Below are 52316 nucleotides of genomic sequence, written 5' to 3' on the forward strand. Positions count from 1 at the left end.
CGGGATCTCCTGCAGGATTTCAACCGGCGGGTGATCGATGCCCGCCGCCAGTTGCAGGGTGGCCCCCCGGTGATCACCAAGACCCGTGACGTGGAGGAAGAAGTGGGGCGCTGGCGCACCCGGCGTGCTGCGCGGGTTGTGGAGCTTCCTGCCGAGCCGGAGCCCCACCGCTCCTGGTGGAAGCGGCTGTGGAAGGGGACAGGCTAGGACAGGGGTTCCACCCAGGGCAGGTAACCGGCCCTAGGGTTTGTAATTGGGGTTGGGGCCAATCATCGACGCGGGAGGCGGCGCGAACGGTGCAGCGGGATAAAGCGGTGCCACCTTGAGCATGTAGTTGGCCCACTGCGGCCCAGCGATCATGAACCCATCGAGGCGCGGGTAGAAGGTGCCGTTGATGGTCACGTTCTGTCCTGCCCGCTTTTGGCCTTCCAGGGCGTCGCCGAAGAAGGACGCGGTGACCAGGCCGGTGGTGTACCCCACCACCCAGGTGGAACCGTTGTTGTTCGAGGTGCCGGTCTTGGCCGCGGTGGGAACCTTGTCATGCACTTTGGGGTTGATCCAGACGCCGGAGCCCTTCTTCAGGACATCCTGCAGCACCGAGTTGACGCCGCGGGCCACGTCCGGTTTGACGGCGTCGTGGCAGTCCGGAGCCTGGGCAGGCAGTTTCGCGCCGGCCGCATCCGTGATCTCGGCCAAAGCAATGGGGGCGCAGTAGCGGCCGTCCGTGGCGAATGTGGCGAACGCGTTCGCAAGGGTGAGGGGGGCAACGCCGGTGCCACCCAGCAGGTTTCCCAGCTGGTGCATGTTGACAGGGCTGCTGTCGAGGCCGCTGTGCAGGCCCACGGCATCCACCATCTTCTGGATGCCGCAGAAGTCCAGCTGGGAGGCCGATGCGAAGGTGGCGGTGTTGATCGAGTTGTACAGGCCGTAATTGACGGGCATGCGCCGGTAGAAGCCCTCTTCCGCGTTCTGCAGGTCGTCGGCAGCGCCAAGGGCAGGGTTTGCCTGCGCAGTGCTGTAGGCTCCCAGCACCTTTCCGCAGCTGTCCTTCCACGGGAAGCCCAGGGGGTAGACCCGCTTCGATGCGTCCACTTCGGCGGTGATCGGCTTGCCCTCGTTCAACCATTCCGCGAAAGTGAAGGGCTTCATGGTGGATCCGGGCTGGAATCCGCCGGCGCCGTTCAGGTCATTGCCCTGCGCGTCCTTGGCATCCACGTTGAAGTTCAGGTTGGTGTCGAACTTGCCGGGTTGCGGAAGGAATGTGGTGTTTTGGGCCATCGCCAGGATCTTGCCGCTGCCGGGCTGAACGGTTATCAGCGAGGCGGCCCACCGGTCCGGATTTGCGCCTGCGGTCCCGTCCACCTGGGCCTGCGCGGCCGCCTGGAGCCTGCTGTCCAAGGTGGTGATGATGGTGAGGCCGCCCCGGTACAGCCTGCGCTCACGTTCAGGCTCCGTTGGGCCGTAGGCCGGGTTGTTCAGGATCAGGTGCGAGATGTAGTCGCAGAAGTACGGTGCAATGGCGGCATTGGCACAGCCTTGCTGCTGCGGCGTGATCTTCAATTCGATGGGAGCGGCCACGGCCTCATCGTGTTGGGCCTGCGTAATCTTCTTCAGGCGCAGCATCTCGGAGAGGACCTGGTTGCGGCGCACGATCGACTTGTCCGGATTGGTGGCGGGGTTGTACAGGGTGGGGCTGTTGACCAGCCCGGCCAGAAGGGCTGCCTGGGGAAGGGTGAGGTCTTTCGCGCTGGTGCTGAAGAAGTAGCGTGCCGCGGCTTCAATCCCGTAGGCGTTGCTGCTGAAGAACACGATGTTGAGGTAACCCTCGAGGATCTGGTTTTTGGTGTACTTCTTCTCCAGGGTGACGGCGAGCTTCATCTCCCGCAGTTTGTCGCCGAGGGTCTTCTGCCCGTTCAGGACCACCTCGTCCGGCCTGTCCTGTGAAAGTTGTGCCTCGTTCAGGACATTGGTGACGTACTGCTGGGTGATGGTCGATGCGCCCTGCTCGCCGCCCTTGGTCAGGTTGGACACCAGTGCCCGCAGGATCCCCTGCGGATCGACCCCTGCGTGATCGTAAAACCTGCTGTCCTCAATGGCGATAATGCCGTCCTTGATGAAGGGCGACATCTGGTCCAGCGGCACACGCACACGGTTTTCCGCGTAAAACGTTGCGATTGGCTGCCCGTCGGAGGTCAGGACTTTCGTAGCCTGCGACGGCGGTTGCACCGTCAACTCCTCCGGCAGGCGTTCGAAGTAGCCAATGGAGGAACTGACACCCATTCCCGCGGCTGCCACCGCCGGGACCACCAGGCTGGCCACCAGCACGCCGCACATGACACTTGCTGCAAGGAACCCCAGGATCCGTCCCAGGGCAACGCCAAAGCCGCGCCTGCGCTTCCGCCTCTTCACCATTCCTCAGCCCTCGTCCTTGAAGGTGGGAACAGAATACGCTCCTGACAAGGGGGGAAACAGGGGCTGGAAGGTCAGGTTTTGGTCACGCTAAACCGTTGACCAGCGATAGTTACCGACATATCGTTAACTATCGCTGATGAAGCAGCGAAGACCTCAAAAATGAAAGGACCATGCCACCATGAAAGGCATATTCGACGACAGGAATCCGGGCCCCGAGTTTGGCAAGGGGCGCTTCGAGCGGGGGAGGGGCCACAGGGGACCGCACGGGCACCGGGGCCCGGGCTTCGGCCCCGGTTTCGGACCTGGATTTGGGCCTGGATTTGGACCCGGTTTTGGCCCGGGATTCGGGCCCGGTTTTGGTCCGGGTTTCGGACGGGGAGGCAGGCGCGCCAGCCGCGGCGATGTCCGCGCCGCCATCCTCTCGCTCCTGGCGGAGGCGCCCTCCAATGGTTACGGACTGATCAAGACCATCGCCGCAAAGACCGGCGGAATGTGGCGGCCAAGCCCGGGCTCCATTTACCCCACGCTGCAGCAGTTGGTGGACGAGGGCCTGATCGAGGCGCTGAGCGAAGGGCGCGGCACCGAGTTCGCCCTTACCGACGCGGGCAGGGCCTACGTGGCGGAGCACGCCGAGGAGATGGAGAACGCCTGGAACGCCGAACCGGACAGCGCGGACAGGGACTTCCACCAAAGCATCGGCAAGCTCCTGGGCGCCATCCACCAGTTCCGCACCGGTGTGACGCAGGAGCAGCGTGCTGCTGCCATGGAGAAGATGGACGAAACCCGCCGCGCGCTTTACAAGATCCTTGCGGACTAGGACCTACGCGAAGGAATCTTCCTTGGCATGCCGTTCTGCGGGAGCCGCTGCGGTGGGGATGTGCGCCTGTGCCTGGCGCAGGGGATTGAAGCCTGCTCCAATCTCGCCGAACGCATAGGCGGTCTCGGCGTGCTCGGACAGGTCCACGCCGGCGGTCTCCGCCTCATGGCTGACGCGGAAGCCCACAGTGTTGTTGATGACCCGGGCAATGACCGCCGTGCCAATGCCTGACAAGAGCAGGGTGATGACGACGGCGGCAGTCTGGGCGATGAGCTGCTGGACACCGCCGCCGTAGAAGAGGCCGCCGCCCTGGCCGTCCACAGGCAGGGCGATGAAGCCCAGCGACAGGGTGCCGATAAGGCCGGCACCGAGGTGCACGCCCACCACGTCCAGCGAGTCGTCAAGGCCGAAGCGGTACTTGAGGTCCACGAAAACGCAGCACGCCGCTCCGGCCACCAGGCCCAGTCCGATTGCTGCAACCGGGCTGATGTTGGCGCAGGAAGGCGTGATGGCCACCAAACCTGCCACAACACCTGAGGCGGCACCCAAGGAGGTGGGGTGCCCGTGGCGGACCTTCTCGGTGATCAGCCAGGTGAGCATGGCTGCGGCAGGGGCCACCAGGGTGTTGATCCAGATGAGGCCGGCCTGTTCAACGCTTGTTGCGGCGCCGCCATTGAAGCCAAACCAGCCGAACCACAGGATGGCCGCGCCCAGCATGATGAACGGCAGGTTGTGGGGGCGGTGGTTGGGGTCCTTTGCGAAGCCATGGCGCTGGCCCACGATGACCGCCAGCACCAGCGCGGCAGTTCCTGAACTGATTTCCACTACAGCGCCGCCGGCGAAGTCGATCACCTGGCCAAAGATTGCGGTGACGGCTCCGCCGGCACTCATCAGGCCGCCACCCCACACCATGTAGGCGAGGGGGCAGTAGATCAGCGTGATCCATACGGGCACGAACAAGGCCCAGGCGCTGAACTTGGCGCGGTCTGCGATGGCGCCGCTGATGAGGGCCACTGTGATGATGGCGAACGTTGCGCTGTAACCGGCCTTGAGGAGGTCCGGCGAACCCATCAGGTTCTGCAGGCCGAAGCTGGTGAAGGGATTTCCAAAGAGCCCCAGGAAGCCGTCGCCGGTGGTCATCGAGTAGCCCCAGAGAACCCAGACCACACCGACGATTCCTGCTGAGATGAAGCTCATCATGATCATGTTCAGTGCAGCCTTGGCACGGGTCATGCCGCCGTAGAAGAGGCCAAGCCCGGGGGTCATCAGCAGTACCATGGCGGCCGAAATCATCAGCCAGACGTGTTGGGCAGTGATTTCCACCGGTGGGTCCCTTCGCAACGTGATCTTGGCCCAGGGTCCCTTTTGGCCCCGGGGCATTTCCCCCGGGATCCATTTTTGGCGCCGCGTGTTTCAGCCAGTGCCGCTTAAAGTTGCGGCCACGTTACACAAATTGCTCCGGCGTGAAGTTCACGTGTCCGGTATGTTTCGGGCATGTAAACGGCTCCTCAGGCCGCAGGCGCCCGCGGCAGCAATTTCCGCGGAGGTTCCCCTTCACGACGGGCCACCCGGCCCGCCCAAGGTGAGAAACGCCGTCGTACGCTCCTGTGCCTTCTGTTTCAGAGCCGTGAACGGCGCCTCACGGGATTAGAACCTGCGGGCGTTGGACAGCACCGGCAGCTTGGCCCGGACGTCATCCACGGTTGCGGGATCAATATCGACGACGGCGAGTTCGGGCTTGCCGCCTAGTGCCACCAAAGGTTTGCCCAAGGGGGTGACAACAGCGCTGTGGCCTACTCCAGTGGGAGCCGTACCCGCCGGACCGGCGCCAATGCTTTCGGGATCACCCTGGCCGCAGGCAACCACAAATGTTGTGCTGTCCAGCGCCCGGGCGCGCACCAGCAGGTCCCACTGCTCCGCCTTGCCCTCACCGGCGCCCCAGGAAGCACACACGATATTCACCTGCGCACCTGCATTGGCGTTCGCCGTGAAGAGGCCGGGGAAGCGCACGTCGTAGCAGGTGGCCAGGCCGAGCACCGTCCCGTCCAGCTCAAAAGTCACCGGCGCTTCCCCTGCATCAACCGTCTTGGACTCTGTAAATCCAAACGCGTCGAAAAGGTGGACCTTGTCATAGGAAGCCTCCACCCCGGGACCGGTGACCAGCAGCGTATTGCGGACGCGGCCGTCCTTCCCGGGAGTGAACATGCCGGCCACGATCGTGATGTCCAGGTCCTTGGATATCCTGCGCACCTCGCTGGCCCATGGGCCGTCAAGCGGCTCGGCAATGTCCTTCAGGGAGTGGCCGAAGGCGCGCATCGTCGCCTCGGGAAAGACCACTAACTGCGCGCCGGCGTTCTTCGCCTGGGCGGCGTAGTCCCATACCAGTTCAAGGTTGGCGGCGGTATCGGCACCGCTGATGATCTGCGCTACTGCGATCCGCATTACTGCCGGTAGCCCTCAACCTCGCTGATGGGGCGGGCCTCGGCGTCGTTCGGGTTTTCGCCCGACTCCTTCTTGGCCCGGCGCTGGCGCAGCAGGTCCCAGCACTGGTCCAGGCTTTCCTCCACGTACTTCAGGCGTGCCTGGTCCGGTGCCTGCCCGTCCCCGGAACCCTCGCGCAGCGAGTGCTCCTCCTCCACCAGGGCCTGGATGTGCGTCAAAATATCCTGATCGTTCATGGCTTCCCCTTTACTCCGGTCCGGTCTCCTTCAGCGTACGGATCAGGTGCTGAAGCCACCAGTCCCCGCGCTGTACCATCAACTTCATGCCCACTGCGCTCGATATGGCAGGTCCCATCCTGGAAGTGCTCACCTGGTTGTGCCTGCCCGCCGGATTGGGGCTGCTGTTCTACACCGGTTTCCTCCGCCGCTTCGTGCATCCGTGGGAGGTGGCCGAGGCCGTGGTGTATTCCGATTCCACCGGGGTGGGGTTCCGCTGGTTCGACCGGAAGCACCAGGTGCACAACGCACCCATGTCCCCCTACGACATCCGGGACATGGCGGTGGGGGACACCCTGCCCATCTATTACCACCCCAAGCGCCCAACGCAGTGGCAAACCACCACTCCGGAGGAAGCGGGCAGGACGGCCTCGGTCCTGGGCCGTTGCCTGACGGCGATCGGTTCGGTGGCGCTGCTGGCCGGCTTCGTCCTGCCGATGTTCTAGCTGACTGATGTTCTAGCTGACCAGGACCACCACAATGCCCAGGCCGCCGAGGACGACTCCGGCGAAAGCGGTCCAGAGCACCGCAGTCAGGTCGGCCTCGATACTTTCGCCCGCCAGGCCGTGCGACCTCGCCTGGTACCGGCGGCGCTGCGTGAGGTAAATGGCAAGGGCGGCGCTCCCGGAAATCACCGGCAGCACCAGGATGGGCGGCCCGTACGTGGGAAGCCAGCGCAGGAAGAAGGCGCTCGCCGTCACCAGCGCCAGCATGGTCCGGCCCCAGGCGAGGGCGGTCCGTTCGGGCTGCAGGCCGGGATCGCCATGGTGGCCGGGGGCGCGGGATGCCACAGGCTCAGCGCCAGAGGATAAAGACCAGTACGACGGCGGCAGCCAGCGCGCCTGCCCCGGCCAACAGGGGCACGAAGAGCGGCAGGGGCAGCGGGGCATTGGTGCGCATGCTCCGTTCCACCCGAAGCCACCGCACGGCGGCACCACCACTGAGCATCATGCCCAGCAGGAGCAGGAGGACGGCCAGGCCTTTCCGGACCGGCTCGATGAAAAGGCCGGACGTGAACGCCTCGATGGCGATGCCACCCGCCAGCAGCGCGAGCGACGTACGGATCCACGCCAGGAAGGTGCGCTCGTTGGCAAGCGTGAAGCGGGGGTCGGGTTCCTCGCCGCCGGGCAGCAGCCGTTCGGCGATTCTTCCGCGCGGCGGCGGCCCTGCCGGTCCGGGCGGCTGCTCACTGTTGGTCACCGGGCCAGTTTAGCCGTGGCCTATGCGCCGCTCCGCGGGGCAAACATGATCACGGCGACACCCAGCAGGCAGACCAGGGATCCTGCGATGTCCCACCGGTCGGGGCGGAAGCCGTCAAAGGCCATGCCCCATGCCAGGGAACCCGCCACAAACACTCCGCCATAGGCTGCCAGGATCCGGCCGAAGTGCGCGTCCGGCTGCAGGGTGGCCACGAAGCCGTAGGCCCCGAGCGCAATCACGCCGAGGCCGGCCCACCACCAGTCCTTGCCTTCCCGGACGGCTTGCCACACCAGCCAGGCGCCGCCGATTTCCGCTGCAGCCGCCAGCACGAACAGCCCAATGGTCTTGAAAATACTGACGGTTTCTTCCGGAATACCCACGCAGCCATCATGCCAGCCGGGAATGCCGCCGCCGGCCGCGCAGTTGGGGAAGGTATGGAGCGCATAGGATTCCTTTCATTCGGCCACTGGGGCCCCGGCCAGGGTTCCCAAACCAGGACAGCGGCGGACGCCCTGCTCCAGGGAATCGAACTGGCGGTTGCCGCTGAAGAACTTGGCGTGGACGGCGCATTCTTCCGCGTCCATCACTTCGCCAGGCAGCAGGCATCGCCTTTTCCCCTCCTGTCGGCCATCGCCGCCCGCACCAGCCGCATCGAAGTAGGCACGGGCGTCATCGACATGCGCTACGAAAATCCCCTGTACATGGCGGAGGAAGCTGCCGCGGCGGACCTGATCAGCGGCGGCAGGCTGCAGTTGGGCATCAGCCGTGGTTCACCCGAGCCCGCCCGGGAGGGTGCGTCAGCCTTCGGCTTCCTGCCGCATCCGGGGGAGACCGATGCGGACATGGCCCGGCGCCACACCGCCGTGTTCCGCAAGGCCATCACGGGGGCCGGCATGGCGGAGGCGGACCCCCGGTACGCCGGCGGTGCCACCGGCCTCTTGCCCATCCAGCCGCAGTCTCCGGGCCTGTCAGAACGGATCTGGTGGGGCGCCGGCAGCAGGAAGACCGCCATGTGGGCGGCGGAATTGGGCATGAACCTGATGAGCTCCACGCTGCTCACCGAGGACACCGGCGTTCCCTTCCATGAACTCCAGGCCGAACAGATCCAGCTGTTCAGGGACGCGTGGGCGGCGGCAGGCCACGCCCAAACCCCCCGCGTTTCGGTCAGCCGCAGCGTCCTTCCCATCGTGGACGAGGAGGACAACTACTACTTTGCCGGCAGCGCGCTCCGGGACGGCCGCGACCAGGTGGGCGTCATCGACGGGCTGACCGCCAGGTTCGGGAAGAGCTACGTGGGCGCGCCGGACGTCCTGGCGGAGCAGCTGGCCGCCGATACGGCCGTGCAGGCGGCAGACACCTTGCTGCTGACGGTTCCCAACCAGCTGGGCGTGGAGTTCAACGCCAAGTTGCTGGGCAGCATCGTGGAGCACGTCGCCCCCGCCCTGGGCTGGAGCCGCAGATAGGGGTGTGGGAACCAATTGTGAGACCGAACCGTTACTCTTAGAGTGCGGCGTGGGGGCTTCGCGCCTACAACTAGTGTGTGACTGCGGAACGGTCATATGACGGAGAGAGAGATATATGGCTCACACCGCCCTAGGCTTTAACGCATGATCCGGCTACGTCAGCTGGCCCAGGCGGCCTCAGTGCTTACTACCCCTTTGGCGCCCGAAGACATTCTGGCGCTGTTCAACCCCGTCTACTCAGCCAGGCAATTGCGCGGCGTGGTGACCCGGGTGGTCCAGGAGACCGCCCAGTCGGCCACCATCTTCTTCCGCCCAGGCCGCGGCTGGAAGGCGCACCTGGCAGGACAGTGGGCGCGCATAGGCGTCGAACTCGACGGCGTCCGCCACTGGCGCTCCTACTCCCTCAGCGCCCCGGCCGGAAAAGACCCTGCCATCACCGTCACCGACGTCGGCGCGGTCTCCGGCACCCTGGTGCGCACCACCAAACCCGGCGACGTCCTGTTCCTGGCTCCGCCCCAGGGCGACTTCGTGCTCCCGGAGCACCCCCGCCCCCTCCTGATGGTCACCGCGGGCAGCGGCATCACTCCGGTGATGTCGATGATCCGTACGCTCGTGCCGCGGCGCCCGGACGCCGACGTCGTACTGGTCCACTCCGCACGTACCCCAGGTGACAGCCTGTTCCGTGAAGAGCTGGCCGAACTCGCCGACCAGTTCCCCAACTTCCGGCTGGCGCACTGGTACACCGGCGAACAGGGCCGCATGGACTTCTCCAGCACCAAGGAGCTGGACGAGATCTGCCCCGACTGGAAGGACCGGGCCGCCTACGCCTGCGGCCCCGACAGTTTCCTGGACGACGCCGAAGCCCTCTGGAAGCGTGCCGCGCTGACCACCCGGGCGCCCGGGACCGACGTCGCCGTTGCCGGCGAGGCCGGCAACCTCATGATCGAACGCTTCAACACCACCTTCAATGCCGGCGTAGGACACGACGGCGGCCTGGTCACCTTTGAAGCGTCCGACCGGGAAGTGGAAGCCGACGGCGACACCCCCATCCTGGATATCGGCGAGGACGCCGGGGTGCTGATGCCCAGCGGCTGCCGCATGGGCATCTGCCACAGTTGCCTCACACCGCTCCTGGCCGGGCAGGTCCGCGACCTGCGGACCGGGGAAATCCATGGCGAACCAGGCCAACTGATCCAAACGTGTGTCTCGGCAGCCGCCGGGCCCGTCAACCTCGAACTCTGAGGAGCAGTACGTATGTCTGTCATCTCACCCACCAAGACCACTGCCGCCGGAGGAGCCAGCGCCGGTACCTCACGGACGCGGCCCGGCAAGCTCGCCGAATCCGGCAGCCCCGCCGTCCGGCCGCCTGCCGCCGCGCACCTCACCGACGAACAGGTTGCCGAGCTGGGCCGCGAACTCGACGCCATCCGGGACGAGATCCTGGGCAAGCGCGGGGCCGAGGATGCCGCCTACATCCGCCGGATGATCAAGATCCAGCGCGGCCTGGAAATCTCCGGCCGCGCCGCCCTCCTGGTCAGCAAGAACAAGGCCGCCTGGGTCACGGGCACCACCCTGCTCAGCCTGGCCAAGATCCTGGAAAACATGGAACTCGGCCACAACATCCTGCACGGCCAGTGGGACTGGATGCGGGACCCGGACATCCACTCCACCACCTGGGAATGGGACTTCGTCACCCCCTCACGGTCCTGGCAGCATACCCACAACGACCTGCACCACCGCTGGACCAACGTGGTGGGCAAGGACAACGACGTCGGATACAACCTCCTCCGGATGGACGAGAACCAGCCGTGGAAGCCCATCAACCTGGCCAACCCGCTGTTCAACGCCATCCTGGCGCCGGTCTTCGAGTGGGGCATCGCCATTTACGACCTCGAGCTGACCGAGTACAAGGAAGGCACCAAGTCCAAGGAGGCCCTGCTCAAGGACCTCAAGGCGCTGGGCAAGAAGGTTGTCACGCAGTTCACCAAGGACTATGCGGCCACCCCCGCCGTCGCAATGCTGACCGGATCCGCCAAGCAGGCCCTGTTCGGCACCATCACTGCCAACGCCGTCCGCAACGTGTGGGCCCACGCGGTCATTTTCTGCGGCCACTTCCCGGAAGGAACCGACACCTTCACGGAAGAGATGGTCGACGGGGAAACCCGCGGGGACTGGTACGTGCGGCAGATGATCGGCTCGGCCAACATCTCGGGTTCCAAGTTCATGCACCTCATGACCGGCAACCTCTCGCACCAGATCGAGCACCACCTCTTCCCGGACCTGCCCTCCAACCGGTACGCCGAGGTGGCGCCCAGGGTCCGCGAAATCTGCCAGCGCTACGGCCTGAAGTACACCACCGGCCCGCTGCTGAAGCAGGTGGGGTCGTCCTGGGCCAAGGTCTTCAAGCTGGCACTGCCCGGCAAGGCTGCCCGGGCCTAGGCAAGACCTGGACAAAAAATGCACCTCCGGTACCGGGAACCACCCGGGACCGGAGGTGCATTTTTGCCGCATAATTGATCCCACAGCCGCCGCGGCCATGGAGGAATCATGCGGATTCTCGGAACACTTATCGTCATCTGGCTAATCATCGGCGGCGTGGCCGCCTGGCAGCGCGGTTACTTCGGCTCGGCTCCGGGAAATTGCGCCGAGGCCAGCACTATAGCGTTGACCATCGCAGCCGGACCGTTGAACTACATGGGCGCCAACCCCCGGATATCATGCGAGCTTCCGACGCCTTCCCGGTAGCGCGCGGCATGGCGGACCACCCTAGAGTAGGAACTGCAGGGCCAAGCACTGCCCGGCTCCCACCGATTCCACAGCCTCGAAAGGACCGCCTCCATGGCTTTCATCACCGTAGGTACCGAGAACAGCACTGACATCGAGCTCTACTACGAGGACCACGGGTCGGGCCAGCCTGTCGTGCTGATCCACGGCTACCCGCTCGACGGCGCCTCCTGGGAGAGGCAGACCACCGCGCTGCTGGATGCCGGTTACCGCGTGATCACCTACGACCGCCGCGGGTTCGGGAAATCGAGCAAGACCACCGAAGGGTACGACTACGACACCTTCGCGGCGGACCTCAACACGCTCCTGACTGCCCTGGACCTCAGTGAGGCCGTGCTGGTGGGCTTCTCCATGGGCACCGGTGAGGTGGCACGGTACCTGGGCAATTACGGATCGTCCCGGGTTGCAAAGGCCGCATTCCTCGGATCCCTGGAGCCGTTCCTGCTCAAGACGGATGACAACCCGGACGGCGTCCCTCAGGATGTGTTCGACGGCCTCAAGGAGGCGGTCACGGCGGACCCATACGCGTTCCTGGGCGACTTCTTCAAGAACTTCTACAACTCCGACGCCTTCCTGGGGACCCCGCGCCTCAGCCAGGAAGCCGTCAACGCCAGCTGGAACGTGGCCGCCGGAGCGGGGGCGACCGCCTTGGTTGCGGCACAGGCCACGTGGGTCACGGACTTCCGCGGCGACATCCCCAAGATCGACGTTCCGGCACTAATTCTGCACGGCACCGCGGACAACATCCTGCCCATCGACTCCACCGGCCGGCTGTTCGCCAAGGCCCTCCCGAGCGCTGAGTATGTGGAGATCGAGGGTGCCCCGCACGGCCTGCTGTGGACCCACGCGGCAGAGGTCAACCAAGCCCTGCTCGGTTTCCTTTCGAAGTAGGGATCGGCAAACGCGGATGGCGACGGCGGGATCCCGCCGTCGCCGTCTCCGTTTGCCCCGTTAACAGCAGGATTTGCCCGTGGTGTGCGGCTCCTGTGAAACCGGCGGCGCCGGCGCTGCGAGCTGTCCGGCGAGCTCCCGGAGCTCCCGAGGCCGGAAAGGCTTGGTGAGGTAGCCCGCGGCCCCCGAGGCCATGCCCGCCAGCACGTCGTCGCCCTCGGAACGGGCCGTCAGGAACAGCAGGGGCGCGCTGCTGACCTCCCGGATGGCGCGGGCCACTACATGCCCGTCAATGTCCGGCAGGCCAAGGTCCAGGGTCACCAGGACAATGGCGGGATCGGCGGCGGCGGCGATGGCCTCAGCCCCCGTGCCCACGGTCCTGACCTCAAAGCCCGCTTGTGTGAGGACCACTTCGATCAGTCCGCAGATATCGTCGTCATCTTCCACGACAAGGCAAACACGTTGCTGTTCCATCAGGCCCCCCGGCGAAAAGTTGGCATCAGTCTACCGGCGGAAACGCTTGCCGCGGACCGCCGCGTCCATTGTGGAACTAGCCGTCGTAATGCGTCCGTGCCGGTCCCTGTCCCAAGGCGTTGACCACGGCGGCTGCCACGTCATGCAGCTTCGTGTTCCGGGTGCTGGAAGCAGTCTTCAGGATGTCGAAGGCGTCCTGCTGGCTGCACCGGTTCTGGGCCATGATGATGCCCACAGCCATGTCGATAACTGTGCGGGACTCAAGGGTGGCCCGAAGGTTCGCGGCCGTTTCGCTGTAATGGGCAAACCGCACCGCCAGGCGGAGGGCCAGCGAGGTCTGGCTGACGAAATCCTCGGCGAACTTCAGCACCCGGCCTTCAAACCGGTGCGCGCGGCGGGAGTACAACAGCAGGGACGCCTTGGTTTCCCCTTCAAGGCGGAAAGGAACGGCTGCCACGGAGCGGACCCCTTGGGCAACGGCGGCCCGGGAGTAGTCTGGCCAGCGGTCATCGGCGGTGAGGTCCGGGGCGTGGACAATCTCCTGGGCGGTGGAAGCCGTCAGGCCCGGGGTATCGCTGAAGCTGTGTTCAAGCCCTCCGATCGACTTTGCCTCCTGGCTGCTGCTGGCCACAGTGGCGGCTTTGCGTTGCCGGAGAAGGGCGATGGCGCACAGCATTTCGTCGCCGGGTTCGGAGAGATTGCGTGCGGAGACTTGTGCCAGTTCATTAAGGAAGTCCTCAACGTCGGAGCTGTTGAGGACTAGTTCATGCAGGTGCTTTGTAATCGATGTATCAGTTTTTGCTGTTGACTCGCTGGCCACGGTTTTCTGGTGCCATTCGTTCAGGTCAAAACGAGCCGGCAACACGCGAACCCCCAACTGGGTGGGGAGCCGGTGATGGTCGCTGGATCGACGAACTTTCCAACGGCCTGCTGCTAAACCGATAACCAGAAGTATATACATTCCCCGGCCGCCCACACTGTCAGATTCGCTGCCTCCAAATGCGCTCAGGCTGGCGCAGGGCCAGCCATGACCGGCACAATGAAGCAGGCGCCGGTGCTGCTGCGGGCTGGCCCTGGGACCAATGGCTGCCCGGCAGCGGAGGGACGGGAACATGACCAGGCTGCTCATTATTGGCCCGCCCGGGTCCGGCAAGGGAACGCAGGCCGAACACCTGGCGCGGCATTTCCGGGTTCCGGCCGTTTCCACGGGGGACATTTTCCGCAGCAACGTCACCCAACAGACCGAGCTGGGAAACCAGGCCGCCACGTACCTGGACGACGGCCATTTCGTCCCGGACCATCTCACCAACGCGCTGGTCAGGGACCGACTCCTGGAGGGCGACGCGGTGCAAGGGTTCCTGCTGGACGGCTATCCGCGGACAGCGCACCAGGCAACGGAACTCGACCGCATGCTTGCGGCCCAGGGGCATGTGCTGGATGCCGTGATCGAACTGCAGGCACCCGACGCGGAACTGGAGCAGCGCATGCAACGCCGGGCCCTGGAGCAGGGGCGCACGGATGACACCATTGACGTCTTCAGGCGCAGGCTGGACCTCTACCACCGGCAGACGCATGAAGTAGTCTCGGTGTACGCGGGCCGGGGCATTCTTGTGTCCGTCAACGGCAGCGGGGACCCGGGCGGGATTACTGCACTGGCGATCGCCGCCGTCGAAAAGTTCCTTGCAGCCCCACGGCCCCCGTCCTGACCGGAACACGCACGGTGAAGCACTCGAGCAGAAGGAAACACTGATGAGAATTGCCGTTACAGGCGGAAGCGGAAAACTCGGGCGGCACGTGGTGCGCCGGCTGGCCGACGACGGCCACCAGGTCCTCAACCTGGACCGCGCGGGCGCCCGCAGCCCCGGACTGCTGGTGGTGGACCTGCGCAACTACGGCCAGGTAGTGGACGCGTTGCTGGGCGTTGATGACCGGCACAACGGGTTCGACGCTGTGGTGCACCTGGGTGCCATTCCCGCCCCGGGCATCCTTCCGGACGCAGCCACCTTCGAGAACAACATGCTCTCCACCTACAACGTCTTCCAGGCCGCACGGCGCGCCGGCATCAAGAAGGTGGTGTACGCCTCCAGTGAGACCGTCCTGGGGCTGCCGTTCGACATCGACCCGCCCTACATCCCCGTGGATGAGGAATACCCGCCGCGCCCGGAAAGCACCTACTCGCTGGTGAAGCGCCTGGAGGAGCAGATGGCCGTGGAGATGACGCGGTGGGACCCGGAGCTGAGCATCACGGGCCTGCGGTTCTCCAACGTCATGGACGAGGCAGATTACGCCAAATTCCCCTCCTTCGACGCCGACGCCACCCTGCGGAAATGGAACCTGTGGGGCTACATCGACGGCCGGGACGGCGCGCAGGCAGTAGTGCGGGCTCTTGAGAACGCCCAGCCGGGGTTTGAAGCCTTCATCATCGCCAACGCGGACACAGTCATGAGCCGGTCAAGCGCCAGCCTGGCCGCCGAGGTCTTCCCCGACGTCAAGGTGACCAAGGAACTGGGTGAGCACGAAACGATGCTCTCCATCGACAAGGCGCGGCGCCTGCTCGGTTTCGAGCCCGAGCACAGCTGGCGAAACCACGTGGGCGCCGCCGCCAGCGCCGGAGGAAACCAGGAATAGATACCGGTCCGCAGGAACCGCCAAGGGTTGGCGAAGGATCATCCAAGGAGCCGGAAGCCGCGTGCTTCCGGCTCCTATCCTTTTGGTACAGCCACCCCTTTCCCGCCTCCTGAAGGACCCCAAAATTCGTACCCGCTTCCTTGCGCTGCCTGCCCTCACGGCGCTGCTCTCCGCCGTCGCCCTTTCCATGGCATCCCCGCCGGCGGCCGCTGCTCCCGCTCCTGTTGCCGGTGCCGGCCGTTACATCGTCCAGTACGCCGCCACCGCTGACGTCGCAGCAGAGGTTGCCGGACTGCGCGGCCAGGGACTCGCCGTCGGCCGTACCTTCGAACATGCCCTCCGCGGCGCCGTCATCACCGCCAGCCCTGCCCAGGCGGCGGCACTGGCCAAATCCGGAAAGGTCCTGTCCGTGGAGGCCGACGCCCCGGTCAAGGTCTCCGGGACCGAGCAGCCTGCGCCCTGGGGCCTGGACCGCGCGGACCAACGGGCCCTCCCACTCTCCGGTTCCTACTCCTGGACCGCGGCCGGTGCCGGCGTGACCGCGTACGTGGTGGACACCGGCATCCTGGCATCCCACACCGACTTCGGCGGCCGGGTGGCAGCAGGCTGGACCGCCGTGGCGGACGGCAACGGAACCACCGACTGCAACGGCCACGGCACCCACGTGGCCGGAACCGTGGCCGGCACCACGTACGGCGTGGCCAAGAGCGCCACCCTGGTGCCGGTCAGGGTGCTCGATTGCGCCGGGTCCGGCTACAACTCGGACGTGGTGGCAGGCCTCGACTGGATCACCGCGAACCACGTTGCCGGCACGCCCGCCGTGGCCAACCTCAGCCTGGGCGGGGCAGCCAGCAGCACGGTGGACGCCGCCATCCAGGCAGTCCTCAACGACGGCGTCACCACCGTGGTTGCCGCCGGAAACTCCGCCGTGGACGCCTGCACCGCTTCACCCGCCCGCGTCCCGGGGGCCATCACCGTGGCAGCCAGCGACTCCGCCGACAAGCAGGCATCCTTCTCCAACTTCGGGTCCTGCGTGGACCTCTATGCTCCCGGCGTAGGCATCACCTCCGCCTACTACACCTCCACCACCGCCACGGCGTCCATGTCCGGGACCTCCATGGCCGCGCCGCACACCGCCGGAGCCGCCGCCGTCGTGCTGTCGCAGAACCCCGCCCTGGCGCCGGCTGACGTGGCTGCAGCCCTGGTGTCCAATGCCACTCCCGGGGTGATCGCCGGTGCCTCCACCGGGACCCCGAACCGCCTGCTGTACGCCGGTGCAGCGGCGCCTGCCCCTGCTCCTGCTCCTGCTCCTGCGCCCACTGTCACCTCCGTTTCGCCGGCACCCAAGGCCGCGGCAGTCGCCTCCGGTGCGAACGTAGCAGCCACCTTCAGCACTGCCGTGCAGGGCGTGTCCGCCGGGACCTTCGTGCTCAGGAATGCAGCCGGCAGCAGCATCGCGGCCACTGTCGCCTACAACGCCACCACCATGACCGCAACCCTTGACCCGGCAGCAAACCTTGCCCCGGACGCAAGCTACACGGCCACCCTGACCGGCGGAACCTCGGCCATCCGTGATGCCGCAGGCACCCCGCTTGCCTCCACCAACTGGACGTTCACCACCGGCCCGGCGCCCACCGTCACCAGCTACTCGCCGGGCAGCAACGCCCTCCTGGTCCGCAGGAGCAGCAACATCAGCGCCACCTTCAGCGAGGCCGTCCAGGGCGTGGGCACCACCACCTTCACCCTTAGGAACTCCGCTACCGGAGCTGTGGTGGCGGCGTCGGCCTACCGCAACGGCACCACCAACCAGTGGATCCTGGACCCCCAGGGTCCGCTGGCCGCCAAGACCCGGTACACCGTGACCCTGGCCGGCGGGACCGCCGGCATCCGGGACCTGGCCGGAAATCCGCTTGCGGGCCGGAGCTGGCAGTTCACTACCGGCTCGTTTTGACCCGGTGATGGAGTGAATGGCCCAACCCCGGGATAATCTTCACCCTAGGCATTCATCACGGCACGCATCTTCCGCGGCGTAGGGACGGGCAGCACATTGGCGCAGAAATCAGCAGGTTCCGCAGTTTCTGAACGAAGCGCGGGCAGGTGGCGTGTCTTCCACGAGAAGTTCGTGGTGGAGGAACGCTACGTGGACCCTGCCGACCGGCGCGGTCTTTACCGGGCGTCCATCATCCTGGCCGTCGTGGGGGTGGCACTCTTCATTGCCACGCTGATCAGCGTGGTGCAGGCCGACGGCCTTTCCGCTGCGGACGTTCCCGTGCATGACTGGCTCCTCACGACGCGTTCAGGCGCCGTTACTGCCATCATGATCTTCCTGGCGGTGTTCTTCGGCCCCATCGCACTGCCCATCATCGTGCTGGTGGTGATCCTTGTCTGGGGATTCGCAGCGAAGCACGCCTGGCGCCCCATCCTGCTCGCGTCCGCCATGCTGACCGGCGTGATCATTTCGCAGATCATCCTCCACATCGTCCAGCGCTCGCGGCCGCCCGTGGACCAGATGCTGTTCGGTGCGGACCAGACGTTCTCGTTCCCGTCCGGGCACGTCCTGGGAGCCTGCGACTTCCTGCTGGTGGGGGCCTACCTGATCTTCTCCCGGCGCCGGAACCGGCAGGCGGCAGTGTTCGGATTCATCGGGGCCGGAATCGGGATCATCCTCGCTATCGTCAGCCGGCTGTACCTCGGATACCACTGGCCCACGGATGCCCTTGCGTCGTTCTCGCTGTCGCTGCTGATCCTCGGCGGCGTCATCGCGCTGGACACCTGGCGGACTGCCAGAATCCCCGGGGAGTCAGTCACCGGAGAGCTGTCAAGGGCCGAGTCGCCGCACGAATAAAGTCCAGCAGGGATACTGCATTCACTGCGGCCGCGACCTGGCCCGCTGGAGCGCCCGGTGCAGTTTGACGTTGGCCGCCTCCAGCTCCAGGACCTTGGCGACGCCTGCCAGGTTCAACCCCTCCTGCAGGAGCTCGGCGATCCGCAGCAGCACGGCTATGTCGTCGTCACTGTACTGCCGCGTGCCGCCCGCTGTCCGCGACGGCGTCAGCAGCCCCTTGGTTTCGTAAAGCCTGATGTTCTGCTGCCCGGTTCCCGTCAGCTCCGCCGCCACCGAGATTGCATACAGGGCCCGCGGACGGGGGGAACGGCCAGCCCGTCCTGCAGCAGGATCTGCCATCGTCTCTCCCCAAAAATCGCGCCGCCGGTGTCTTGCTTCAGTTTTGCACGGGTGCTATAAAAAATCTATATCCACTGCCATAGATTACGGCGGCGGTGGGTAGCCGCAGTTCCAACACCTGGAAGCTAAGGAGTGGGAAATGATGTTGATGCGCACCGACCCGTTCCGTGAGCTGGACCGGCTCACGCAGCAGGTTTTTGGCACCGCCGCCCGGCCGGCCGCCATGCCCATGGACGCCTGGCAGGAAGACGGGGAATTCGTGGTGGCGTTCGACCTTCCCGGTGTGAAGGTGGACTCCCTGGACCTGAACGTTGAACGGAACGTCCTTACCGTCAGGGCCGAGCGCCAGGACCCCACGCAGCCCAACGTGGAGCTCATCGCCTCTGAGCGTCCCCGTGGCGTGTTCAGCCGCCAGTTGATCCTGGGTGACACCCTGGACACCGGGAAAATCAAGGCAGGCTACGACCAGGGCGTCCTGACCCTGCGGATTCCGGTTGCCGAGCAGGCTAAGCCGCGCAAGATCGAGATCCAGACCCAGCAGGGCGAAAAGCACCAGATCAAGAGCTAGAACCATGCTTTCGTGCCGGCGCCCCTGTCCCGTATGCAGGGGCGCCCGGCGAAACAGGAGGCAGGGATGACTGAAGTTCCCGACTACTACGCCATCCTGGGCGTAGGCAGGGATGCCGGCCGGCAGGAAATCTCCCGTGCGTACCGGGCTCTCATGCGCAGCCACCATCCGGACCTGGACGGCGGGCGGGCCTACGGGGACACGGAAACGATGGGGAATACGGTTGCGACGACGGGCAGTTCCGGGCAGGGGGACGAACTTCTCCGGATCATGCAGGCATTCAACGTGCTGCGCGACCCGGTGCGCCGCGCCGACTACGACAGGAACCTGGCGGCAGCGGCGCCCACCATTATTCCGGTCCGGAAAGTCCGCAGGAGTGGCGGACCGTCCGGACCAGCCATCCGCGCCACCCCGGTGCGGTGGGAAAGCGGACCCTGGTCCTGAGCCGGGGCAGGGCCATTCAGCCAAGGAGGCAGAAGACTGCATGAGCGACTGGCGGCGTTACGATTCACACCTGATTCCTGCATTCTTTGAGCGCTTTGAGCAGCGGTGGGGTGAGGGAACCGCACCCTTCCTGGACCCGGAAGCGCACGAACAGCCGCTGCCGCGCGCGCAGTGGATCAACCCCGCCACGGGTGCCGCGCTGGCGGTTGTCCCGGTCTGGACCGCAGACGAGACGCAGCAGCGCTCCTTCGGGGTGTTCTACCTCCCGCCGGCCGGCGACATCTGGGTCCTGCGGCCCGGCTATACCGCGTACCTGGAGCCGTCCGACGGCGACACTGAACACCTGGTGACCCTGCGCAATGATGCCTTCCGCAAGGCAGTGGCGCACGCCAAGGAGTTCCTTTTCGGTTCCCAGTAGGCGCCGGCCCGGCGCGGAGTCGCTGCTCGTCAGCGGACCCCTGCTGTGCCATCCTGAGACGTACCCTGACTCCCGTGACATAAAGGCTGGCCCCAATGCACATCTCCGCCAAGGACCTCGCAGCGCTCATCCCTCCGGGGTTCACGCTTGGCGTCGCAACCGCAGCATTCCAGATTGAAGGGGCGCTGGACGAGGACGGCCGGGGACCCGCGGGCTGGGACAGGTTCGCCGCCCGGCCCGGCGCGATCGTGGAAGACCACAGCCCGGTAGTGGCCACGGACCACTACCACCGGATGCCGCAGGACGTGGCACTCCTGAAGCAGCTCGGCGTCGACTCCTACCGGTTCTCCTTCTCCTGGCCCCGTATCCAGCCCGGCGGCACCGGCCCGGCCAACCGGGCGGGCCTGTCGTTCTACGATCGGCTCCTGGATGAGCTCCTGGCCAACGGAATCTCGCCCATGGCCACCATCTACCACTGGGACACTCCCCTGGAACTCGATGAGGCGGGCGGCTGGATGAACCGCGACACCGCGTACCGCCTGGGGGACTATGCCGCGCTCGTGGCGGAGGCTTTCGGTGACCGGGTGGCCCGCTGGGTGACCATTAACGAGCCGGCCACCGTCAGCGCCAATGGCTACGCATTTGGCCTGCACTCGCCCGGCAAGGAGCTGGCCCTGGGCGCCTTCCCTACCGTCCACCACCAGCTGCTGGGGCACGGGCTCGCCGTCCAGGCCCTGCGCGCCGCGAAGGTGCCGGGCGAGATCGGCATGACGAACGTTTACTCACCCATGGTGCCGAACTCGATCAACCCCCTGGACAGGATCAGTGCCGGGCTCATGGACCTGGGCCAGAACCGGCTCTACGCGGATCCTGTCCTGACGGGCAAGTACCCCGACCTGATCCGTGCGGCCAAGTTCTTCAGCTCCTTTGAGCATCCCGAAGAGGACATGGAAATCATTTCCCAGCCCCTGGATTTCTATGGGCTCAACTACTACATGCCCACCAAGGTGGCGGCGGGACCCGGCGGCGGTACGGTGCCGTCAAGCATGGCCGAGGCCATGGGCAGCGACCTCAGCGCAACGGGCAGCGGCACAACGCCGTTCCACGTCGAAACCTGGCCAGAAGCAGACATCACCGCCTACGGCTGGCCAGTCAAGCCCGAGTACATGGCAGTGGCCCTGAAGGAGATGGCGGAGCGGTACCCCAACCTGCCGCCCGTGATCATTACCGAGGGCGGGGCGAGCTTCGAGGACATCATTGTCCGGGACAAGTCCACCAACACCCGGTTCATCCCGGACGAGCGCCGGCTGAAGTACATCTCCGACCACCTGGAGACCGCCCTGCGCGCCGCAGCGCCCGGCGGCGTGGCCGAGTCCCTGGACCTGCGCGGCTATTACGTGTGGTCCTTCCTGGACAACTTCGAGTGGTCCGCCGGCTACAACCAGCCGTTCGGGCTCCTGCACGTGGACTTCGAAACGCTCGAGCGCACGCCCAAGGCCTCCTATTTCTGGTTCCAGGAGCTCATCGAGGAACGCGACCTGGCTGCCGCGGCCGGGGCGGCGATCGCGCAGGCAGTGGTTCCGGATCTTCTGGACAGCGATGATCTAGTGGACAGTGAACTGCCCGACGACGGCGCGCCCCTGGGTGCCGGCGCCAAATAACGGACAGCCCAGTAATCCCGGGGCCGGTCAGCCCTTGAGCAGGTCCAGCATGGCGAGCTGCTTTGCGATGCCGGCGCCATCGGGGGAGTAGATCCACGGCACCCGGGAGGTGGTGTGGTCGCCATCCTCGGAGTGGCCGCCGGCGAATACGGACTCGCTGACGGACAGCTGGCGGATGGCGATGGCGGCGACCTTGTCCGGGTTTTCGGCGGCAAAGGCGGAATAGATGGCCTCGTCATGCTGTCCGTTGTCGCCGATCAGGAGCCAGCGCATATCCGGGAATTCCTGGGCAAGCCGCTCCAGGTTGCGGTGCTTGTGGTCCTGGCCGCTGCGGAACCAGCGGTCCTGGGTGAGTCCCCAGTCCGTCAGCAGCAGCGCGCCTTTGGGGTACATGTTGCGGGTCAGGAACCGTGCCAGGGTGGGGGCAGCGTTCCAGGGGCCGGTGGACAGGTAGATGACCGGTGCTTCCGGGTGCTCGATGGTCAGCCGGTCCAGCAGCACAGCCATCCCCGGCGTGGCCATGCGCGCGCGTTCGCTGAGCACAAACGTGTTCCACAAGGCCAGGAAGGGGCGGGGCAGGGCTGTCACCATGACGGTGTCGTCGATGTCGGAGACGATGCCGAACTCCACGCCCGGGGCGATCACCTGGATCAGTGCCTCCACCGGATCGGTTCCTGCGGCCTGCAGCACGGCGGTGTGCCAGCCGGGGGACAGCTGCACGTCCACCTCGGTGTCGATCAGTCCGCCCCGGTCCGCCGTGACGTGGGTGACCACATCGCCGATGGTGATTTCGACGTCGGTAAACTGCAACGGCACCCCGGTGAATGCCCGCCAGCCGCGGACGTTCTGGTTGCCGTTCCTGGCTTCGTGCTCGGCTTTGCTTCCGGGCAGTGGCTTCTGCGTCAGCAGTACCCTGCCCAGTACCCGCACCCGGGTGGTGGAGCCGTAGCCCTGGTAGGCGATGGTCTGAGGCACGAAGTTCCACCGCTTTGCGAGCTGGATCCGGACGTCGTTCACTGCGTCCGACAATCGGTGTGCCAGCCGGAAGAACTGGCTTCCGGAAAGGGCGGTGCGGCCCTTCGTGTTCCGCCCGGTTGGGCGTGCCGTGTCCTGGGCGGGGTTCTGCGGGGCCGTGTCCATGCCACCACTCTGCCACAGGGCAGCGCCAGGCATCAGCCGTTGCCGAGGATCGCGCGCAGGGTCCGGGCGTTCCGCACGGCGTTCCCGCCGCCGTCGTTGTTGAAGTACGCGTAGACGTCGATGCCAGTGGCGTCCCACTCGCGGATCCGGTCGGCCCACCAGTGGAGGTCGGCGTCGGCATAGGATCCCCCGTACAGGTGCTCCTGGTCGGGTCCATGCAGCCGGACGTACACAAAGGGGGCGGTGGTCCGCAGGATGCAGGGCAGGTTGGCGCCGCTCATGATGCAGTAGGCCGCCTGGTGCCGCTCCAGGAGGGCAAACACCTCAGGGCAGTCCCAGCTGTGGTGCCTGAATTCCACTGCCACCCTGATCCATGGGGGAACGGCGGCGAGGAAATAGTCCAGCCGCGCATCGTCCCGCTCGAGTTGGGGCGGCAGTTGGACCAGCAGCACGGCACGTTTGTCACCGAGTTCGTGCCAGCAGCGGGCGATGCGCTCCACCCACACTTCCGGTGAATACAGCTTGCGCGCATGGGTGAGTCCCCGCGGAGCTTTGACTGACATGCTGAACCCCGGCGGCAGGCGCCTGTTCCAGCCGGCGAAGGTGGTGTCCCGGGGCCACCGGTAAAAGCTGGCGTTCAATTCCACCGTGCTGAATTCGGCGACGTAGCACTGGAGCCGGTCCCGCACGGGCAGTCCGGGCGGGTACAGGACGTTCTCCCAGTGGTCGTAGCTCCAGCCGGAGGTGCCAATGTGGATTGCCATCTGCCTCAGGCTACACCTGGACATCCCCTTCCCTTCGGAGCTCTCTGTGGCAGGGTAATGTCATGGCGCGAATCGAAGATTATGCGGTAGTTGGCGACCTTCAAACCGGGGCATTGGTCAGCAAGGAAGGCTCGATCGACTGGCTTTGCCTGCCGCGGTTCGATTCCCCTGCCTGCTTCAATTCCCTGCTGGACACGCCGGACTCCGGGCGCTGGCTCCTGGCGCCCGAAAGCGGGGGTGCCTGCACGCGCCGGAGCTACCGGGACGGCAGCCTGATCCTTGACACCGAATGGGAGACGCCGGACGGAACCGTGCGCGTCACCGACTTCATGCCGCCGCGCGATTCCGTCGCTGACATCGTCCGGATTGTGGAAGGTATCAGCGGCAGCGTCAAAATGCACGGCGAGCTGGTCATGAGGTTCGACTACGGCCACATTGTTCCGTGGGTGCGCAAGGACAAGCGCGGGCTGCACGCGATCGCCGGCCCCGACGCCGTCTACCTGGTCACTCCGGCACCCCTGCATGGCGAGAACATGCATACGGTCAGCGACTTCACCGTCAACGCCGGCGAGAAAGTGCCGTTCGTGCTGACCTGGGCCCCCAGCCATGTGGGACGCCCGGTGTCAGTGGACGCAGAAGAAGTGCTAAACAGCACCTTTGCGTTCTGGCGCGGATGGTCTTCGCAATGCACCGTCAAAGGGAAGTACCAGGATGCCGTGGTCCGCTCCCTGATAACGCTGAAGGCGCTGACCTATGGCCCCACCGGGGGCATCGTGGCCGCCGTCACAACCTCACTGCCGGAGCAGCCGGGCGGCCAGCGCAACTGGGACTACCGCTACTGCTGGCTGCGGGATGCCACCATGACACTGCAGGCGCTGCTGGCTGCCGGCTACACCGCGGAGGCCGCTGCCTGGCGGGACTGGCTGCTCCGGGCCGTGGCCGGTGATCCCGCGGACCTGCAGATCATGTACGGGATCCATGGCGAACGGCGGCTGCCCGAGATGGAGTTGCCGTGGCTGAAAGGCTACGAGAACTCGGTGCCTGTGCGGATCGGGAATGCGGCGGCCGAGCAGTTCCAGCTGGATGTGTGGGGCGAGGTCCTTGACTGCCTGGCGCTGACGCGGAACTCCTTGCTGAAGCACACGGACGAGGCGTGGGACGTGCAGATTGCACTGATGGAACACCTTGAAACCATCTGGGACCAGCCGGATAACGGGCTGTGGGAGATGCGGGGGCCGCGCCGGCACTTCACCCACTCGAAGGTCATGGCATGGGTGGCCGCGGACCGGATGGTGAAGGGCGTGCGCGAATCCGGCCTGCCGGGCCCCGTGGAGCGCTGGGAGATGCTGCGGGACCAGATCCGCGGGGACATCATGGCCAACGGCTTCGACCCGGAGCGCAACACATTTGTCCAGTCCTACGGCCGTCCGGAGCTGGACGCCAGCCTGCTGCTGATTCCCAGGGTGGGGTTCCTGCCGCCTGATGATCCCAAGGTGGTGGGGACCATCGAGGCGATCCAGCGTGAGTTGACCCAGGACGGCTTTGTGCTGCGGTACCGGCCGGAGCAGAGCGACGACGGCCTGCCCGGCGACGAGGGCGTCTTCCTGGCCTGCTCGTTCTGGCTGGTGGAGGCTTTGCTGGGTGCCGGCCGCCATGAGGAATCCCGCGAACTCTTTGAACGGCTGCTGGAACTGCGCAACGACGTGGGGCTGCTGAGCGAGGAATGGGCGGTGAAGGCGAAGCGCCAACTGGGCAACACTCCGCAGGCCTTCAGCCATTTCGCCCTTGTGACTAGCGCCCTGGAGCTGCATCAGGATACGGTTCGGCGCAGTGACACCCCCATTCCGTCGGAAGGGGCGGATTCGCGCTGAGGCGGCGCGGACCGGGGCTGTAACTTCTCCTTCGCAGGATAGATAAGTATACTTACTAACACCTCATGGAGTGCTCCCAAGCACAGCGCCGTGATTGATGGAGGAGTGATAGTTATGGCCGGATATTTTGAACTCGTTGACGCCCCTGATGGTGGATACCGGATCAGGATGATGGACGGAAGCGGGAACCTGATGGCCATCTCGGTCACCTTCCCCACCAAGAGGGCCGCTGTGGCAGGCGTTGCCATGGCCCGGGAAATCGCCGGCACGGGCCTCATCCGGGACAAGAGCCTGGACGGGGCCGGATCCGTGATCCGCGACCGCGTCCGCCCCGTCAGCTCTCCAAAGGAGGAGGCGGCCCGGCGCAAGAAGGCGCCGGAGGTACGACGGGCAGCGGTGGGCTGATGCCGGATTCCATCACACCCCCTGGCGGCACGCGCCGGGGGGTCCTCTTTGACGTTGACGGGACGCTGATCGATTCGTCCTACATCCACACCATCGCCTGGTGGGGTGCCTTCCGCCAGTACGGCCATGACGTGCCAATGGCGGCCATCCACCAGCTCGTGGGCATGGGCGGCGCCCGGCTGGTGGACAACCTCCTGCCGCCAGCCCGGGACCGTGACGAGGATGAGGACATTATGGCCAGCCATGGCGCGCTGTATGCCTCGCACTGGCCATCGCTCCGCGCCCTCGACGGGGCCAAGGAACTGTTGGGCCAGTGCCATGCGGGCGGCCTGGCGGTGGCGCTGGCTTCTTCGGCGCGCGAGCGGGACCTGCAGGTGATGCGCTCCGTTCTGGACGCCGATGCCTTCATCGATGCCGCCACCAGTGCGAACGATGCGAAGGAAAGCAAGCCTGCGCCGGACATCCTGGAGGCAGCCCTCGCTGCGGCGGGAGTTGACGCCGCAGGCGCCGTCTATGTCGGCGATGCGGTGTGGGACATGAAGGCGGCAGGGGCGCTGGGAATCCCCGCCATCGGCGTTACCTGCGGGGGGATCCAGGCAAGCCAGTTGCGCGAGGCCGGCGCAGTGGAGGTCTATGACGGGCCGCGCCATCTGCTGGAAAACCTTGGCTCCAGTGCCATTGGCCGGCTGCTCGCCCTCCAGCCAAACCCCTGACGGACCCGGTGGCTGGTGGCTAGAGCGGCTGGCCGCCGGGCACCGATTCCTCGTCGCCCGCAATGGCGGGCTTTACCCAGGACACCACGACCTTGACTGAGCCGTCGTCGTTCCGTTCGATGTCCGTAGCCACCTCGGATGCCGGCGCGCCCATGTCCGCGATCCGTGTGCGGTAACTGTTGACCAATTCCACCAAGCTGTCCTCCGTCCATTCGCCCGGACGCATGCGGGTGGAGATTTCGACCGGCTCCGGCTGGTACAGCGACATGGCGTTCCGCTTTCACGTGGTCTTCTTCCCTGCCCTTCCTACGCTAGGAGCAGTCGACGGCGGCCACAAGGTTTTTATCAGCATGCTTACTTTTTTCGCGTAAAACCGATAGCGTCGAAGAAAGGGTGCCTGCGGGCATCCTGGCCGCCCTCTGAAGAACCCGGGGGCAAGACAGAGCGAAAGGGAGACTGTGAAAGCACTGACGTGGCAGGGAAAACGGTCGGTAAGCGTGGAGGAAGTACCCGATCCCGTTATCCAGGAACCGACCGATGCAATCATCCGGATCACCTCCACCGCCATCTGCGGCTCCGACCTCCACCTCTATGAGGTCCTGGGGCCCTACATGCACAAGGGCGACGTCATCGGACATGAACCGATGGGCATCGTGGAGGAAGTGGGAAGCGGCGTTACCAACCTCCGCAAGGGTGACCGCGTGGTGATCCCGTTCAACATCGCCTGCGGTTCCTGCTACATGTGCAAGCAGGGCCTGCAGTCCCAGTGTGAAACCACCCAGGTGCGGGAGAAAGGGTCCGGCGCGGCCCTGTTTGGCTACTCCGAGCTGTATGGGTCCGTTCCTGGCGGCCAGGCCGAATTCCTGCGGGTTCCGCACGCCGACTATGGTGCGGTCAAGGTGGGATCCGAGCTTCCGGACGAACGCTACCTCTTCCTCTCGGACATCCTCCCCACCGCCTGGCAGGCCGTGGAGTACGCCAACGTGCCGCCCGGCGGAACGCTCGGGGTCTTCGGCCTGGGACCGGTGGGCCAGTTCGCCAGCCGGATCGGGGTGCAGCGGGGATTCCGCGTGGTGGGTGTGGACCCCGTTCCCGAACGGCGGGAGATGGCGGCCCGCCACGGAGTGGAGACCTTCGACTACACCAAGGACATCGCGGAGGAACTGCGGGAGATGACCGACGGAAGGGGCCCGGACGCAGTGGTTGACGCCGTCGGAATGGAAGCCCACGGTTCTCCCCTAGCCGGCTTCGCCCACCAGGCGCTGGGACTCCTGCCGGACAAGCTCGCCCAGAAAGCGATGGAGACCGGCGGCGTTGACCGGCTGGCCGCGCTCCATACCTCCATCGACGCCGTGCGGCGCGGCGGCACGGTCTCCTTGAGCGGTGTGTACGGCGGAACGGCCAGCCCGCTGCCGCTGCTGACCATGTTCGACAAGCAGCTGCAATTGCGCATGGGCCAGTGCAACGTGCGCAACTGGACGGATACGCTGCTTCCACTCGTGGAGGACGAGGCCGACCCGCTGGGTGTCATGGACCTGGTCACCCACAGGTCGGGCCTGGAGGGCGCCCCGGCGCTGTACGAAAAGTTCCAGAAGAAACAGGACGGCTGCATCAAGGTGGTCCTCAACCCCGGCGTTTGAGCAGCGTGACGTAAAAAGCGGAGGCCGTTATGGACAGTCCATAACGGCCTCCGCTGCTGCCCGGGAGAGACCAGGGAGCACCTAGGTGAGCTTCACCTGCCGGTTCATGTCCTTGTACAGGAGATAGCGGAACTCGCCGGGGCCCCCGGCGTAGCAGGCCTGCGGGCAGAAGGCGCGCAGCCACATGAAGTCGCCGGCCTCCACCTCCACCCAGTCGTTGTTCAGCAGGTACATGGCCTTGCCCTCCAGGACGTACAGGCCGTGCTCCATTACGTGGGTTTCCGGGAACGGAATGACGCCGCCCGGCTGGAAGGTCACGATGTTCACCTGCATGTCGTGGGCCAGGTCGTTGGAATCCGTGAAGCGGGTGGTCTTCCAGACGTCGTTGGTGTCCGGCATGGAGGTGGGCTCCACGTCCTTTTCGTTGGTGACGAAGGACTTGGCCTCGAAGCCCTCGAGCCGTTCGTAGGCCTTCCGGATCCAGTGGAAGGACACCACATCGTCCGAGACGTTTTCCAGGCCCCACTCCGACCCGGCTGCCAGGTAGGCGTAGCCGCCTTCCTCCAGCTGGTGCAGTTCGCCGTAGAGGGTGAGGTTGACCTTGCCGCGGGTCACGAAAATGACGCCTTCCACGCCTGCCTCGAACTCGGCCTTGGGTGCGCCGCCGCCCGGGCCGATTTCCACGATCAACTGCGAGAAGGTAGTGGCGAAGCCCGAGATGGGCCGGGCGATGATCCAGGAGCGGGTGTTCGAAAAGCCCGGCAGGTTGGACGTGACGATATCCGTCATCACGCCCTTCGGGATCACCGTGTACGCCTCGGTGACAATGGCCCGCTCGGTGGTGAGGTGCGTCTGCGGAGGCAGGCCGCCGGTGGGGGAGTAGTACTTGCCCATGAAGAGAGATCCTTAGCTAGGAGTTGGAAGTGGTGGCGAGCCGCGGGTGGGCCAGTCCGGTCAGTTGCGGAATTCCGACGCCGGCAAGCGCCTGGACTTCCTCCGCACCGACGGCGCCGCACTGGACGCCGCGCAGGACGAAGGCTGCCAAGGCACGGGCGGTGGCGGGTTCGTCCATGACGCCGCCGTCGGTCTGCTCCACGTAGTTGCGCAGGCGGGCCGCGGCGGCGGGCAGGCCCTGCCGGTAGAAGGCGTAGGTGGCGGCGAAGCGGCTGGGCAGCTGGGCCGGGTGCAGGTCCCAGCCCTGGTAGTAGCCGCGTTCCAGTGACCGCCGGACCAGGCGGCCGTGCAGCTGCCAGGCGTTCTCCACGTTATCGCCCACGGGAATGATGTTGGTGGATCCGTCGGAGAGCCGGATGCCCGTTCCGGCCACGGCCAGCTGCATGACTTCCTTGGCGAAGTCGGCCACCGGGTGCTCCATGGACTGGTATTCGGCCGAGATCTGCAGTGACGCGGAGTAGTCGTACGTGCCGTAGTGCAGGCCGCTGATCCTGCCGGGTACGGCGTGCGGCAGCTGCGCCACCGGCGATGTTCCTTCCGGCCCCAGGATCAGCTGCGGGGTCTCCACCTGCACCTCGAAGCGGAGCCTTCCCGCCGGGAGTGAGTGGACTTCCTCGAGCCGGGACACGGCGTAGTCCATGGCCTGGACCTGGGCCACGGTGGCGACCTTAGGCAGGGTCAGGACCAGGCCTTCGGGCAGTTCGCCCGCCGCGGCCAGGCCGGAGACGAACAGGTCGAGGGTCCGGAGGCCGCGGGCTCGGGTCGGAGTCTCGAAGCACTTGAACCGGATCCCAATAAATGGGGGCGCAGTGCCCGCAGCGACCGCGCCGGCCACGGCGGAAGCCGCGGCAACCGCGGCGGCATCCTCGGCGTCGTCACCCCTGTCCCCGAACCCGTCTTCAAAGTCCAGGCGCAGGTCCTCGATCGGCTCGCTGGCCAGCTTGGCTGCCACGCGCGGGGCGACGGCCTCCGCCAGCGCCGCGTCCTGGCCCAGCAGCGCGCCGAGCTTTTCCAGGCCGCCGTGGGCGTTGGCGGTGGCCAGCGCCTCGGCGCCCCAGTCGGCAGCGAACGACGCCGTGAACCGGTCCGCGGGCACGTAGACCGTGTGCACGGGCTGGCGTGAGCCGTCGTCGCCCGGGTAGTTCTGCTCCAGCAGGCGGTCCGTGGCGGCCAGCTGCCCGTCGATGGCCGCCAGGTCCCCGGCGGTCAGTGACGTTTTGGGTGATGCTGCCATGCCTCAGCCCACCAGTTCGTAGGCCGGGGTGGTGAGGAAGTCGGTGTAGTCCTCGGACAGGCAGATGTCCGCGATCAATTCGCTGGCCGGCTGGTAGTAGCGGCGGAACGCCTCGTCGCCGAATTCGGTGCGGAGCCGTTCGGTCTCCTCGGCCAGGATCCGCTCCACCAGTTCCTTGGTCACGGTGTTGCCGGTGTCCGCGAGCACGGACTTGTTGCGGATCTGCTGCCACACCTGCGAGCGGGAAATTTCCGCGGTGGCGGCGTCCTCCATCAGGTTGTGGATGGCCACCGCACCGTTTCCGGAGAGCCAGACGGCCGTGTAGGCAACGGCAACATAGAGGTTGAGCCGGAGGCCTGCCTCGGTGACCTGGCCGTCGGCGGAGGAGACATCCAGCAGCTGCTCTGCCGTGACGTTGACCTCCGGGCGCTGCTTGTCCACCTGGTTGGGCTTGTCCCCGAGCACCGAGTCAAAGACCTCGCGGCAGGTGGGCACCAGGTCCGGGTGCGCAACCCAGGAACCGTCGAAGCCGTCGTTTGCCTCGCGGGTCTTGTCCGCGCGCACCTTTTCAAAGGCGGCTTCGGTGACTTCGGGGTGCCGCCGGTTGGGGATCACAGCAGCCATGCCGCCCATGGCGAAGGCGCCGCGCTTGTGGCAGGTCTTGACCAGGAGCTCGGTGTAGGCGCGCATGAAGGGGGCCGTCATCACCACGGAGGCGCGGTCAGGCAGGACGAATTCCTCGCCGGCATCACGGAAGTACTTGATGATGCTGAACAGGTAGTCCCAGCGGCCGGCGTTCAGGCCGGAGGCGTGGTCCCGCAGTTCGTACAGGATCTCGTCCATCTCGAACGCGGCCGGGATGGTCTCGATCAGCACGGTGGCGCGGATGGTGCCCTGGTTCAGTCCCAGGAAGTCCTGGGCGAAGACGAACACGTCGTTCCACAGCCGTGCCTCGAGGTGGCTCTCCATCTTGGGCAGGTAGTAGTACGGGCCCTGCCCGTTGAGGACCAGCTGCTTGGCGATGTGGAAGAAGTGCAATCCAAAGTCCACCAGCGCACCCACCGCGGGCTCGCCGTTGACCAGCAGGTGCTTCTCCTGCATGTGCCAGCCGCGGGGGCGGGCCACCACGACGGCGAGCGGCGCGTCGGTGCGGAGCCGGTACTCCTTGCCTTCGTCCGAGGTGTAGCTGAGCGTGCCCTGGGCGGCGTCACGGAGGTTCAGGATGGCGTCGATGACGTTCGCCCAGGTAGGGGTGCTGGCATCTTCGAGGTCCGCCAGCCATACCTTGGCGCCGGAGTTCAGGGCGTTGATGGCCATCTTTGCCGGTGACGCAGGCCCGGTCATCTCAACCCGGCGGTCCTGCAAAGCCGCCGGTGCAGGCGCAACTTTCCAGTCGCCGTCGCGCACGTCCTGCGTCTCCGGCAGGAAGTCCAGCTTGCCGGTCTCGGCCACCCGCTGCCGTTTGGCGGCGCGGGCCGCCAGCAGTTCGTTGCGGGTGCCGGCGAACCGGTTGTGGAGTTCCTCGATGAAGGCCAGTGCCTTCGGGGTGAGGATTTCCTCTGCGCGGGCGATGGGCCGGGGATCTGTGACGGTGATGGCCATTTCTGGTCCTTTCCTTTGGCTGGAAGTCGGGCGGTCAGGCGGAGGCGAGTGCCGGCTCCGCTGCGGAATCGGCCGGTTCGGCAGCCGTTGCAACGTTTGAGGCCTGGGCGGCAGCCGCGACGGCGGCCGCGACGTCGGCTGTCACGTGCGGGTCGAAAATGCTCGGAATGATGTAGCTCGCATTGAGCTCATTATCATTCACCCGGTTGGCGATTGCCTCCGCGGCAGCCACCAGCATTTCCGGGGTAATGTCGCTCGCGCCCACGTCCAGGAGCCCGCGGAAGAGGCCGGGGAAGGCCAGGACGTTGTTGATCTGGTTGGGGAAATCGCTGCGGCCGGTGGCCACGACGGCGGCGTGCCGGGACGCGACCGTTGGGTCCACCTCCGGGGTGGGGTTGGCCATGGCGAAGACGATGGAGTCCTTGGCCATGGAAGCGATGTGTTCCTCGCCCAGGATGTTCGGGGCGGAGACGCCGATGAACACGTCGGCTCCCACCAGGGCCTCGTGCAGGCTCCCGGAGAAGCCCTCCTGGTTGGTGTTGTCCGCGATCCAGGTGCGGTGCGGATCGTTATAGGTCTCGCCCTTGTGGATTGCGCCGGAGCGGCCGGCGGCCACGATGTGACGGGCGCCCTGGGCCTTGAGTAGCTGGATGATGGCAGAGCCGGCGGCGCCGACCCCGGAAACCACGATCCTGACGTCCTCAATCTTCTTGTCCACCACGCGCAGGGCGTTCACCAGGGCTGCCAGGGTCACGATGGCCGTGCCGTGCTGGTCATCGTGGAAGACCGGGATGTCCAGTTCCTCGCGCAGGCGGGCCTCGATCTCGAAGCACCGGGGGGCGGCGATGTCCTCCAGGTTCACGCCGCCGAAGACGGGGGCCAGGAGCTTGACGGTGCGGATGATTTCTTCGGTGTCCTGGGTATCCAGGCACACGGGCCAAGCGTCAACGTTCGCGAACTGCTTGAAGAGGGCGGCCTTGCCCTCCATGACGGGGAGCGCGGCAGCGGGGCCGATGTTGCCCAGGCCCAGTACAGCGGAGCCGTCGGTGACAACAGCCACGGTGTTGCGCTTGACCGTCAGGTTGCGGGCGGCGGCGGGGTCCTCGGCGATGGCGAGGCAGACGCGGGCGACGCCGGGGGTGTAGGCCCGGGAGAGATCGTCGCGGTTGCGCAGCGGAACCTTGGGGACCACCTCGAGCTTGCCACCGAGGTGCATCAGGAAGGTGCGGTCCGAAACGTGCTGGACCGTGACGCCGTCGAGGGCGTTGAGGGCGTCCTTGACGCGTGCTGCGTGGGCGTCGTCGGTGGTGTTGCAGGTGACGTCGACCACGAGGGTTTCGTGGTGTGACTCGGTGACGTCCAGTGCGGTGATGGCTGCGCCGGCGGCTCCGACGGCTGCGGCAAGCTCGCTGGTGGCGCTGAAGCTTGACGGTGCTTCCACGCGCAGGGTGATCGAATTTCCGGGGCTGGGGTTCGCCATTGAATGTCCTCCTGTTAGGCCTTGTCCGGCTTCTGCTCTTATCCGAATATTTTCGTATTATGGATATTATTATCTACTTTATGGAAACACAACCCCTCGTATTACGACTGGCGGTCCACGTCGCCGCCGTAACCCGGGTGCTGTATCTTGGGTGTTCTAAGCAACTCTTTTCACGATGCGGATAAGAGTTGTCGGATTCCGAGCCGTAGGAGACAACGGAATGGCAGAAAAAGCCTCTGGTGGGGTGCAGTCGGTAGAGCGCGTCTTCGAACTGCTGGAGCTCATCACCGATGCCGGCGGTGACGTCACGCTCAGCGAGCTCTCGTCCTCCACTGACCTGCCGTTGCCCACCATCCACCGGCTGCTCCGCACCCTGGTGTCGCTCGGCTACATCCGCCAGTTGCCTAACCGGCGCTACGCACTGGGCCCCCGGCTCATCAGGCTGGGGGAGGGTGCCAACAAGCAGCTCGGCGCCCTGGCCCAGCCGCAGCTGAAGATCCTGGTGGACCGGCTGGGGGAAACCTCCAACATGGCCGTGCTGGATTCGGACATGGTGATCTACGTGGCCCAGGTGCCGTCGCTGCACTCCATGCGCATGTTCACCGAGGTGGGCCGGCGCGCCCATACCCATGCCACCGGCGTCGGAAAGGCAATCCTGGCCCAGCTCGATGACGATACTGTCCGCGGCATTGTGGCCCGCGCCGGAATGCCCACCCCCACTGCCAAGAGCATCGGCGACGTGGATGAACTCCTGGCCGACCTCAAGCTCATCCGCGAGCGGGGCTACTCCATCGACGAGGAAGAGCAGGAACTGGGTGTCCGCTGCTTCGCCATGGCTGTGCCCAACGCCCCCACCCCCAGCGCGATTTCGGTATCCGGACCTGTCTCCCGGGTGGACGGCGACTTCGCCGACAAAGCCGTGCCCGTCCTCCGGGAAGCGGCCGAGGCCATCTCCCGCGAGCTCAACCGCACCTGAGGCGCCTGCCCTGTACGGGCGGCACCAGCCACGCACGACGGCGGCCCCTCCTTTTCGGAGTGGGCCGCCGCCATCCCCACCCGCACCCTGGCCTCGCAAGCTCGGCCAGGGAACCCTGCGGGCGTGGGCCCTTGCGGGCGGAGTCAGTGCTCCGGCGCCTTCTCGGCTGACTGGACGGGGACTTCCTTGCCGTCGCAGTCGATGAGCCTTCCGTTCTCGAAGCGGTCGCCCTCGGCCAGGCAGCGGAGGTCCTCGGCGCGCACCAGCCGCTCCGTTCCGGCAACGAACACCGACTGGTTGTCAGAATTCCCCGCCCGGAGGTGGTTGAACAGCAGGTTCAGCAGGATCGCCATCACGGCCGCTGAGCTGATGCCGGAGTGGAAGATGGTGCCAAACCAGGACGGGAACTGGTCGTAGAACGCCGGGGCGGCGATGGGGATCATGCCGAACCCGATGGAGGCAGCCACCACGATCAGGTTCATGTTGTTCTTGTAGTCCACCTTGGACAGGGTCCGGATGCCGCTGGCGGCAACCGTGCCGAAGAGCACGACGCCGGCACCTCCGAGGACAGGCGTCGGCACCGCTGCGACCACCCGGCCAAGGACCGGCAGCAGGCCAAGCACCACCAGGATGACGCCGCCGGCGCTGACCACGAACCGGCTCTTGACGCCGGTGATGGCCACCAGGCCCACGTTCTGGGCGAACGCGCTTTGCGTGAAGGAGTTGAACAGCGGGGAGATGGCGCTGGAGAGCATGTCCGCCCGCAGGCCGTTGCCGATCCGCTTGGAGTCCACCTTGGTGCCCACAATCTCGCCCACCGCGATGATGTCCGCGGACGTCTCTGTGAGGGTGACCAGGATGACGATCAGCATGGAGATGATGGCGGCCAGCTCAAACGTGGGCGGCCCGAAGGCGAAGGGGGTGGGGAAGGCGACAATCTCGCCCTGGCCCACCTTCGAGAAGTCGGCCATGCCGAAGACGAAGGCGATCAGCGTGCCCAGGACCATGGCCAGCAGGATGGAAAGCCGGGAGATGGCAGCGCTGCCCACCTTGCTCAGGAGCAGGACGATGCCCATGGTGGCCGCTGCCAGGCCGATGTTCGCGACGCTGCCGTAGTTGGGCGCCTTGCTGTTTCCGCCCATGGCCCAGTTCGCGGCGACGGGCATCAGGGTGAGGCCGATGGTGGTGATCACGGTGCCTGTGACGACAGGCGGAAAGAACCTGATGATCTTTGAGAACAGCGGCGTGATCAGCAGGCCGATCAGGGAGGCTGCGATGACCGAACCGAAGACGGCCTGGATTCCCCCGCCGCCGTGGACGATGGCCACCATGGTGGAGACCCCGGCGAAGGAGACGCCCTGTACCAGCGGCAGCTGCGAACCGAAGAAGGGGACGCCCACGGTCTGCAGGATGGTGGCCAGGCCGCCAACGAAAAGGCAGGCCGCAATGAGCAGGCCGATGTCCTGGGAGTTCATTCCTGCGGCTGCGCCAATGATCAGGGGAGGGGCAATGATGCCGCCGTACATGGTGAGGACGTGCTGGAAGCCGTAGGCAAACATGCTTCCGATCGGGAGGCGCTGGTCCTCGGGGCGGGAAGGCCGTGCACCTTTTTCGGCGGCTGCAGGGGCCAGTTTCTTCTTGGTGTTCATGGCAGACTTTCTTGGTTCATGGCAGACGTCATCGTCTGGCTAACTGGTGTCTGGCTAACGTTGTCCGGCTAACGGGGTGAAAGCTGTGGGGCGGCTCCGACGGGCCCAGCCGCGAAATGGGTGGCTGGGCCCGTCGGGACGCTGTCGGTGTTGTGCTCTAGCAGAAGCCGGCGATGCCGGACCAGGCTGCGGGGGCTGCCGCAGCGTCCTCGCGCTGGACGGTGGCCTCGATCAGGCCGTACGGGCGGTCCGCCGCGAAGAAGACCTCGTTGGGGTTGTCCAGGCCGAACGGCGAGAGGTCCACCAGGAAGTGGTGCTTGTTGGGCATGGAGAACTTGATCTCGTCGATTTCGCTGTGTGCCTCCAGCACCTTGGCGCCCATGTCGAACAGGGTCTGCTGCAGTGCGTGGGAGTAGTTCTCGGTGAAGCCTTCGAGCAGGAGGCCCTTGACGTCGTCGTAGCTCTTGTTGAAGTCCAGCGCGCTGAAGTCGGTGCCGGTCTTGAAGCGCCAGCGGGCTGAGACATCGGTGGCCAGGATGCGGTCGGTGGTCTCAGGCAGCGTGGTGTAGCGGTCCCGGGGGTAGCCCACAAAGCCGGACTGGGTGGATTTGAGGACGGTGAGGTCCTTCAGTCCCGAGACCAGGTGGCTGGTGGCGCCGTCGCGGACCAGGACCGCCGTGCGGACTTCCTGGCCGTTGCGGACGAACGAGTGGTCGTGTTCGCTGCCGTGTGCCTGGATGCGGTTCCAGGCGTAGGACTCTGCTTCCCAGCGGCCGCCGGTGACCCAGTCGAAGCTGGAGGTGAAGTGCTCGCCCAGGCGCAGCAGGAACGCTTCCGGTGAGCCGATGCCGTCGCGGGCGAAGGCGTAGATGGTGTTCTTCTGGGTGTCGGTGGCCACCACGTGGGCATTGTCGCCCTCCAGGTGGGCTGCGGCGAAGTCGCCCCGCAGCTGCGAGGTGACGTTCAGGTCTTCGATCTCGTGGCGGTTGGTGTCCCTGGTGATCTTGACGACGCGGACTTCTGCCTTGCCGTACTGGTTTTCGCCGAGGATGATCTTGCTGCTCATGGTCTGTTCCCAATCTCCGGTAAGTGGAACCAAGGTTCCATCACTGAAATTAAGCGCGCGTTTCAAGCGCGTTTCCGGTGGAGCCGACCCAACAAAAAAGAGCCGGCATCCATTGATGCCAGCTCATTACGACCCTGCCTGCTGCTCCCAGGTTACGTGACGTGCGCCACGAGTTGCCTAACAGCGTACCCCCGCAATCCGGTGGTGTACATCACAGGGCGAAAATTCATTTTGTGACTGCCCGGCCTGCATTCCTTCCTCAGCAAGGCATTGACGGCGCCGGGCACCCCTACTTACACTTTTCATATAGCAATAACTATTTTCCGAGATACGGAAACGCTATGAGGAACAGGAGGAGCAGATGAACCCCCAGGAGCAGAACCAGGTAGTGGAATTTCCGGCACCGGGCCAGGAGTTGTACCTGCCCTTCGGAGCCAGTGACCCCGACTTCTACATTCCCGCGGACCATGAGCGGCGGGCCGGAGGATTTTCCCGCTGGCTCCGTGCCCTTCCGGTCTTCGGCCGGCGCTGACCAGACGGCAGCCAGCCATCAGGAGCCGGAGCCTCCAGGCCACTGTTTACCGGCCCAGGGGTCGTAGTCCGCGATGAGTTCCTCCTGGAGAGGACGTTCAGCCTCGGGTACGTGCTGCAGGTTCACCCGCACCCGGTACCAGAGCGAGCTGGACCCGCGCATGCCGTCCACCAGGACATCGGCGGGCTGGAGGGCGGGTACGACGTCGGCGTGCCGGGTCTTCCATTCATCGAGCGCCGCGAGTGCTTCGGGCTTGGTCCTGGTCCGGGCAACCTCGATGAGCGGCATCAGTGATTGCCGGCGTCCGGAGCCGTCGCCGCTGCGTGGCGCCTTCTCCGCCGGCCCCAGCTTTTCGGCAAGGGCCAGGAGGCCGTCCAGCCTGCCTGCCGCGCCGTCAATGCCGGCATGCGGATCGCCGATCTCTGCGAACCGCTCCAGGACGGCGGGCACCGTGAACTGCTCCGGCCGGGCAGTGCGCACCTCTTCCCAGGTGAGCGGTGTTGACACCCGGGCATCGGGCAGGGGCCTGACGGAGTAGGCAGAGGCCACGGTGCGGTCCTTGGCATTCTGGTTGAAGTCCACGAATACGCTCTCGCCGCGCTCTTCCTTCCACCACCGTGCGGTGGCCAGGCCGGGAGCGCGGTGTTCCACCTCCCGGGCCAGGGTTTCGGCGGCGAGCCGGACGTCCCGATAGGACCATTCCGGGGCAATGCGGACCAGGATGTGCAGTCCCCGTGAACCGCTGGTCTTCGGCCATCCCACCAGCCCAACATCGTCCAGGACCTCCTGCGCCACATACGCCACGTCCACGATCTGCGACCAGTCCACGCCCGGCATGGGGTCCAGGTCCACCCGGAGTTCGTCCGGGTGCTCCAGGTCCTCCGCCCGGACCGGGTGTGGGTTCAGGTCCAGACAGCCGAGGTTGATGACCCAGGCCAGGCCGGCCGCATCGCGGATCACCGCTTCCTCGGCCGACGTTCCGGATGCGTAATGGAGCGTGGTGGTGTCGATGAAGGGCGGGTGGTTTTCCGGGACCCGCTTCTGGAAGAAGGGCTCGGCGTCGATGCCCTTGGGAAACCGCTTGAGCACCATGGGCCGGCCGCCCGCGCCCCGCAACGCACCGTCCGCCACGGCCAGGTAGTACCGCACCAGGTCAAGCTTGGTCAGCCCAGGCTGGGGAAAGACCATCTTGTCCGGGCTGGAGATCCGGACTTCCTCACCATCGATGTCCAGGATCTCGGCCGGCGTCTTTGACGGAGTCATGGCGCCACGCTAGCAGTTGGCCGGGAAAGCGTCAGCCGTCAGCGCGGGCCATTAACCAGGCGCCGTGCCGCGGCCGAGTGTTCGGCAATCAGGCCCGGGGCGTCCAGCCCGGGTATTTGCCCGTCCACCACGCGCCACTGCCCGCCCACCATCACCCGGTCTGCCCGGTCCGCGGCACACAGGAGGAGGGCGGAAATGGGATCGTGGCTGCCGGAGAACCGCAGGTCGTCGAGCTTGAACAGGGCCAGATCCGCCTGCATCCCCGGTGCCAGCTGGCCCAACCCTGGCCTGCCCAGGGCGGCGGCGGAACCGCGGGTGGCCCAGCCCAGCGCCCGCTCCACCGGAACATCCGCGCCATAGCGCAGCCGCTGGAGGTAGAGGGCCTGCCGCGCCTCCAGGATCATGTTGGAGGCATCGTTCGACGCCGAGCCGTCCACGCCCAGCCCCACCGGCACTCCGGCGTCCTCCAGCTCCAGGACCCTGGCAATGCCGGATGCCAGCCGCATGTTGGAGGTGGGGCAGTGCGCCACGGCGGTTCCCGCGGCCCCCAACCTGCTGATCTCGGCGTCGCTGAAGTGGATGCCGTGCCCCAGCCAGGTGCGGTCCGTCAGCCAGCCCACGCTGTCCAGGTAGTCCACCGTCCGGAGCCCGAACATCTCCCGGCAGAAGTCCTCCTCGTCGAGGGTCTCCGCCAGATGGGTATGCAGGCGGACGTCCAGCCGCTCCGCCAGCGCCGCACTCTCGGCCATGATCTCTTTCGTCACCGAGAACGGCGAACACGGCGCCAGGGCGATCTGGATCACCGCGTCGTCGCCGCGCTCGTGGTACCGGCCCACCAGGCGCTCGCTGTCTTCCAGCACCACCTCCGGAGGCTGCACCGTGGACTGCGGCGGCAGGCCGCCGTCGTCCGTTCCCAGCGTCATGGAGCCCCGGGTGAGCGTGGCCCTCATGCCCAGCCGGCGCACTGCCGCCACCTCGATGTCGATGGCGTCCTCGAGGCCTGCGGGAAAAAGGTAGTGATGGTCGGCAGCGGTGGTGCAGCCGGAGAGCAGCAGCTCGGCGAGGGCCACCGTCGCGGCCAGTTCCAGGTCCTTGGGGGTGAGTCGGGCCCACACCGGATAAAGGTTCTGCAGCCACGGGAACAGCGGTGCATTTGCCACCGGACCCCAGGCCCGGGTGAGGGTTTGGTAGAAGTGGTGGTGTGTGTTGATCAGGCCCGGCAACAGCACGTGGCTGCCGGCGTCGAACGTTTCGGTGCAGGGCGCGGATGGCTGCTGCCTCGCTGCCAGGACCTCGGCAATGACGCCGCCGCTGACCACCAGGCCACCTGAAGCGTCGAGGCTGTTGGCGGTGAAAGCGGCCTGCGGGTTTTTGATCCACAAGCGGGAAGCGGGTGCGTTGGATTGCGTCATGACGGTCCTTCTCTGAGCGCTGATGGTTTTCAATCCAGCTCAGTGAAGCCCTGTCTGCTGATCCAGGTGCCCGCAGCCTGCAGGGCAGGACGGGTGGGATCAGCCTAGGAAAACGCCCCCTCCTGCGTCAACGGGAGTCTTTGTGACTGCCCGGCCGGCACGGACGTGAAGGCGCCGAAACATCGATTTCACATTACGAAATTAAATTTCCAGAAAACTATGGCGCGGCCCACACAGCGGTGCTAATCTCGATTCTGCCAAAGGCGGGCGCCCGAACCCGGGAAGCTATCTACCAGGCGCAACTTAACCTTCACAGCACATGCTGAAGCCTGGTAACCGTTCGCACCTGGTTCTACTGGTCCTGCGCAGCACCAGGCTTCCCGGCAAAAGGAAGTCGCATCATGAGTACCACCGTCACGGCCGAACAATTTTTGGCCCGCTCCATCCGGCTGGCAACGGCCAACGTCCTCAACAGCGGAGGCCCCTTCGGCGCCATGATCGTCACGGCGGACGGCCAAACGTTCGACGGCGTCAACCGCGTCACCGCGGACAACGATCCCACCGCCCACGCCGAAGTCACGGCCATCCGCACAGCCTGCCGCGAACTCGGCACCTTCGACCTCAGCGGCGCCACCCTCTACACCAGCTGCGAGCCCTGCCCCATGTGCCTGGCCTCCGCGCTCTGGGCCCGGGTAAGCCGTGTTGTGTACGCCGCGGACCGCCACGACGCCGCCTCCGTCGGCTTTGACGACGCCGTGTTCTACGAATACTTCGAAAACCAGGACAGGGACTCCCTGATGCCGGTATCCAAGCTGGAGCTGGGCGATCCCCAGGCCCCGGCCCCGCTGGAGCCGTTCAACACCTGGAACACGCTCGAATCCAGGATCGACTACTAGGCCCGGCGGCTTCGATGACCATCCTGGACCATTCCCACGAGGAGCATCCGGCTCCAACCACCAGCACCTCCCGGCGGACGCCGCGCACGTCGGCGCAGGGATCACAGACCCCCCAGCCGCCGGAATCTTTCCTGGACCGCTTCTTCCAGATCACCCGGCGCGGCTCAACCCTTGCCCGCGAATTCCGCGGCGGCCTGGTCACCTTCTTCACCATGGCGTACATCGTCATCCTGAACCCCCTCATCCTCGGCGGGTTCAGCGCGGACAACGCCCCCACCGACGTCGCCGGGGGCTGGCTGTCCGCCGCGCAGGTGGGCGCCGTCACCGGCCTCACCGCCGGCGTCATGACCATCCTCTTCGGCCTGATCGCCAACCTGCCGTTCGGGCTTGCCGCCGGGCTGGGCATCAACTCCTTCCTGGCCGTCTCGGTGATCCAGGAAGTCACCTGGCCTGAGGCCATGGGCCTGGTGGTGATCAACGGCATCCTGATCGTCCTCTTCGGCGTCACCGGGGCCCGGACCGCCATCTTCCGGGCTGTGCCCAAGGAACTGAAGGCCGCCATTACCGTGGGCATCGGCCTGTTCATCGCCTTCATCGGCTTCGTGGACTCCGGCTTTGTCCGGCCCACCGCAGGCGGCCCGCCTGTCCAGCTGGGCGACGGCGGCTCGATCACCTCGGTGCCCACGCTCGTGTTCGTCATTGGCCTCCTGGCCATGGGGATCCTGGTGGCGCGCAAGGTCCAGGGCGGCCTGCTCATCGGCATCGTCGGCACCACCGTGCTGGCCGCCGTCGTGGAAGCCGTCATGAAGCTCGGCCCGGCCAGCGCCACCAACCCCGGCGGCTGGCACCTGAACACCCCCGTCCTGTCCGGCCAACTGGTCTCGGCACCGGACCTTGGCCTGGTGGGCCAGTTCGACCTGTTCGGCTCGTTCTCCCGGATCGGCGGCCTGGCCGCCACCATGCTGGTGTTCACGCTGGTTTTCACCAACTTTTTCGACGCCATGGGCACCATGACCGGACTGGCCAGGAGCGCCGGCGTGGCACACAAGGACGGCACGTTCCCGCGGCTGAAAGCGGCCTTCATCGTGGAAGGCTTCGGCGCCGTGGCGGGCGGGGCCACCTCAGGTTCCTCCAACACCGTGTACATCGACTCCGCGGCCGGCATCGGCGAAGGCGCCCGCACCGGCCTGGCATCGGTGGTCACGGGTGTGCTGTTCCTCGGTTCCATGTTCCTCACGCCGCTTACCAGCGTGGTGCCGCTGGAAGTTGCCGCCGCTGCGCTGGTGGTGGTGGGCGCCATGATGATGGCACAGATCCGCGAGATCAAGTTCACCAAGTTCACGGTGGCACTGCCGGCATTCCTCACCATCGTCACCATGCCGCTGAGCTACTCAATCGCCAACGGCATCGGCGTTGGCTTCGTGAGCTGGGCCATCATCGGCGCGGCCTCCGGCAAGGCGAAGAAGATCCATCCGCTGATGTGGGTGGTGAGCATCGGGTTCCTGGTGTATTTCGCCCGCGGACCGATCAACCATCTGCTGGGCGGCTGAGCTTTGCCCCAACCAACAAAGGGGCCGGGCCAACGCTTGGCCCGGCCCCCGGCAGGACCGACAATAGACACCACCGCCGCGCGGAAGAAGGAGTGCCGCCATGCTTGACCTGATCCCTTCGCTCGGCCCCTGGATGCCCCGGGTCGCAGGCCGGCGGTTCGCCGTGGCCACCATCGTGGCCGCTTCCGGTTCCGTGCCCCGCCCGGTGGGCACCTCCATGCTGGTCACCGAAGCGGGCGAGGTGCTGGGCAGCCTCTCCGGCGGCTGCGTGGAAGGCGCCGTGGTGGCGCTCGCCCAGGAGGCAATGGACGACGGCGCCACGCGCCTTGAGACCTTCGGCTTCAGTGCCGCCGACGCCTTCGCGGCCGGGCTCACCTGCGGGGGAGGGCTGGACATCTTCGTGGAGCCGGTGCCCGCCGCCAGGTTCGGAGAGGCAGGGCATCCGCTGCGCGCCGCCCAGCTGCGACTCGCCGAAACCAGCCCGGACCAACCCGTGGCCCTGGTACGGGTGCTGGGCAGCGCAGGAGGCAGCGCCGTCGTCCTTTCTGATCCGGCCACCTTCCGTCTGGCTGCGTCCCCGGAACTGGCAGCCCTGCTGCACGGGGAGCCGGCGCTGCAGGTGGAGTCCATAGTCCGCAGCGGCGGTGCAGGCCTGGTCCGGCTGGGCCAGCCGGGGGATTGTCCACCGGACCGGACAGGCTACGGGCAGCCTTCAGTCGGGGACGCCATCCTGGTGGAGTCCCGGCTGGCCCCGCCGCGGATGCTGGTGTTCGGCGCCAACGACTTCGGCGCGGCGCTGGTCCCGGCCGCCAAACTGCTCGGCTACCACGTGACCCTCGTCGATGCGCGGCCGGCCTTTGCCGGACAGCCACGTTTTGCCGCCGCCGACCTGGTAGTAACCGACTGGCCGCACCGGTACCTGGCAGCTGAAGCGGCTGCCGGCCGCACTGATACCCGGACCGTGGCCGCCGTCCTGACCCACGATCCCAAATTCGATATCCCGCTGCTGGAAACCGCACTGGCCCTGGACCTCGCCTACGTGGGCGCCATGGGTTCGCGCCGCAGCCACCTCCAGCGGGTTGCCGAACTCCTCAGCGCAGGCGTCCCGCCGGAGCGGATCGCGCAGCTGCACTCGCCCATCGGGCTGGACCTCGGTGCCGTTACCCCCGCGGAAGTGGCGGTGTCCATCACCGCGGAAATTATCGCCGCCCGCAGCCGCGCGGCCAGCTGTCTGCCGCTGCGCGAAACGACCGGCACCATCCACCCGCACCCCATTCATTCCCACCCCGCGCCCGCACCGGCGCCCACAGACGTTGACAAGCAGGAGATCGCATGGACATGAACACCATTGAGGCGGTGGTCCGCACCACCGACCCCGCGGAATGGCGCGACGGCGACGCCTGGCTGGCCGGCGGGACGGTCCTTTTCTCCTACGGCAGTTACGCCTTCGGTCCCCAGCCGCTCAAACGGCTCCTGGACCTGGGCGCTGCCGGCTGGACGCCCATCACCGTCAGCGACGACGGCATCGAGCTCGCCGCCACCTGCACTATCGCCCAGCTGTACAGCCTTCCCGGCCAGCCGGATGTGTCGGGCCGCAGCTGGCCGGCGCTGGACCTGGTCCGGGCATGCTGCGACTCCTTCGTGGCCTCCTTCAAGGTGTGGAACATGTCAACGGTGGGCGGCAACCTTTGCACGTCGCTGCCCGCCGGACCGGTCATCTCCCTCTGCGCCGGGCTCGACGGCGTGGCAACCATCCTGACGCCAGGCGGCGGCAGCCGCACCCTCCCGGTGGCGGACTTCATCACCGGTGATGCCAGGAACGGCCTGGCACCGGGCGAGCTGCTCCGCAGCGTCCACCTCCCGGCGTCGGCCCTTTCCGCCCGCGTGGCCTTCCGCCGCCTCTCGCTGAGCAACCTGGGCCGGTCCGGGGTGCTGTTGATTGGAAGGCTCGACGGCGGAACGTCCCTGGTGCTGACGGTCACCGCCGCCACCAAGCGGCCCGTGCAGCTGCGCTTCGACGCGCTGCCTGACGCGGACCAGCTGGCGGCGGCGCTCGACGAGGCGATCCCTGCAGACCTTTACCACGACGACATCCACGGGCTGCCGGCCTGGCGCCGCGACATGACCTACCGGCTGGCCGAGGAAATCCGGGCCGAACTTGCAACGCCGCAGGGAACGCCGGGATTGGCTGTATCCGGAGACTTTTGGCCGCCGCGGACCGGCGGGATGCCGGGGTCCGGGCCCACAACTTTTTCGAAAGGGGCCTGAGCATGGCCATCGAGATCAACGGAACTTCCGCGGACGCCGCGCCCCGTCCAGGGCAGTGCCTGCGGACCTTCCTCCGGGAGCAGGGAAACCTGGGGGTGAAGAAGGGCTGCGACGGCGGCGACTGCGGTGCCTGCACCGTGCATGTGGACGGCACTCCGGTCCACAGCTGCATCTACCCGGCGGTCAGGGCAGAAGGACACTCTGTCACCACTATCGAGGGGCTCGCCGGGGCTGGCGGCGCTGAAGGGCAGCTGCACCCCGTGCAGCAGCAGTTCCTGGAGCGCCAGGGTTTCCAGTGCGGCTTCTGCACGGCCGGCATGGTGATGACCGCCGCCACCTTCAGTGATGACCAGAAGGAGAACCTGCCGCGGAACCTCAAGGGCAACCTGTGCCGGTGCACCGGCTACCGCGCCGTCGCGGACGCGGTCTGCGGGCATGCCGGCCATCCGGATCCCCAAGGGCCGGGCTCCGGCATCGCCGGGGAGGGGCAGCCGGATCCGGAGCCTGGCCGGCTCGGTGACGACGTCCCGGCGCCGGCCAGCCGGGCCGTGGTCACCGGAACCGCCCGATACACACTGGACGTTCCGCAGGAGCAGCTGCAGGGCCTGCTGCACCTCAAAGTCCTGCGGTCACCGCATGCCCATGCCCGCGTGGTGTCCATCGACAAGGCGGCGGCGTTGAAGGTCCCCGGAGTGGTGGCGGTCTTCACGCATGAAGATGCGCCCGAACAGTTGTTCTCCACGGCCCAGCACGAGCTGTTCACGGACGACCCCGACGATACCCGGGTGCTTGATGACGTGGTCCGGTTCATCGGGCAGCGGGTGGCCGCCGTCGTGGCCGAATCTGTGGGGGCCGCGGAAGGAGGCGTGCGTGCCCTGCAGGTGGACTATGAGGAACTCCCGGCCGTCTTCTCGCCGCAGGACGCACTGCTGCCCGGCGCTCCGCTGGTCCACGGGGACAAGGATGCTGCACGCTCCCGGATTGCACGGCCGGAACGGAACGTGGTGGCGGAGCTGCACTCGGAGCTGGGAAACGTGGCCGACGGTTTCGCTACCGCCGACTTCATTCACGAACAGACCTACCAAACCCAGCGGGTGCAGCACGTGGCACTGGAAACCCACGCGGCAATTGCCTCGGTGGACGCCGAAGGCCGCCTGCAGGTGCGCACCTCCAGCCAGGTCCCGTTCCTGGTCCGCCGTACCCTCTGCCGGGTCTTTGGGCTTGAAGAGGACAAGGTGCATGTGGTGGCCGGGCGAGTGGGCGGTGGGTTCGGCGGCAAGCAGGAAGTCCTCACCGAGGACCTCGTGGCGCTCGCGGCCCTGAAGCTGAAGCGCCCGGTCCAGCTGGAACTGACCCGCACCGAGCAGTTCACCGCCACCACCACCCGGCATCCGTTCACCATCAAGCTGAAGGCCGGGGCCAGCCAGGACGGGAAGCTGACGGCCCTGGAGCTGGACGTGGTGACCAACACCGGCGCCTACGGCAACCACGGCCCCGGCGTCATGTTCCACGGCTGCGGCGAATCGCTGGCGGTGTACAACTGCGCCAACAAAAAGGTGGACGCGCATTCGGTGTACACCAACACCGTGCCGGCCGGTGCTTTCCGCGGATACGGGCTGAGCCAGATGATTTTCGCCATCGAGTCCGCCATGGATGAGCTGGCCGCCGGCATCGGCATGGATCCGTTGGAGTTCCGGCGCCTGAACATGGTCCGCGAGGGGGACCACATGCTGTCCACGCAGCCCGACCCGGAGGAGGACGTCCACTACGGCAGCTACGGGCTGGACCAATGCCTGGACCTGGTCCGGGATGCCCTGAGCCGCGGCCGCGAACGCTATCTGCAAGCAGGCCTTGAGGACCTCGGGCCGGACTGGATGGTGGGCGAAGGCGCCGCCTTGTCCATGATTGACACCGTGCCCCCGCGCGGCCACTTTGCCCATTCCCGCATCCGGCTCCTGCCGGACGGGACGTACCAGGCCGACGTCGGAACGGCCGAGTTCGGCAACGGCACCACCACGGTGCATGCCCAGCTCGCTGCCACGGCGCTGTCCACGCAGGCGTCCAAGGTGCTGGTGCGGCAGTCCGACACGGACCTGGTGGAGCACGACACCGGAGCGTTCGGCTCGGCCGGCACCGTGGTGGCCGGCAAGGCCACGCTCGCCGCGGCGGAGGAGCTGGCAGTCCGGATCCGGGCCTTCGCCGCCGGCATCCGGCAGACCCAGGCCTCCGCGTGCGTCCTCGACGGGGATTCCCTGGTGGTGGACGGGACTCCCTTGGCACTTTCTGAACTGGCGCAGGCGGCCGCGGAAGCCGGCTTCGAACTCGCCGCCGAAGGGCGCTGGGGCGGGACTCCACGCTCGGTCGCCTTCAACGTGCACGGTTTCCGGGTGGCGGTGAACCGCGGCACCGGCGAGCTGAAAATCCTGCAAAGCGTGCAGGCAGCCGACGCCGGCGTAGTGGTCAACCCGCGGCAGTGCCGCGGCCAGATCGAAGGCGGGATCGCGCAGGCCCTTGGTGCCACGCTGTACGAGGAAATGGTGGTGGACGACGCCGGGAAGGTCACCACGGACATCCTCCGGCAGTACCACATTCCTACTTTTGCGGATGTGCCGCGCAGCGAGGTCTACTTCGCGGACACCAATGACAAGATGGGGCCGCTGGGGGCCAAATCGATGAGCGAAAGCCCGTTCAACCCGGTTGCCCCGGCGCTCGCGAACGCCATCCGCAACGCCACCGGGGTGCGCTTCGCGTCACTGCCCATTGCGCGGGACCGGATTTACCTGGGGCTGAAGGAGGCGGGGCTGGTGCCAAGGCTGGAGCGCGTGCCTTCGTAGGCCAGCCGCTGGTCATACTTCCGCTTGCGCGGGCGCAACCCGGGGTCGGATCTGACCCCGGGTTGCATCGTTGCATATAGTCGTGGGATGGAACAGCGGATTTTAGGCAAGACCGGACGGAACGTCTCCATCGTGGGGCTCGGCACCTGGCAGCTCGGCGCGGACTGGGGCAACGTGGATCCAGCACAGGCGCAGGCAATCCTGGCAGCTTCGGTGGAGGCCGGCGTCACCCTCTTTGACACCGCCGACGTGTACGGCGACGGCAAGAGTGAACAGGCCATCGGTAAGTTCCTGGCGGACCACCCGGGCCTCGGCGTCACCGTGGCCACCAAGATGGGCCGGCGGATGGAGCAGCGGCCGGAGAACTACAACCTGGCCAACTTCCGCCAGTGGGTGGACCGCTCGCGGAAGAACCTGGGCACGGACACCCTGGACCTGGTCCAGCTGCACTGCCCGCCCACCCCGGTCTACAGCAACAACGAGGTCTACGACGCCCTGGATACGCTGGTGGCCGAAGGGGCCATCAAGAACTACGGCGTCAGCGTGGAACGGACAGACGAGGCCCTCGAAGCGATCCGCCACGAGGGAACCGCGTCGGTCCAGATCATCCTGAACGCCTTCCGGCTCAAGCCGCTGGACGAGGTGCTGCCCGCCGCCAAGGCCGCAGGGGTGGGCATCATCGCCCGCGTGCCGCTGGCCTCCGGATTGCTGTCAGGGAAGTACTCGAAGGACACCACCTTCGCGGAGAACGACCACCGGAACTACAACCGCCAGGGCGAGGCGTTCGACGTCGGCGAGACCTTCTCCGGCGTGGATTACGAGCTGGGGCTGAAGGCCGTGAAGGAGTTCGAACAGCTTGTGCCGGAAGGGGCCACCACCGCCCAAGCAGCCATCGCCTGGATCGCAGCACAAGATGGCGTCACCACCGTCATCCCCGGTGCCCGCAATGTGGACCAGGCCCGGGCCAATGCCGCGGCGGCCACGGTCAACGTGGGCAAGGAGTTCGACGACGGCGTGCGCTGGATCTACGACCACTACTTCCGCGAGTCCATCCACCCGCGCTGGTAGCGTCCGCTGCCTGCCCCATGCCTCGCTTCGCTCGCCGCGGGAATGCCGGGCGGCTCTCTTACGCACTGCGCTTGGGGGTCCGCCGGTGAGTGCCTCGGTCCACGGCTTTGTAAAGCGGCTTGCAGCCGTGGAGACCGGGCCTGCCTGCAACAACTTCTTCAATTACTCGGTGCCGGCAAATGAGGTGCGGCGGCGAAACCTGGAGATCTACCTGCAGGAGATGCTGGATAGGCGGCCCGGGGTACTGCTGGTAGGGGAGGCCCCGGGATTCAGGGGCATGCGCATCACGGGGGTGCCATTCACGAACCGGACCATCCTTGAGGGTCCGGCCAACAGCTTCGGGCTCTTCGGACCTGGGAAGGGGTATGTGCTGCCGCCCGAAGCTGTGGGAGTTGCCGCCGAGCCAACCGCCACCGTGCTATGGCAGGTCCTGGAAGAAGTAGGGCTTTTGCCACTGCTGTGGAGCGCCTTTCCCTGGCATCCCCATCAGCCTGGGAAGCCGTTGTCCAACCGCACGCCCAGGCCCTCTGAAACGAAGCTGGGGACACCTTTCTGGCAGGACCTCGCGGAGCTTTTCGGGATAAGTTCCATCGTTGCAGTGGGCAACGTGGCGCAGCACAGCCTGCAGCGCAGCGGGCTGGCTGCGCCCAAGATTCGGCATCCGGCGCATGGCGGTAGATCCGGCTTCAAACACGGGTTGGAGCAGTTGTTGGAAGGTGGGATGCAGGCCTGAATCGGCCGCATCAGAATGTCACACCCCCTTGCCATGATGGGTTTATGGGGAAAGCGGCGGTGGTGAGGGCGTTGGAGGGCATCCGTGCTGCCCTTGCTGTGCTGAACGCGGAAGTGGACGGGGCGGGTTTGGAGCCGTTCTCGGAGGCTGATCCTTTGGCGGGGCTCGCAGAAGGTTGCCTGGATATTCTTGCCGGTGCCCGGGAGGTGGAGGCCGGGTTTGCGGGGTTGAAGGCGAAGGCTGCTGTGAAGTACGCGGAGAGTGCCTGTGCTGTTGCGGGGCCGGGGGTGCCGGTGGTGGCGCAGGAGATGGCGGTTGCTGCGGAGATCGGGTGTGTACTGGCGTTGGGGCCGCGGGCTGCAGGGTCGTTCCTGGCCACGTCGCACGCCGTGATGACGACGTTGCCGCGGACTCTGGCGGCACTGCGGACCGGGGTGATCTCGTGGCAGCATGCGGTGGTGATGGCCGATGAAACCGCGGGTCTTGATGCTGCGGGGGTGGCGGCGTTGGAGGCGCATTTCCTGGACCCGGATGTACCTGACGCGGCCAGGGGGTGTCCGGTGGGGGAGATGCCGGCGCACCGGTTCAGGGCCAAGGCCCGGGTCTGGCGGGAACGCCACCATGCGGAGTCGATCGAGAAGCGCCACGCCAAGTCCGTGCTGGATCGGCGGGTGGAGTTCCGGCCGGACCGGGATGGGATGGCTTGGCTCAGCGCGTGTCTGCCGGCGGACCAGGCTGTGGCTGGCTGGAACCGGCTTACCGCTGTTGCCCGCGGGATGCAGGGCCCGGACGAGTCTCGGAGCATGCCCCAGCTGCGGGCGGACACCTTCGCCGGCGCGATCCTGAGTGGTGGGCTGGGCATTGGCGGTGACAGCAGCGGCACCATGAGCGGGAGCGGTGCCGGCACGAACGGTGCCAGCGCGAACGGTGCCGGCGCCACGGGCGACGTCGCGGGCAGAGTCGTCGCGGCCGGTGGCGGCGACGGTCGGAGTGACGGTACTGGACAGGAGCAGCTGTCAACGCCGATCCGGGCGCAGGTTTTGGTGACGGTTCCGGCGTTCGCGCTGATGGGGTTGACGGATGAGCCGGCGATGCTGGACGGGTACGGGCCTATCCCGGCGTCGATGGCCCGGCGGCTGGTTGCCGAGGGGGCCGACTCGTTCCACCGGGTCCTGGTGGACCCGCGGGATGGGGCGCCGTTGGAGATCGGCAGGACCAGCTACCGGCTCACGAAAGCGATGCGGAACTGGTTGCGGATGCGGGACGGGAAATGCCCGTTCCCGGGGTGCAGCAACAACTCCCTGGACAACGAAGCCGATCACATCCTCGCCTGGCACAAGGGTGGCACCACCGGAATCAGCAACCTGGGACAGCCCTGCCCGAAACACCACAGACTCCGGCACACCACAGGCTGGAAACCCACCCCGGCCAGCAAGAACGAACCACCCGGTTGGACCTCACCGGCCGGCCGGCACTACAAAAGCGAACACCAGGACTGGGAACTACCACACTGGCCGGAGGGGCTAAGGCTTGGCAGTATTGACTTCTTTCGCCATGGAAGGTCTCCCGGCGAGGATGCCCTTGAACAGTACCTTCGCGCCCACGCCTGAACATCTCGGGTGCTGGTGGGCCGGGTGCTAATGGAGAAGGCCCAGTTGGTCCGGCGTATCCACGTCTTCGCCGGTGGACTGATCGCTGCAGTCCACTTCGTCCACCAGGTCCGGGTGGGAACGCAGGAAGCCGCGCGCCCCGGCGTCGCCCGTGACCGTTGCACACACAGGCTCACGCAAGGAGGCGTCGATGAGCAGCGGATGCCCGCGCCGGAGTGCCGCCTCACCGCCGTCGGTGGAATCACGACGGCGGTACGAAGCCGCGGTGACGCGTCCCGGTTGGTGCCGGGCCAGCAGTCGCGCCACAGTTTCACTCGTCAGGCCGGGCTGGTCCACCAGGGCGATCAGCAGGTGGTCTCCGGGATCCGCGGCCTGGTTGCCGAGCAGGAACGAACTGCCCATTCCCGTGTTCCAGTCCTGGTTGACTACGACCCGGTAGTGGCTAAGTTCGGCCGCGGCTGCCACATCGGGTGCGCCAGCTCCGAGGACCACCACCACCTCGCGGCAGCCGCCGTCGAGGAGGTTCCCGGCGATCGCCTCCACCAGCGGCCGCCCGCGGTAGGGGAGCGAGGCTTTGGGTCCCATACCGAGTCGCGTGCCTGCACCCGCGGCCAGGACGATGCCCGTCGCCTGGCGCTCCTGCGAGTTGTCCGCCCCCGTGTTGCCCATAACTGAACCCTAACCAAACAAAGGCGGCCGGGTCAGTCTCCCCGCGGAAATGACCCGGCCGCCGGGTTGTGACGGAGTCAGGCGTCGCCGCCTGCCCCGCCGGTGCTTCCGGCGTTGACGTCCAGCAGCTTGTAGCGGTCCAGGGCGTATTGCGGTGCCCCAGCCTCCACCTCGCCCCTCGCCGCGAGCAGCTGCAGCACCTTGACCACGATGGAGTGGGTGTCGTTTTTGAAGTAGCGGCGGGCTGCGGCGCGGGTGTCGGAGAAGCCGAAGCCGTCGGCGCCGAGGGTGGCGAATTCGTTGGGGACGAATTGGCGGATCTGGTC

At 66.4% G+C, this 52316-nt stretch carries 53 protein-coding genes (1 of these 53 running past the window's edge); 30 read left to right on the top strand and 23 right to left on the bottom strand.

All coding sequences use genetic code 11. The features are described from left to right. Positions 1-207, top strand: partial view of a DnaJ family domain-containing protein gene (locus ACR65K_RS18110; RefSeq protein ID WP_440154433.1) — the 3' end only. Its footprint begins 387 nt before the window's first position; only the last 207 of its 594 coding nucleotides appear in the window; its start codon lies beyond the left edge, outside the window; its stop codon occupies positions 205-207. A 33-nt stretch (positions 208-240) separates the two neighbouring features. Here the strand turns inward: ACR65K_RS18110 and ACR65K_RS18115 are convergent, their stop codons facing one another. Further along, positions 241-2412 carry a transglycosylase domain-containing protein gene (locus ACR65K_RS18115; RefSeq protein WP_440154389.1) on the bottom strand — a complete coding sequence of 724 codons (2172 nt, stop codon included), beginning with the start codon at positions 2410-2412 and terminating at the stop codon, positions 241-243. Positions 2413-2590: 178 nt separating this feature from the next. On the opposite strand from ACR65K_RS18115, the gene ACR65K_RS18120 reads away from it, so the two are divergent. After that, positions 2591-3229 (top strand): PadR family transcriptional regulator, encoded by a 639-nt coding sequence (locus ACR65K_RS18120; RefSeq protein ID WP_440154390.1) that lies wholly within the window; start codon positions 2591-2593, stop codon positions 3227-3229. Positions 3230-3232: 3 nt separating this feature from the next. Here ACR65K_RS18120 and ACR65K_RS18125 read toward each other — a convergent pair whose 3' ends face one another. The 3 genes from ACR65K_RS18125 to ACR65K_RS18135 form a co-directional block, all read right to left on the bottom strand. Beyond that, complete coding sequence (locus tag ACR65K_RS18125; RefSeq protein ID WP_440154391.1) at positions 3233-4552, bottom strand: ammonium transporter; 1320 nt, start codon at positions 4550-4552, stop codon at positions 3233-3235. A gap of 324 nt (positions 4553-4876) precedes the next feature. After that, positions 4877-5671 carry a carbon-nitrogen hydrolase family protein gene (locus ACR65K_RS18130; RefSeq protein ID WP_440154392.1) on the bottom strand — a complete coding sequence of 265 codons (795 nt, stop codon included), beginning with the start codon at positions 5669-5671 and terminating at the stop codon, positions 4877-4879. Further along, positions 5671-5907: a DUF2630 family protein gene (locus tag ACR65K_RS18135; protein ID WP_056330013.1), complete on the bottom strand. Its 237-nt coding sequence runs from the start codon at positions 5905-5907 to the stop codon at positions 5671-5673. The genes ACR65K_RS18130 and ACR65K_RS18135 overlap by 1 nt, the downstream gene beginning before the upstream one ends. Before the next feature lie 86 nt (positions 5908-5993). Here ACR65K_RS18135 and ACR65K_RS18140 point away from each other — a divergent pair, with 86 nt between their 5' ends. Beyond that, complete coding sequence (locus tag ACR65K_RS18140) at positions 5994-6392, top strand: hypothetical protein (protein ID WP_307087666.1); 399 nt, start codon at positions 5994-5996, stop codon at positions 6390-6392. A gap of 12 nt (positions 6393-6404) precedes the next feature. On the opposite strand, the gene ACR65K_RS18145 is transcribed toward ACR65K_RS18140, so the two are convergent. From ACR65K_RS18145 to ACR65K_RS18155, 3 genes are read right to left on the bottom strand one after another with little or no spacing between them, the layout of a single operon-like run. Further along, positions 6405-6737, bottom strand: a complete 333-nt coding sequence (locus tag ACR65K_RS18145; RefSeq protein WP_440154393.1) for a DUF202 domain-containing protein — start codon at positions 6735-6737, stop codon at positions 6405-6407. 4 nt (positions 6738-6741) lie between these two features. After that, the gene (locus ACR65K_RS18150) at positions 6742-7146 is read right to left on the bottom strand and encodes a YidH family protein (RefSeq protein ID WP_440154394.1); all 405 of its coding nucleotides are present in this window, start codon (positions 7144-7146) and stop codon (positions 6742-6744) included. A 20-nt stretch (positions 7147-7166) separates the two neighbouring features. Next, positions 7167-7526, bottom strand: a complete 360-nt coding sequence (locus ACR65K_RS18155) for a YnfA family protein (RefSeq protein ID WP_440154395.1) — start codon at positions 7524-7526, stop codon at positions 7167-7169. Positions 7527-7580: 54 nt separating this feature from the next. On the opposite strand from ACR65K_RS18155, the gene ACR65K_RS18160 reads away from it, so the two are divergent. From ACR65K_RS18160 to ACR65K_RS18180, 5 genes are all read left to right on the top strand, one after another. Further along, positions 7581-8609 (top strand): LLM class flavin-dependent oxidoreductase, encoded by a 1029-nt coding sequence (locus tag ACR65K_RS18160; RefSeq protein WP_440154396.1) that lies wholly within the window; start codon positions 7581-7583, stop codon positions 8607-8609. Between the two features lie 144 nt (positions 8610-8753). Next, entirely contained in the window at positions 8754-9851 is a 1098-nt protein-coding gene (locus tag ACR65K_RS18165; protein ID WP_056330028.1) for a ferredoxin reductase, read from the top strand. Between the two features lie 12 nt (positions 9852-9863). Further along, entirely contained in the window at positions 9864-11048 is a 1185-nt protein-coding gene (locus ACR65K_RS18170) for a fatty acid desaturase family protein (RefSeq protein ID WP_056330031.1), read from the top strand. A gap of 108 nt (positions 11049-11156) precedes the next feature. Further along, positions 11157-11354, top strand: a complete 198-nt coding sequence (locus ACR65K_RS18175) for a hypothetical protein (RefSeq protein WP_440154397.1) — start codon at positions 11157-11159, stop codon at positions 11352-11354. 93 nt (positions 11355-11447) lie between these two features. Then, positions 11448-12284 carry an alpha/beta fold hydrolase gene (locus ACR65K_RS18180; protein ID WP_440154398.1) on the top strand — a complete coding sequence of 279 codons (837 nt, stop codon included), beginning with the start codon at positions 11448-11450 and terminating at the stop codon, positions 12282-12284. Between the two features lie 60 nt (positions 12285-12344). On the opposite strand, the gene ACR65K_RS18185 is transcribed toward ACR65K_RS18180, so the two are convergent. Then, on the bottom strand, positions 12345-12758 hold the full coding sequence (locus ACR65K_RS18185) for a response regulator transcription factor (protein ID WP_440154399.1): 414 nt from the start codon (positions 12756-12758) through the stop codon (positions 12345-12347). 76 nt (positions 12759-12834) lie between these two features. Next, the gene (locus ACR65K_RS18190) at positions 12835-13578 is read right to left on the bottom strand and encodes a GAF and ANTAR domain-containing protein (protein WP_056330043.1); all 744 of its coding nucleotides are present in this window, start codon (positions 13576-13578) and stop codon (positions 12835-12837) included. A 292-nt stretch (positions 13579-13870) separates the two neighbouring features. On the opposite strand from ACR65K_RS18190, the gene ACR65K_RS18195 reads away from it, so the two are divergent. From ACR65K_RS18195 to ACR65K_RS18210, 4 genes are all read left to right on the top strand, one after another. Then, entirely contained in the window at positions 13871-14464 is a 594-nt protein-coding gene (locus ACR65K_RS18195; RefSeq protein WP_056330321.1) for an adenylate kinase, read from the top strand. Positions 14465-14507: 43 nt separating this feature from the next. Next, complete coding sequence (locus ACR65K_RS18200) at positions 14508-15386, top strand: NAD-dependent epimerase/dehydratase family protein (RefSeq protein ID WP_440154400.1); 879 nt, start codon at positions 14508-14510, stop codon at positions 15384-15386. 61 nt (positions 15387-15447) lie between these two features. Then, positions 15448-17337 carry a S8 family serine peptidase gene (locus ACR65K_RS18205; RefSeq protein WP_440154401.1) on the top strand — a complete coding sequence of 630 codons (1890 nt, stop codon included), beginning with the start codon at positions 15448-15450 and terminating at the stop codon, positions 17335-17337. Between the two features lie 96 nt (positions 17338-17433). After that, positions 17434-18231, top strand: coding sequence for a phosphatase PAP2 family protein (locus ACR65K_RS18210; protein ID WP_440154402.1), 798 nt, complete (start codon positions 17434-17436; stop codon positions 18229-18231). 21 nt (positions 18232-18252) lie between these two features. On the opposite strand, the gene ACR65K_RS18215 is transcribed toward ACR65K_RS18210, so the two are convergent. Next, complete coding sequence (locus ACR65K_RS18215; protein ID WP_440154403.1) at positions 18253-18570, bottom strand: MerR family transcriptional regulator; 318 nt, start codon at positions 18568-18570, stop codon at positions 18253-18255. Between the two features lie 142 nt (positions 18571-18712). On the opposite strand from ACR65K_RS18215, the gene ACR65K_RS18220 reads away from it, so the two are divergent. From ACR65K_RS18220 to ACR65K_RS18235, 4 genes are all read left to right on the top strand, one after another. Beyond that, on the top strand, positions 18713-19138 hold the full coding sequence (locus ACR65K_RS18220; protein WP_440154434.1) for an Hsp20/alpha crystallin family protein: 426 nt from the start codon (positions 18713-18715) through the stop codon (positions 19136-19138). 66 nt (positions 19139-19204) lie between these two features. Then, on the top strand, positions 19205-19582 hold the full coding sequence (locus ACR65K_RS18225) for a J domain-containing protein (protein ID WP_440154404.1): 378 nt from the start codon (positions 19205-19207) through the stop codon (positions 19580-19582). A gap of 40 nt (positions 19583-19622) precedes the next feature. Beyond that, complete coding sequence (locus tag ACR65K_RS18230) at positions 19623-20000, top strand: hypothetical protein (RefSeq protein WP_440154405.1); 378 nt, start codon at positions 19623-19625, stop codon at positions 19998-20000. Positions 20001-20095: 95 nt separating this feature from the next. Next, positions 20096-21661: a glycoside hydrolase family 1 protein gene (locus ACR65K_RS18235; protein ID WP_440154406.1), complete on the top strand. Its 1566-nt coding sequence runs from the start codon at positions 20096-20098 to the stop codon at positions 21659-21661. 27 nt (positions 21662-21688) lie between these two features. On the opposite strand, the gene ACR65K_RS18240 is transcribed toward ACR65K_RS18235, so the two are convergent. Then, a complete protein-coding gene (locus ACR65K_RS18240) occupies positions 21689-22801 on the bottom strand; it encodes an App1 family protein phosphatidate phosphatase (protein ID WP_440154407.1) in 1113 nt (370 codons plus the stop codon). A gap of 32 nt (positions 22802-22833) precedes the next feature. Beyond that, entirely contained in the window at positions 22834-23565 is a 732-nt protein-coding gene (locus ACR65K_RS18245) for a DUF72 domain-containing protein (RefSeq protein WP_440154408.1), read from the bottom strand. A 44-nt stretch (positions 23566-23609) separates the two neighbouring features. Here ACR65K_RS18245 and ACR65K_RS18250 point away from each other — a divergent pair, with 44 nt between their 5' ends. From ACR65K_RS18250 to ACR65K_RS18260, 3 genes are all read left to right on the top strand, one after another. Next, positions 23610-25436 (top strand): glycoside hydrolase family 15 protein, encoded by a 1827-nt coding sequence (locus ACR65K_RS18250; RefSeq protein WP_440154435.1) that lies wholly within the window; start codon positions 23610-23612, stop codon positions 25434-25436. A 114-nt stretch (positions 25437-25550) separates the two neighbouring features. Further along, positions 25551-25841, top strand: coding sequence for a hypothetical protein (locus tag ACR65K_RS18255; protein ID WP_440154409.1), 291 nt, complete (start codon positions 25551-25553; stop codon positions 25839-25841). Further along, on the top strand, positions 25841-26554 hold the full coding sequence (locus tag ACR65K_RS18260) for an HAD family hydrolase (RefSeq protein ID WP_440154410.1): 714 nt from the start codon (positions 25841-25843) through the stop codon (positions 26552-26554). Before ACR65K_RS18255 ends, ACR65K_RS18260 begins: the two co-directional genes overlap by 1 nt. A gap of 19 nt (positions 26555-26573) precedes the next feature. Here the strand turns inward: ACR65K_RS18260 and ACR65K_RS18265 are convergent, their stop codons facing one another. Further along, positions 26574-26822, bottom strand: a complete 249-nt coding sequence (locus ACR65K_RS18265) for a hypothetical protein (RefSeq protein WP_440154411.1) — start codon at positions 26820-26822, stop codon at positions 26574-26576. 190 nt (positions 26823-27012) lie between these two features. Here ACR65K_RS18265 and ACR65K_RS18270 point away from each other — a divergent pair, with 190 nt between their 5' ends. Further along, positions 27013-28194 carry a zinc-dependent alcohol dehydrogenase gene (locus ACR65K_RS18270; protein ID WP_440154412.1) on the top strand — a complete coding sequence of 394 codons (1182 nt, stop codon included), beginning with the start codon at positions 27013-27015 and terminating at the stop codon, positions 28192-28194. Positions 28195-28275: 81 nt separating this feature from the next. Here the strand turns inward: ACR65K_RS18270 and ACR65K_RS18275 are convergent, their stop codons facing one another. The 4 genes from ACR65K_RS18275 to ACR65K_RS18290 are packed head-to-tail and all read right to left on the bottom strand — an operon-like array spanning position 28276 to position 33464. Next, positions 28276-29088: a bifunctional allantoicase/(S)-ureidoglycine aminohydrolase gene (locus ACR65K_RS18275; RefSeq protein WP_440154413.1), complete on the bottom strand. Its 813-nt coding sequence runs from the start codon at positions 29086-29088 to the stop codon at positions 28276-28278. A gap of 16 nt (positions 29089-29104) precedes the next feature. Further along, entirely contained in the window at positions 29105-30382 is a 1278-nt protein-coding gene (locus ACR65K_RS18280; RefSeq protein ID WP_440154414.1) for a DUF6986 family protein, read from the bottom strand. Between the two features lie 3 nt (positions 30383-30385). Next, entirely contained in the window at positions 30386-31984 is a 1599-nt protein-coding gene (gene aceB, locus ACR65K_RS18285) for a malate synthase A (RefSeq protein ID WP_440154415.1), read from the bottom strand. A 34-nt stretch (positions 31985-32018) separates the two neighbouring features. Beyond that, positions 32019-33464 carry an NAD-dependent malic enzyme gene (locus ACR65K_RS18290; RefSeq protein ID WP_440154416.1) on the bottom strand — a complete coding sequence of 482 codons (1446 nt, stop codon included), beginning with the start codon at positions 33462-33464 and terminating at the stop codon, positions 32019-32021. A gap of 220 nt (positions 33465-33684) precedes the next feature. Here ACR65K_RS18290 and ACR65K_RS18295 point away from each other — a divergent pair, with 220 nt between their 5' ends. After that, positions 33685-34440 carry an IclR family transcriptional regulator gene (locus ACR65K_RS18295; protein ID WP_440154417.1) on the top strand — a complete coding sequence of 252 codons (756 nt, stop codon included), beginning with the start codon at positions 33685-33687 and terminating at the stop codon, positions 34438-34440. A gap of 143 nt (positions 34441-34583) precedes the next feature. On the opposite strand, the gene ACR65K_RS18300 is transcribed toward ACR65K_RS18295, so the two are convergent. Next, on the bottom strand, positions 34584-36089 hold the full coding sequence (locus tag ACR65K_RS18300) for a nucleobase:cation symporter-2 family protein (RefSeq protein WP_056330092.1): 1506 nt from the start codon (positions 36087-36089) through the stop codon (positions 34584-34586). Between the two features lie 157 nt (positions 36090-36246). After that, positions 36247-37155: a factor-independent urate hydroxylase gene (pucL, locus tag ACR65K_RS18305; RefSeq protein WP_056330095.1), complete on the bottom strand. Its 909-nt coding sequence runs from the start codon at positions 37153-37155 to the stop codon at positions 36247-36249. A gap of 361 nt (positions 37156-37516) precedes the next feature. Here pucL and ACR65K_RS18310 point away from each other — a divergent pair, with 361 nt between their 5' ends. Then, positions 37517-37687 (top strand): hypothetical protein, encoded by a 171-nt coding sequence (locus ACR65K_RS18310; protein WP_200946117.1) that lies wholly within the window; start codon positions 37517-37519, stop codon positions 37685-37687. 18 nt (positions 37688-37705) lie between these two features. On the opposite strand, the gene ligD is transcribed toward ACR65K_RS18310, so the two are convergent. Beyond that, positions 37706-38950, bottom strand: a complete 1245-nt coding sequence (gene ligD / locus ACR65K_RS18315) for a non-homologous end-joining DNA ligase (protein ID WP_440154418.1) — start codon at positions 38948-38950, stop codon at positions 37706-37708. Between the two features lie 38 nt (positions 38951-38988). Beyond that, the gene (locus ACR65K_RS18320; RefSeq protein WP_440154419.1) at positions 38989-40362 is read right to left on the bottom strand and encodes an 8-oxoguanine deaminase; all 1374 of its coding nucleotides are present in this window, start codon (positions 40360-40362) and stop codon (positions 38989-38991) included. A 401-nt stretch (positions 40363-40763) separates the two neighbouring features. Here ACR65K_RS18320 and ACR65K_RS18325 point away from each other — a divergent pair, with 401 nt between their 5' ends. The 8 genes from ACR65K_RS18325 to ACR65K_RS18360 all read left to right on the top strand — a co-directional run bounded on the left by ACR65K_RS18325 (position 40764) and on the right by ACR65K_RS18360 (position 51321). Beyond that, the gene (locus ACR65K_RS18325; RefSeq protein WP_056330103.1) at positions 40764-41258 is read left to right on the top strand and encodes a nucleoside deaminase; all 495 of its coding nucleotides are present in this window, start codon (positions 40764-40766) and stop codon (positions 41256-41258) included. A gap of 14 nt (positions 41259-41272) precedes the next feature. Beyond that, a complete protein-coding gene (locus tag ACR65K_RS18330) occupies positions 41273-42808 on the top strand; it encodes an NCS2 family permease (protein WP_440154420.1) in 1536 nt (511 codons plus the stop codon). 100 nt (positions 42809-42908) lie between these two features. Beyond that, positions 42909-44150: an XdhC family protein gene (locus tag ACR65K_RS18335; protein ID WP_440154421.1), complete on the top strand. Its 1242-nt coding sequence runs from the start codon at positions 42909-42911 to the stop codon at positions 44148-44150. Next, positions 44141-45076, top strand: coding sequence for an FAD binding domain-containing protein (locus ACR65K_RS18340; RefSeq protein ID WP_440154422.1), 936 nt, complete (start codon positions 44141-44143; stop codon positions 45074-45076). The genes ACR65K_RS18335 and ACR65K_RS18340 overlap by 10 nt, the downstream gene beginning before the upstream one ends. 2 nt (positions 45077-45078) lie before the next feature. Beyond that, positions 45079-47910, top strand: a complete 2832-nt coding sequence (locus tag ACR65K_RS18345; RefSeq protein WP_440154423.1) for a molybdopterin-dependent oxidoreductase — start codon at positions 45079-45081, stop codon at positions 47908-47910. 87 nt (positions 47911-47997) lie between these two features. Next, complete coding sequence (locus ACR65K_RS18350) at positions 47998-48978, top strand: aldo/keto reductase (RefSeq protein WP_440154424.1); 981 nt, start codon at positions 47998-48000, stop codon at positions 48976-48978. An 85-nt stretch (positions 48979-49063) separates the two neighbouring features. Continuing rightward, the gene (locus ACR65K_RS18355; protein WP_440154425.1) at positions 49064-49711 is read left to right on the top strand and encodes a uracil-DNA glycosylase; all 648 of its coding nucleotides are present in this window, start codon (positions 49064-49066) and stop codon (positions 49709-49711) included. A 44-nt stretch (positions 49712-49755) separates the two neighbouring features. Next, positions 49756-51321, top strand: coding sequence for an HNH endonuclease signature motif containing protein (locus tag ACR65K_RS18360; protein ID WP_440154426.1), 1566 nt, complete (start codon positions 49756-49758; stop codon positions 51319-51321). A gap of 27 nt (positions 51322-51348) precedes the next feature. Here ACR65K_RS18360 and nboR read toward each other — a convergent pair whose 3' ends face one another. Together nboR and ACR65K_RS18370 are read right to left on the bottom strand one after the other, a co-directional pair. Beyond that, positions 51349-51990, bottom strand: a complete 642-nt coding sequence (gene nboR, locus ACR65K_RS18365) for a nicotine blue oxidoreductase (protein ID WP_056333208.1) — start codon at positions 51988-51990, stop codon at positions 51349-51351. A gap of 77 nt (positions 51991-52067) precedes the next feature. Continuing rightward, a partial coding sequence (locus ACR65K_RS18370; protein ID WP_440154427.1) for a hypothetical protein occupies positions 52068-52316 on the bottom strand: 249 nt, incomplete at its 5' end.

Source organism: Arthrobacter sp. SAFR-179, assembly GCF_059414945.1.

What these genes read in the sequence shown, in the direction of transcription:
- ACR65K_RS18255 (WP_440154409.1), top strand. Translation starts at nt 25,551, where the DNA reads ATGGCCGGATATTTTGAACTCGTTGACGCCCCTGATGGTGGATACCGG.
- ACR65K_RS18230 (WP_440154405.1), top strand. Translation starts at nt 19,623, where the DNA reads ATGAGCGACTGGCGGCGTTACGATTCACACCTGATTCCTGCATTCTTT.
- pucL (WP_056330095.1), bottom strand. Translation starts at nt 37,155, where the DNA reads ATGAGCAGCAAGATCATCCTCGGCGAAAACCAGTACGGCAAGGCAGAA.
- ACR65K_RS18220 (WP_440154434.1), top strand. Translation starts at nt 18,713, where the DNA reads ATGTTGATGCGCACCGACCCGTTCCGTGAGCTGGACCGGCTCACGCAG.
- ACR65K_RS18295 (WP_440154417.1), top strand. Translation starts at nt 33,685, where the DNA reads ATGGCAGAAAAAGCCTCTGGTGGGGTGCAGTCGGTAGAGCGCGTCTTC.
- ACR65K_RS18135 (WP_056330013.1), bottom strand. Translation starts at nt 5,907, where the DNA reads ATGAACGATCAGGATATTTTGACGCACATCCAGGCCCTGGTGGAGGAG.
- ACR65K_RS18160 (WP_440154396.1), top strand. Translation starts at nt 7,581, where the DNA reads ATGGAGCGCATAGGATTCCTTTCATTCGGCCACTGGGGCCCCGGCCAG.
- ACR65K_RS18260 (WP_440154410.1), top strand. Translation starts at nt 25,841, where the DNA reads ATGCCGGATTCCATCACACCCCCTGGCGGCACGCGCCGGGGGGTCCTC.
- ACR65K_RS18275 (WP_440154413.1), bottom strand. Translation starts at nt 29,088, where the DNA reads ATGGGCAAGTACTACTCCCCCACCGGCGGCCTGCCTCCGCAGACGCAC.
- ACR65K_RS18195 (WP_056330321.1), top strand. Translation starts at nt 13,871, where the DNA reads ATGACCAGGCTGCTCATTATTGGCCCGCCCGGGTCCGGCAAGGGAACG.
- ACR65K_RS18265 (WP_440154411.1), bottom strand. Translation starts at nt 26,822, where the DNA reads ATGTCGCTGTACCAGCCGGAGCCGGTCGAAATCTCCACCCGCATGCGT.
- ACR65K_RS18175 (WP_440154397.1), top strand. Translation starts at nt 11,157, where the DNA reads ATGCGGATTCTCGGAACACTTATCGTCATCTGGCTAATCATCGGCGGC.
- ACR65K_RS18345 (WP_440154423.1), top strand. Translation starts at nt 45,079, where the DNA reads ATGGCCATCGAGATCAACGGAACTTCCGCGGACGCCGCGCCCCGTCCA.
- ACR65K_RS18340 (WP_440154422.1), top strand. Translation starts at nt 44,141, where the DNA reads ATGGACATGAACACCATTGAGGCGGTGGTCCGCACCACCGACCCCGCG.
- ACR65K_RS18320 (WP_440154419.1), bottom strand. Translation starts at nt 40,362, where the DNA reads ATGACGCAATCCAACGCACCCGCTTCCCGCTTGTGGATCAAAAACCCG.
- ACR65K_RS18335 (WP_440154421.1), top strand. Translation starts at nt 42,909, where the DNA reads ATGCTTGACCTGATCCCTTCGCTCGGCCCCTGGATGCCCCGGGTCGCA.
- ACR65K_RS18115 (WP_440154389.1), bottom strand. Translation starts at nt 2,412, where the DNA reads ATGGTGAAGAGGCGGAAGCGCAGGCGCGGCTTTGGCGTTGCCCTGGGA.
- ACR65K_RS18140 (WP_307087666.1), top strand. Translation starts at nt 5,994, where the DNA reads ATGCCCACTGCGCTCGATATGGCAGGTCCCATCCTGGAAGTGCTCACC.
- ACR65K_RS18185 (WP_440154399.1), bottom strand. Translation starts at nt 12,758, where the DNA reads ATGGAACAGCAACGTGTTTGCCTTGTCGTGGAAGATGACGACGATATC.
- ACR65K_RS18200 (WP_440154400.1), top strand. Translation starts at nt 14,508, where the DNA reads ATGAGAATTGCCGTTACAGGCGGAAGCGGAAAACTCGGGCGGCACGTG.
- ACR65K_RS18215 (WP_440154403.1), bottom strand. Translation starts at nt 18,570, where the DNA reads ATGGCAGATCCTGCTGCAGGACGGGCTGGCCGTTCCCCCCGTCCGCGG.
- ACR65K_RS18165 (WP_056330028.1), top strand. Translation starts at nt 8,754, where the DNA reads ATGATCCGGCTACGTCAGCTGGCCCAGGCGGCCTCAGTGCTTACTACC.
- ACR65K_RS18130 (WP_440154392.1), bottom strand. Translation starts at nt 5,671, where the DNA reads ATGCGGATCGCAGTAGCGCAGATCATCAGCGGTGCCGATACCGCCGCC.
- ACR65K_RS18350 (WP_440154424.1), top strand. Translation starts at nt 47,998, where the DNA reads ATGGAACAGCGGATTTTAGGCAAGACCGGACGGAACGTCTCCATCGTG.
- ACR65K_RS18235 (WP_440154406.1), top strand. Translation starts at nt 20,096, where the DNA reads ATGCACATCTCCGCCAAGGACCTCGCAGCGCTCATCCCTCCGGGGTTC.
- ACR65K_RS18290 (WP_440154416.1), bottom strand. Translation starts at nt 33,464, where the DNA reads ATGGCGAACCCCAGCCCCGGAAATTCGATCACCCTGCGCGTGGAAGCA.
- ACR65K_RS18300 (WP_056330092.1), bottom strand. Translation starts at nt 36,089, where the DNA reads ATGAACACCAAGAAGAAACTGGCCCCTGCAGCCGCCGAAAAAGGTGCA.
- ACR65K_RS18310 (WP_200946117.1), top strand. Translation starts at nt 37,517, where the DNA reads ATGAACCCCCAGGAGCAGAACCAGGTAGTGGAATTTCCGGCACCGGGC.
- ACR65K_RS18280 (WP_440154414.1), bottom strand. Translation starts at nt 30,382, where the DNA reads ATGGCAGCATCACCCAAAACGTCACTGACCGCCGGGGACCTGGCGGCC.
- nboR (WP_056333208.1), bottom strand. Translation starts at nt 51,990, where the DNA reads ATGGGCAACACGGGGGCGGACAACTCGCAGGAGCGCCAGGCGACGGGC.
- ACR65K_RS18120 (WP_440154390.1), top strand. Translation starts at nt 2,591, where the DNA reads ATGAAAGGCATATTCGACGACAGGAATCCGGGCCCCGAGTTTGGCAAG.
- ACR65K_RS18240 (WP_440154407.1), bottom strand. Translation starts at nt 22,801, where the DNA reads ATGGACACGGCCCCGCAGAACCCCGCCCAGGACACGGCACGCCCAACC.
- aceB (WP_440154415.1), bottom strand. Translation starts at nt 31,984, where the DNA reads ATGGCCATCACCGTCACAGATCCCCGGCCCATCGCCCGCGCAGAGGAA.
- ACR65K_RS18360 (WP_440154426.1), top strand. Translation starts at nt 49,756, where the DNA reads ATGGGGAAAGCGGCGGTGGTGAGGGCGTTGGAGGGCATCCGTGCTGCC.
- ACR65K_RS18330 (WP_440154420.1), top strand. Translation starts at nt 41,273, where the DNA reads ATGACCATCCTGGACCATTCCCACGAGGAGCATCCGGCTCCAACCACC.
- ACR65K_RS18180 (WP_440154398.1), top strand. Translation starts at nt 11,448, where the DNA reads ATGGCTTTCATCACCGTAGGTACCGAGAACAGCACTGACATCGAGCTC.
- ACR65K_RS18170 (WP_056330031.1), top strand. Translation starts at nt 9,864, where the DNA reads ATGTCTGTCATCTCACCCACCAAGACCACTGCCGCCGGAGGAGCCAGC.
- ACR65K_RS18245 (WP_440154408.1), bottom strand. Translation starts at nt 23,565, where the DNA reads ATGGCAATCCACATTGGCACCTCCGGCTGGAGCTACGACCACTGGGAG.
- ACR65K_RS18225 (WP_440154404.1), top strand. Translation starts at nt 19,205, where the DNA reads ATGACTGAAGTTCCCGACTACTACGCCATCCTGGGCGTAGGCAGGGAT.
- ACR65K_RS18325 (WP_056330103.1), top strand. Translation starts at nt 40,764, where the DNA reads ATGAGTACCACCGTCACGGCCGAACAATTTTTGGCCCGCTCCATCCGG.
- ligD (WP_440154418.1), bottom strand. Translation starts at nt 38,950, where the DNA reads ATGACTCCGTCAAAGACGCCGGCCGAGATCCTGGACATCGATGGTGAG.